62 protein-coding genes and 3 riboswitches (2 of these 65 running past the window's edge) are annotated in these 57,671 nt (G+C 37.3%); of the genes, 17 read left to right on the top strand and 45 right to left on the bottom strand.

The features are described from left to right. The 6 genes from ACFS5O_RS05785 to ACFS5O_RS05760 all read right to left on the bottom strand — a co-directional run. Positions 1–240: the 5' portion of an ABC transporter ATP-binding protein gene (locus tag ACFS5O_RS05785; protein ID WP_205725051.1), read on the bottom strand. 891 nt of this gene lie to the left of the window's left edge; the window shows 240 of its 1,131 coding nt (coding positions 1–240); it begins with the start codon at positions 238–240; its stop codon lies off the left edge, out of view. Between the two features lie 22 nt (positions 241–262). Then, complete coding sequence (locus ACFS5O_RS05780) at positions 263–1,297, bottom strand: ABC transporter substrate-binding protein (RefSeq protein WP_205725050.1); 1,035 nt, start codon at positions 1,295–1,297, stop codon at positions 263–265. Between the two features lie 254 nt (positions 1,298–1,551). After that, positions 1,552–2,700 carry a non-hydrolyzing UDP-N-acetylglucosamine 2-epimerase gene (gene wecB, locus ACFS5O_RS05775; RefSeq protein WP_205725049.1) on the bottom strand — a complete coding sequence of 383 codons (1,149 nt, stop codon included), beginning with the start codon at positions 2,698–2,700 and terminating at the stop codon, positions 1,552–1,554. A gap of 23 nt (positions 2,701–2,723) precedes the next feature. Then, positions 2,724–4,394 (bottom strand): teichoic acids export ABC transporter ATP-binding subunit TagH, encoded by a 1,671-nt coding sequence (tagH, locus tag ACFS5O_RS05770; RefSeq protein ID WP_205725048.1) that lies wholly within the window; start codon positions 4,392–4,394, stop codon positions 2,724–2,726. Between the two features lie 11 nt (positions 4,395–4,405). After that, complete coding sequence (locus ACFS5O_RS05765) at positions 4,406–5,215, bottom strand: ABC transporter permease (protein ID WP_205725047.1); 810 nt, start codon at positions 5,213–5,215, stop codon at positions 4,406–4,408. Further along, the gene (locus tag ACFS5O_RS05760) at positions 5,212–6,489 is read right to left on the bottom strand and encodes a nucleotide sugar dehydrogenase (RefSeq protein ID WP_205725046.1); all 1,278 of its coding nucleotides are present in this window, start codon (positions 6,487–6,489) and stop codon (positions 5,212–5,214) included. Before ACFS5O_RS05760 ends, ACFS5O_RS05765 begins: the two co-directional genes overlap by 4 nt. Before the next feature lie 274 nt (positions 6,490–6,763). Here ACFS5O_RS05760 and ACFS5O_RS05755 point away from each other — a divergent pair, with 274 nt between their 5' ends. Together ACFS5O_RS05755 and ACFS5O_RS05750 are read left to right on the top strand one after the other, a co-directional pair. Next, complete coding sequence (locus ACFS5O_RS05755; protein WP_318300111.1) at positions 6,764–7,591, top strand: glycosyl transferase family 2; 828 nt, start codon at positions 6,764–6,766, stop codon at positions 7,589–7,591. 139 nt (positions 7,592–7,730) lie between these two features. Then, positions 7,731–9,578 carry an alginate lyase family protein gene (locus ACFS5O_RS05750; RefSeq protein WP_205725044.1) on the top strand — a complete coding sequence of 616 codons (1,848 nt, stop codon included), beginning with the start codon at positions 7,731–7,733 and terminating at the stop codon, positions 9,576–9,578. A gap of 48 nt (positions 9,579–9,626) precedes the next feature. Here the strand turns inward: ACFS5O_RS05750 and ACFS5O_RS05745 are convergent, their stop codons facing one another. The 13 genes from ACFS5O_RS05745 to tapA form a co-directional block, all read right to left on the bottom strand. Beyond that, positions 9,627–10,607 (bottom strand): triple tyrosine motif-containing protein, encoded by a 981-nt coding sequence (locus ACFS5O_RS05745; protein ID WP_205725043.1) that lies wholly within the window; start codon positions 10,605–10,607, stop codon positions 9,627–9,629. A 60-nt stretch (positions 10,608–10,667) separates the two neighbouring features. Further along, positions 10,668–13,427 carry a glycosyltransferase gene (locus ACFS5O_RS05740; RefSeq protein WP_205725042.1) on the bottom strand — a complete coding sequence of 920 codons (2,760 nt, stop codon included), beginning with the start codon at positions 13,425–13,427 and terminating at the stop codon, positions 10,668–10,670. Position 13,428: 1 nt separating this feature from the next. After that, positions 13,429–14,700 carry a methyltransferase domain-containing protein gene (locus ACFS5O_RS05735; RefSeq protein ID WP_205725041.1) on the bottom strand — a complete coding sequence of 424 codons (1,272 nt, stop codon included), beginning with the start codon at positions 14,698–14,700 and terminating at the stop codon, positions 13,429–13,431. Between the two features lie 30 nt (positions 14,701–14,730). Continuing rightward, the gene (locus ACFS5O_RS05730) at positions 14,731–16,020 is read right to left on the bottom strand and encodes a glycosyltransferase (RefSeq protein WP_205725040.1); all 1,290 of its coding nucleotides are present in this window, start codon (positions 16,018–16,020) and stop codon (positions 14,731–14,733) included. Further along, positions 15,974–17,212 carry a glycosyltransferase family 4 protein gene (locus ACFS5O_RS05725; protein ID WP_205725039.1) on the bottom strand — a complete coding sequence of 413 codons (1,239 nt, stop codon included), beginning with the start codon at positions 17,210–17,212 and terminating at the stop codon, positions 15,974–15,976. Before ACFS5O_RS05725 ends, ACFS5O_RS05730 begins: the two co-directional genes overlap by 47 nt. A 350-nt stretch (positions 17,213–17,562) precedes the next feature. Next, a complete protein-coding gene (locus ACFS5O_RS05720; RefSeq protein ID WP_318300110.1) occupies positions 17,563–17,790 on the bottom strand; it encodes a hypothetical protein in 228 nt (75 codons plus the stop codon). Positions 17,791–17,928: 138 nt separating this feature from the next. Then, positions 17,929–18,162 (bottom strand): hypothetical protein, encoded by a 234-nt coding sequence (locus ACFS5O_RS05715; RefSeq protein ID WP_205725038.1) that lies wholly within the window; start codon positions 18,160–18,162, stop codon positions 17,929–17,931. Then, complete coding sequence (locus ACFS5O_RS05710) at positions 18,162–18,500, bottom strand: helix-turn-helix domain-containing protein (RefSeq protein WP_205725037.1); 339 nt, start codon at positions 18,498–18,500, stop codon at positions 18,162–18,164. Before ACFS5O_RS05710 ends, ACFS5O_RS05715 begins: the two co-directional genes overlap by 1 nt. Positions 18,501–18,516: 16 nt before the next feature. Next, the gene (locus ACFS5O_RS05705; RefSeq protein ID WP_205725036.1) at positions 18,517–19,149 is read right to left on the bottom strand and encodes a class D sortase; all 633 of its coding nucleotides are present in this window, start codon (positions 19,147–19,149) and stop codon (positions 18,517–18,519) included. Positions 19,150–19,152: 3 nt separating this feature from the next. After that, entirely contained in the window at positions 19,153–19,857 is a 705-nt protein-coding gene (locus ACFS5O_RS05700) for an LPXTG cell wall anchor domain-containing protein (protein WP_205725035.1), read from the bottom strand. A 93-nt stretch (positions 19,858–19,950) separates the two neighbouring features. Next, complete coding sequence (locus ACFS5O_RS05695; RefSeq protein WP_205725034.1) at positions 19,951–20,550, bottom strand: TasA family protein; 600 nt, start codon at positions 20,548–20,550, stop codon at positions 19,951–19,953. Positions 20,551–20,636: 86 nt separating this feature from the next. Further along, positions 20,637–21,206, bottom strand: a complete 570-nt coding sequence (gene sipW, locus ACFS5O_RS05690) for a signal peptidase I SipW (RefSeq protein WP_318300109.1) — start codon at positions 21,204–21,206, stop codon at positions 20,637–20,639. Then, the gene (gene tapA / locus ACFS5O_RS05685; protein WP_318300149.1) at positions 21,203–21,940 is read right to left on the bottom strand and encodes an amyloid fiber anchoring/assembly protein TapA; all 738 of its coding nucleotides are present in this window, start codon (positions 21,938–21,940) and stop codon (positions 21,203–21,205) included. The genes sipW and tapA overlap by 4 nt, the downstream gene beginning before the upstream one ends. A 430-nt stretch (positions 21,941–22,370) precedes the next feature. Between tapA and ACFS5O_RS05680 the strand changes: the two genes are divergently transcribed. Further along, entirely contained in the window at positions 22,371–24,809 is a 2,439-nt protein-coding gene (locus ACFS5O_RS05680) for an immune inhibitor A domain-containing protein (RefSeq protein ID WP_205725033.1), read from the top strand. 150 nt (positions 24,810–24,959) lie between these two features. Beyond that, on the top strand, positions 24,960–25,166 hold the full coding sequence (locus ACFS5O_RS05675; protein WP_205725032.1) for a hypothetical protein: 207 nt from the start codon (positions 24,960–24,962) through the stop codon (positions 25,164–25,166). Between the two features lie 41 nt (positions 25,167–25,207). Here the strand turns inward: ACFS5O_RS05675 and ACFS5O_RS05670 are convergent, their stop codons facing one another. Further along, entirely contained in the window at positions 25,208–25,633 is a 426-nt protein-coding gene (locus ACFS5O_RS05670; RefSeq protein ID WP_205725031.1) for a hypothetical protein, read from the bottom strand. A gap of 356 nt (positions 25,634–25,989) precedes the next feature. Here ACFS5O_RS05670 and ACFS5O_RS05665 point away from each other — a divergent pair, with 356 nt between their 5' ends. Then, on the top strand, positions 25,990–26,499 hold the full coding sequence (locus ACFS5O_RS05665) for a DUF2628 domain-containing protein (protein ID WP_318300108.1): 510 nt from the start codon (positions 25,990–25,992) through the stop codon (positions 26,497–26,499). A gap of 189 nt (positions 26,500–26,688) precedes the next feature. Here ACFS5O_RS05665 and ACFS5O_RS05660 read toward each other — a convergent pair whose 3' ends face one another. The 5 genes from ACFS5O_RS05660 to ACFS5O_RS05640 form a co-directional block, all read right to left on the bottom strand. Beyond that, the gene (locus ACFS5O_RS05660) at positions 26,689–28,248 is read right to left on the bottom strand and encodes a YndJ family protein (RefSeq protein ID WP_205725030.1); all 1,560 of its coding nucleotides are present in this window, start codon (positions 28,246–28,248) and stop codon (positions 26,689–26,691) included. Then, on the bottom strand, positions 28,217–28,828 hold the full coding sequence (locus ACFS5O_RS05655) for a DUF4166 domain-containing protein (protein WP_205725029.1): 612 nt from the start codon (positions 28,826–28,828) through the stop codon (positions 28,217–28,219). The genes ACFS5O_RS05660 and ACFS5O_RS05655 overlap by 32 nt, the downstream gene beginning before the upstream one ends. Positions 28,829–28,832: 4 nt before the next feature. Beyond that, positions 28,833–29,741 carry a DoxX-like family protein gene (locus tag ACFS5O_RS05650; RefSeq protein ID WP_205725028.1) on the bottom strand — a complete coding sequence of 303 codons (909 nt, stop codon included), beginning with the start codon at positions 29,739–29,741 and terminating at the stop codon, positions 28,833–28,835. 385 nt (positions 29,742–30,126) lie between these two features. Beyond that, on the bottom strand, positions 30,127–30,510 hold the full coding sequence (locus tag ACFS5O_RS05645; protein WP_205725027.1) for a hypothetical protein: 384 nt from the start codon (positions 30,508–30,510) through the stop codon (positions 30,127–30,129). A 296-nt stretch (positions 30,511–30,806) separates the two neighbouring features. After that, positions 30,807–31,781, bottom strand: a complete 975-nt coding sequence (locus ACFS5O_RS05640) for an NAD(P)H-dependent flavin oxidoreductase (protein ID WP_379838789.1) — start codon at positions 31,779–31,781, stop codon at positions 30,807–30,809. 209 nt (positions 31,782–31,990) lie between these two features. Next, a riboswitch (cyclic di-GMP riboswitch) is annotated at positions 31,991–32,077 on the top strand. A gap of 29 nt (positions 32,078–32,106) precedes the next feature. Here ACFS5O_RS05640 and ACFS5O_RS05635 point away from each other — a divergent pair. From ACFS5O_RS05635 to ACFS5O_RS05620, 4 genes are all read left to right on the top strand, one after another. Beyond that, positions 32,107–32,241 carry an anti-repressor SinI family protein gene (locus ACFS5O_RS05635; protein WP_318300107.1) on the top strand — a complete coding sequence of 45 codons (135 nt, stop codon included), beginning with the start codon at positions 32,107–32,109 and terminating at the stop codon, positions 32,239–32,241. A 98-nt stretch (positions 32,242–32,339) separates the two neighbouring features. Beyond that, a complete protein-coding gene (locus tag ACFS5O_RS05630) occupies positions 32,340–32,660 on the top strand; it encodes a helix-turn-helix domain-containing protein (protein WP_205725475.1) in 321 nt (106 codons plus the stop codon). 192 nt (positions 32,661–32,852) lie between these two features. Beyond that, complete coding sequence (locus ACFS5O_RS05625) at positions 32,853–33,896, top strand: STAS domain-containing protein (RefSeq protein ID WP_205725026.1); 1,044 nt, start codon at positions 32,853–32,855, stop codon at positions 33,894–33,896. Between the two features lie 763 nt (positions 33,897–34,659). Next, complete coding sequence (locus ACFS5O_RS05620) at positions 34,660–34,962, top strand: hypothetical protein (protein WP_205725025.1); 303 nt, start codon at positions 34,660–34,662, stop codon at positions 34,960–34,962. A 67-nt stretch (positions 34,963–35,029) separates the two neighbouring features. Here the strand turns inward: ACFS5O_RS05620 and ACFS5O_RS05615 are convergent, their stop codons facing one another. From ACFS5O_RS05615 to ACFS5O_RS05585, 7 genes are all read right to left on the bottom strand, one after another. Continuing rightward, on the bottom strand, positions 35,030–35,683 hold the full coding sequence (locus ACFS5O_RS05615) for a C40 family peptidase (RefSeq protein WP_205725024.1): 654 nt from the start codon (positions 35,681–35,683) through the stop codon (positions 35,030–35,032). 172 nt (positions 35,684–35,855) lie between these two features. Then, complete coding sequence (locus tag ACFS5O_RS05610; RefSeq protein ID WP_205725023.1) at positions 35,856–36,725, bottom strand: DUF6843 domain-containing protein; 870 nt, start codon at positions 36,723–36,725, stop codon at positions 35,856–35,858. A gap of 101 nt (positions 36,726–36,826) precedes the next feature. Next, on the bottom strand, positions 36,827–37,540 hold the full coding sequence (locus ACFS5O_RS05605; protein WP_205725022.1) for an ABC transporter ATP-binding protein: 714 nt from the start codon (positions 37,538–37,540) through the stop codon (positions 36,827–36,829). Next, positions 37,537–38,700 carry an ABC transporter permease gene (locus ACFS5O_RS05600; RefSeq protein WP_205725021.1) on the bottom strand — a complete coding sequence of 388 codons (1,164 nt, stop codon included), beginning with the start codon at positions 38,698–38,700 and terminating at the stop codon, positions 37,537–37,539. The genes ACFS5O_RS05605 and ACFS5O_RS05600 overlap by 4 nt, the downstream gene beginning before the upstream one ends. Continuing rightward, positions 38,670–39,899: an ABC transporter permease gene (locus ACFS5O_RS05595; protein WP_205725020.1), complete on the bottom strand. Its 1,230-nt coding sequence runs from the start codon at positions 39,897–39,899 to the stop codon at positions 38,670–38,672. Before ACFS5O_RS05595 ends, ACFS5O_RS05600 begins: the two co-directional genes overlap by 31 nt. Positions 39,900–40,187: 288 nt before the next feature. After that, positions 40,188–41,813, bottom strand: a complete 1,626-nt coding sequence (locus tag ACFS5O_RS05590; RefSeq protein WP_205725019.1) for a DUF6583 family protein — start codon at positions 41,811–41,813, stop codon at positions 40,188–40,190. Positions 41,814–42,007: 194 nt separating this feature from the next. Further along, complete coding sequence (locus tag ACFS5O_RS05585; protein ID WP_205725018.1) at positions 42,008–42,508, bottom strand: sigma-70 family RNA polymerase sigma factor; 501 nt, start codon at positions 42,506–42,508, stop codon at positions 42,008–42,010. Between the two features lie 712 nt (positions 42,509–43,220). Between ACFS5O_RS05585 and ACFS5O_RS05580 the strand changes: the two genes are divergently transcribed. The 3 genes from ACFS5O_RS05580 to ACFS5O_RS05570 all read left to right on the top strand — a co-directional run bounded on the left by ACFS5O_RS05580 (position 43,221) and on the right by ACFS5O_RS05570 (position 44,241). Next, positions 43,221–43,439: a DUF1659 domain-containing protein gene (locus tag ACFS5O_RS05580; RefSeq protein ID WP_205725017.1), complete on the top strand. Its 219-nt coding sequence runs from the start codon at positions 43,221–43,223 to the stop codon at positions 43,437–43,439. Between the two features lie 41 nt (positions 43,440–43,480). Then, the gene (locus ACFS5O_RS05575) at positions 43,481–43,696 is read left to right on the top strand and encodes a DUF2922 domain-containing protein (RefSeq protein WP_153238046.1); all 216 of its coding nucleotides are present in this window, start codon (positions 43,481–43,483) and stop codon (positions 43,694–43,696) included. Between the two features lie 365 nt (positions 43,697–44,061). Continuing rightward, the gene (locus ACFS5O_RS05570) at positions 44,062–44,241 is read left to right on the top strand and encodes a DUF2187 domain-containing protein (protein WP_066398675.1); all 180 of its coding nucleotides are present in this window, start codon (positions 44,062–44,064) and stop codon (positions 44,239–44,241) included. Between the two features lie 84 nt (positions 44,242–44,325). Here ACFS5O_RS05570 and ACFS5O_RS05565 read toward each other — a convergent pair whose 3' ends face one another. Continuing rightward, positions 44,326–44,940, bottom strand: coding sequence for a hypothetical protein (locus ACFS5O_RS05565; protein ID WP_205725016.1), 615 nt, complete (start codon positions 44,938–44,940; stop codon positions 44,326–44,328). A gap of 162 nt (positions 44,941–45,102) precedes the next feature. Between ACFS5O_RS05565 and ACFS5O_RS05560 the strand changes: the two genes are divergently transcribed. Further along, positions 45,103–45,243 (top strand): YpzI family protein, encoded by a 141-nt coding sequence (locus ACFS5O_RS05560; RefSeq protein ID WP_082861516.1) that lies wholly within the window; start codon positions 45,103–45,105, stop codon positions 45,241–45,243. A 269-nt stretch (positions 45,244–45,512) separates the two neighbouring features. Here the strand turns inward: ACFS5O_RS05560 and ACFS5O_RS05555 are convergent, their stop codons facing one another. The 3 genes from ACFS5O_RS05555 to ACFS5O_RS05545 form a co-directional block, all read right to left on the bottom strand. Further along, positions 45,513–46,010, bottom strand: coding sequence for a DUF1648 domain-containing protein (locus ACFS5O_RS05555; protein ID WP_205725015.1), 498 nt, complete (start codon positions 46,008–46,010; stop codon positions 45,513–45,515). A 131-nt stretch (positions 46,011–46,141) separates the two neighbouring features. Next, positions 46,142–46,402 carry a carboxymuconolactone decarboxylase family protein gene (locus tag ACFS5O_RS05550; protein WP_205725014.1) on the bottom strand — a complete coding sequence of 87 codons (261 nt, stop codon included), beginning with the start codon at positions 46,400–46,402 and terminating at the stop codon, positions 46,142–46,144. A 6-nt stretch (positions 46,403–46,408) separates the two neighbouring features. Then, positions 46,409–46,588: a carboxymuconolactone decarboxylase family protein gene (locus tag ACFS5O_RS05545; RefSeq protein ID WP_205725013.1), complete on the bottom strand. Its 180-nt coding sequence runs from the start codon at positions 46,586–46,588 to the stop codon at positions 46,409–46,411. 325 nt (positions 46,589–46,913) lie between these two features. Here ACFS5O_RS05545 and ACFS5O_RS05540 point away from each other — a divergent pair, with 325 nt between their 5' ends. From ACFS5O_RS05540 to ACFS5O_RS05530, 3 genes are all read left to right on the top strand, one after another. Continuing rightward, on the top strand, positions 46,914–48,089 hold the full coding sequence (locus ACFS5O_RS05540; RefSeq protein ID WP_205725012.1) for a S8 family peptidase: 1,176 nt from the start codon (positions 46,914–46,916) through the stop codon (positions 48,087–48,089). A gap of 124 nt (positions 48,090–48,213) precedes the next feature. After that, positions 48,214–48,429, top strand: coding sequence for a hypothetical protein (locus tag ACFS5O_RS05535; RefSeq protein WP_205725011.1), 216 nt, complete (start codon positions 48,214–48,216; stop codon positions 48,427–48,429). A 65-nt stretch (positions 48,430–48,494) separates the two neighbouring features. Beyond that, positions 48,495–48,603, top strand: a riboswitch (SAM riboswitch). A gap of 166 nt (positions 48,604–48,769) precedes the next feature. After that, a complete protein-coding gene (locus ACFS5O_RS05530) occupies positions 48,770–49,438 on the top strand; it encodes a sulfite oxidase-like oxidoreductase (protein WP_205725010.1) in 669 nt (222 codons plus the stop codon). 39 nt (positions 49,439–49,477) lie between these two features. Here ACFS5O_RS05530 and ACFS5O_RS05525 read toward each other — a convergent pair whose 3' ends face one another. Beyond that, the gene (locus ACFS5O_RS05525; protein ID WP_205725009.1) at positions 49,478–49,768 is read right to left on the bottom strand and encodes a hypothetical protein; all 291 of its coding nucleotides are present in this window, start codon (positions 49,766–49,768) and stop codon (positions 49,478–49,480) included. Between the two features lie 176 nt (positions 49,769–49,944). On the opposite strand from ACFS5O_RS05525, the gene ACFS5O_RS05520 reads away from it, so the two are divergent. Beyond that, positions 49,945–50,136: a hypothetical protein gene (locus ACFS5O_RS05520; RefSeq protein ID WP_205725008.1), complete on the top strand. Its 192-nt coding sequence runs from the start codon at positions 49,945–49,947 to the stop codon at positions 50,134–50,136. Between the two features lie 53 nt (positions 50,137–50,189). Here ACFS5O_RS05520 and ACFS5O_RS05515 read toward each other — a convergent pair whose 3' ends face one another. The 8 genes from ACFS5O_RS05515 to panF form a co-directional block, all read right to left on the bottom strand. Further along, positions 50,190–52,121, bottom strand: a complete 1,932-nt coding sequence (locus ACFS5O_RS05515) for a vWA domain-containing protein (protein WP_205725007.1) — start codon at positions 52,119–52,121, stop codon at positions 50,190–50,192. Positions 52,122–52,186: 65 nt separating this feature from the next. After that, the gene (locus tag ACFS5O_RS05510) at positions 52,187–53,071 is read right to left on the bottom strand and encodes an ATP-binding protein (RefSeq protein ID WP_197128413.1); all 885 of its coding nucleotides are present in this window, start codon (positions 53,069–53,071) and stop codon (positions 52,187–52,189) included. A gap of 175 nt (positions 53,072–53,246) precedes the next feature. Next, positions 53,247–54,017, bottom strand: a complete 771-nt coding sequence (locus tag ACFS5O_RS05505) for an HAAS domain-containing protein (protein ID WP_205725006.1) — start codon at positions 54,015–54,017, stop codon at positions 53,247–53,249. Continuing rightward, positions 54,014–54,346 (bottom strand): PadR family transcriptional regulator, encoded by a 333-nt coding sequence (locus ACFS5O_RS05500; protein WP_205725005.1) that lies wholly within the window; start codon positions 54,344–54,346, stop codon positions 54,014–54,016. The genes ACFS5O_RS05505 and ACFS5O_RS05500 overlap by 4 nt, the downstream gene beginning before the upstream one ends. A gap of 138 nt (positions 54,347–54,484) precedes the next feature. After that, positions 54,485–54,661 (bottom strand): hypothetical protein, encoded by a 177-nt coding sequence (locus ACFS5O_RS05495; RefSeq protein WP_171005575.1) that lies wholly within the window; start codon positions 54,659–54,661, stop codon positions 54,485–54,487. 15 nt (positions 54,662–54,676) lie between these two features. Further along, the gene (locus ACFS5O_RS05490; RefSeq protein WP_194270813.1) at positions 54,677–55,411 is read right to left on the bottom strand and encodes a YdcF family protein; all 735 of its coding nucleotides are present in this window, start codon (positions 55,409–55,411) and stop codon (positions 54,677–54,679) included. A gap of 92 nt (positions 55,412–55,503) precedes the next feature. Further along, a complete protein-coding gene (locus ACFS5O_RS05485) occupies positions 55,504–55,995 on the bottom strand; it encodes a hypothetical protein (protein ID WP_205725004.1) in 492 nt (163 codons plus the stop codon). A gap of 34 nt (positions 55,996–56,029) precedes the next feature. Further along, a riboswitch (cyclic di-GMP riboswitch) is annotated at positions 56,030–56,112 on the bottom strand. A 188-nt stretch (positions 56,113–56,300) separates the two neighbouring features. Next, a protein-coding gene (gene panF / locus ACFS5O_RS05480; RefSeq protein ID WP_066398724.1) for a sodium/pantothenate symporter crosses the window boundary here: on the bottom strand, positions 56,301–57,671 show its 3' portion. It continues 69 nt past the right edge of the window; 1,371 of the gene's 1,440 nt are visible here — the last part of the coding sequence; the start codon falls outside the window, past its right edge; the stop codon is at positions 56,301–56,303.

Below are 57,671 nucleotides of genomic sequence, written 5' to 3'. Positions count from 1 at the left end.
GACCATTCCACAGTTTCTTTTATTCGGAGGAATATGGTTTACTTTTGTCTCTCCGATTTGAATAATTCCTGATGTTGGTTGTTCAAACCCTGCAATGCAGCGCATCGTTGTCGTTTTGCCGCAACCTGATGGTCCAAGAAGAGCGAAGAACTCGCCCTCTTGGATATCCAGGTTTACGTTTTTTAAGGCATGAACACCTGAAAACTCTTTTGTTAGCTCTGAAACTTTGACTGAACCCATTCTCGACCACCCCTAATGTGTATTACTGAAATTTCTCTTTCCACTCGTTCCTTACACGGTCATAGTTCTCATTCACCCAATTGATATCTAGATCTACGGCATGAGATTTTACTTTTTCAAGTGTAAGAGGTGTTTTGGATTCCACATCTGGATTGATCGGGATATGGTACCAGTTTGCTAGAATTTGTTGACCCTCTTTTGATAATAAGAAATCAATTAACTTCTTTCCGCCTTCAGGATTCGGACCGCCTTCAACGATAGACACTGGGTTAACTAGGATCGGCGTCTTATCCGGTACTACAAAGTCCACACTCTCTCCTTTTGCTTTCTGCTCGTATGCCATGAAGTCGAATCCTACACCAATGTGCGCTTCACCCATAGATACTGCTTTTGTTGGAGCAGAGCCTGAATCTGGCATGGAGTTTGCTTGGTCTACTAGCTTCTTAAAGTAGTCCCAGCCTTCTGCCTCACCGCGCTCCATCATTTGGTTCAATACCATAAGCGTTGCTGTCCCTGATGCTGCCGGATTGGAGAACTGAATCTTCCCTTTCCATTTTGGATCAAGCAGGTCATCCCAAGTCTTTGGCGCTTCTTCCGCTTTTACAAGGTCCGTGTTATAAGCAAAACCGAGTACAAACACTTCAACACCAACATACTTCCCATCTTCATGCTTCACTTTAATTCCGTCTTCCACCGTATCCCAATCTTTTGCAAAGTCAGGAATGTATTTTCCGATAATCCCTTTATCTACAGCCGCTTCAAACGGAAGGATCCCTCCCCCTCCATACCAAACATCGCCTTGAGGATTATCTTTTTCCGCCATCATACGGTTAACGAGTACGTTCGTACCTGCATACTGAACGTTAACAGAACCATCATGAAGCTCTTCAAATTTTTGTCCGAGTTCCTTTGTCATATCAGGAGTCTCAGGAGAGTAGAATGTAATTTCCCCTTTTCCATCTCCTCCACCAGAATCTTGATCACCCGCACATGCTGTGAGTAAGAGTATACTCATCATCAAAAATACAGAAGTAAAAATTGAAAAAGACCTTTTCATCATTCAACCCCCTATAAGTTTATGATCGATTTTTCGGCAAAGAAAAAAGAGAAGAAACACCAATGTAAACCCTTTCAAAAGAAAGGATTACAAATTGGGTTTCTTCTCATGGTCTCTTCCCGTCCATATTCGATTACTATCATTATACAAAATTATCTGAATTTTACAACCAGTTTGTCATAAAAAATTTACAATCAGTTATCGATTATAACAAAAAAGAGCTAACTTCATTGTTAGAAGTTAGCTCCTACCTATTAAACATTCACATAAAAAGTTTCTGGACGCTCGCTATTTTTCTCAAAATGATAAAGGATCGCTTCAACAATACGACGTGATGCTTCACCATCACCATACGGATTAGAAGCTTGAGACATTCTTGTATACTCATCTTCATCTGTTAGCAATTCTTTAGCTAAAGAATAAATATCTTCTTCTTCCGTTCCAGCTAACTTCAATGTACCAGCTTGGATACCTTCTGGACGTTCTGTCGTATCGCGAAGAACCAATACCGGTACTCCTAATGAAGGCGCTTCTTCTTGTACTCCGCCACTGTCAGTCAAGATGATATGAGCGCGAGATGCAAAGTTATGGAAATCAACAACGCCTAGTGGTTCAATCAAATGGATCCGAGGATCATTCGCTAAAATCTCATCCGCAGTTTCTCTTACAACTGGATTTAAATGTACAGGGTATACAACTTGAATGTCATCATGCTCTTCCACTAATCGTTTGATAGCACGGAACATGTTACGCATCGGTTCACCAAGGTTTTCACGGCGATGAGCTGTAAGTAAGATAAGACGATCTTCACCTAACTTCTCAAGAACTTCATGGCGATAATCTTCTTCAACAGTTGTTTTCAAAGCATCGATAGCTGTATTCCCTGTTACGAAGATGTGATCACCAGACTTTTTCTCATCTAGAAGATTTCGAGCTGCAATATCAGTAGGTGCAAAATGAAGATCTGCCATTACTCCTGTTAATTGACGGTTCATTTCTTCTGGATATGGTGAGAATTTGTTCCATGTACGTAGTCCAGCCTCAACGTGGCCTACAGCAATTTGGTTATAAAAAGCTGCTAAGCTCGCAACGAATGTCGTTGTCGTATCACCATGAACTAAAACGATGTCCGGCTTCACCTCTTTCATCACACGATCTAGACCTTCTAGTGCTCGGCTTGTTACTTCGATAAGCGTCTGACGATCTTTCATAATGTTTAAATCATGATCAGGTGTGATTCCAAAAATCTCAAGAACTTGATCCAACATTTGACGATGCTGAGCGGTTACCGTAACAATAGATTCTACTTCTTCATGTTTTTCTAGTTCAAGTACAAGCGGTGCCATCTTAATCGCTTCTGGCCTCGTCCCAAAGATCGTCATTACTTTTAATTTTGTAGCCATTCTAATTGAATACCCCTTTTTGTTTATTTATTCAGTTTGCTAAAAGAAAATGATGTTACTGAATTATCCCTTGAATCAACATTCATCTTGATCATCATATTGTCTGTTTTTGCAAAGTATAGATCTTCTACATCTTTTGTTATTTTAATCGAGCTAAACAACTGTAAGAATGGTTCGGCATTTGTGTAAACATTGGTCAGCACCAATTCAGCCAATTGATCCGATTTGACGATCAACATAGCATCAGACGTAGTAATCACCGTTGCATTATTATCTAGTTCTGTTTCGTTTTGAATAGCATCTACAATTTTCGAACGATCAAAAGACCCGTTGAATAGTGAAGTTACTTCCTCATAACTGACAGGTAAATTCCGCTCTTCTAAATACGTTTCAAAAGTTGAGAAGTCCTCAAGAGTAGGAATATCTTTGTTCTTAAGCGTTTGTGCAACCGAAGAACTTACCCAAGATTCGGATTCACCTGTAATATCCAACTGTAACCACGTCATGTCTTCTCCTGGGTCTTCAATCGATTGTTTAATAGAATACACATCACCAAAAATCCCCTGGCCAACGATTTTACTGTCAAGGCTAGCTTCATTACGAATGTTGATGAAATCCTTACTAATAACAGCGACCTCAATCTCAGGTTCCACTGGTTTTTTCTTGTCTTCAGTAGGTTTTGGTTTCTTTTTTTCTTGTGTTTTTTCAGTATTTTTACTTCCATCGAAAAGAGAGTTTTCCATAACCTTTGCTTTTACTTGATCGATATTAGGGTGAGAAACGGTTAAGAAAGCATTCAATACTAATGCAGATAACAGAAATCCGATACCAACTAGCTGCTTGACATCTTTCTTTTTTCTTTCTTTTTGCTTTCTTCGAAGTCTTGGTTTGTTATCAGAGGCTTCGCCTTTTTCAATTTTATTAAGTTCTTCTTTTTTATATTTTGTACGTTCAGATGTCGAGAGCGCATTATAAGTCTTTAAAAACTTAACATAATTACCTACAACTTCATTTACTTCTCCGTACTCTTTTACTGTGCCATAATGCAGCCACAATGCTTTATCACAAAATTTCTTAATCTGACTTGCAGAATGACTGATAAAAAAGATAGTTTTCCCGCTATCTTTAAACTCATTTATCTTGTTTAAACATTTGTTGGTAAACGTAGAATCCCCAACAGATAGTGCTTCATCAATCACTAATATATCGGGATCTATGTTAATTGAAATTGCAAAACCTAATCGAGCCTTCATTCCACTGGAATATGTTTTTACAGGCTGGTCAATAAAGTCACCTATCTCTGCAAATTCAATTACATCAGGTACGATATTCTTGATCTGTTCCTTAGTTAAACCAAGCATTAATCCTTTCAGTTCAATATTCTCTAATCCGGTTAGTTGGACATTAAGTCCTGAAGAAATAGCAATTAATGAAGCTTGTCCCTTTATTTGAACTTTTCCTTGTGTAGGGATGGTAACACCAGAGATTAAATTAGAAAGTGTGCTTTTTCCTGCACCATTTAATCCTATTACTCCTACGATTTCACCTTTTTGTACGCTAAAGGAAACGTCTCTAAGGGCATAATGATAGTCACCTGATTCTTTCCAGGTGACTAAGTCCTTAAATCGTTCTGATGACTTATGATACTTTTTAAATTTTTTAGTTACACCGTCAAATTTGACTGTTGTATTCATGTGTATCACCTTTACAGACTATCAACAAATTGTTTTCTGAACTTCACGTGTAAAAAAGCACCAATAAAGAAAAGAACAAGTACTACATTCCAATAATATAATGTATTGTAGCTAATGATTGTATCAGTATCCCCAAATAAGAGAAGTTCTCGATAACCGTTAACTACATAATAAAAGGGATTTAAATAGAACATGACTTTAAAAAAATATGGTAACTCATTAAGATTAGGAACCCAAAGTATTGGTGTTAAGTAAAATAGCATTCGTACAATAGACTGAATTAATATATTTACATCACGAACTAAAGTAGATAGCGTAGATGTAATTAAAGCTATAGCTACAAGTAAAAAAATTGCAGCTACAGTAAAATATATAACTAAAAACAGGTTTAACGAAACAAGCCCTATTGAAGAAATTATCGTTAAAATAAGTAGCAACAGAAGAATAAGATGGTTATATAACTGTGCTGTAACTGTATATGTGGGAACAATACTTAACGGAAAATTCATCTTTGAAACAGTGTTTAATTTGGAATAAATTGAATTTGATCCATTAGTTATAGCCTTGCTAATAAAAAACCAAGGAACAATTCCGCTTATTAACCAAATAAAGTAAGGAACGCCGTTAACCGGCGCTCCACCTCTAATTCCTAAACCAAAAACCAACCAATATACTAAGATTTGAATTAAAGGGTTTAAAATAACCCATATATTACCTAGCATAGTAGCAGAGTAAGTATTCTTCAAATCATATAAGGATAGCCTTGATATTAAATATTTATTTTGAAGATGTTCCTTCAAAATAATTAAAGCTGATTTCATACTAATGCCACTTTTTCCTCTTTCTGTTTATAAAGGTTCCCAAAATTAATCATTTCAGCTTTTTCAAACTTTCCTAGAACACAGTTTCGTGTATCAAAAACTTTAGGAGAACGCATATAACTAGCTAATTTATCATAATCTAAAGTTTTGAATTCATCATGATCAGTCAAAATTAGTACTAAATCAGCACCTGTTACAGCTTCCTCTGCACTTACAAACTCATGATATTCTGAAACTACATGAGGATCATGAATGGCAACATTAAACTCAGCAGTTAATAAATTTATAACATCCATTGCTGGACTTTCTCGCATATCATCTACATTACCTTTATATGTTACTCCAAAGGCAGCAATTCGAGGATTTGGAACATCACTAACCATCATCTTCACGCTTTCAACAACGTATTGTGGCATAGATACGTTCGTGTCACGAGATAACTTAATGATATTTGCAAGTTCAGGTGCTTTTGCCACAATAAAGTATGGATCTACTGCTAAACAGTGACCACCAACTCCTGGTCCTGGTGAGTGTAAGTTTACACGTGGATGCTTATTAGCCATCTCTATAACATCTAAAACATTAATATCTAGAGAATTACACACTTTAGCAAGTTCATTTGCAAGTGCAATGTTTACGTCACGGAATGTATTTTCCATTAACTTAGACATTTCTGCGGTCTTAGCATCCGTCTTGATAATTTCACCTTCTACAAAAAGGTTGTAAACTTCTGCACCCGCTTGCGCGCATGCTTCAGTTACACCACCAACAATACGGTTGTTGTGAACTAATTCATGCATGATTTGCCCAGGAAGTACGCGCTCTGGGCAGTGAACAAGGAAAATATCCTCGCCTACTTTAAAACCAGCTTCTTCTACTAAAGGCTTAACGTAGTCATCCATACTGCGTGGAGCAATCGTAGATTCTACAATAATTACATTTCCTTTTTTAACTAATGGTAGAACCGACTGAGTTGCAGTTAAAACGTAAGTTAAATCACAAGATTTATGTTCGTCATCTAAGTTTGGTGTAGGAACTGCAATAATGAACGCATCAGCTTCTTCTGGAATTAAAGATGCTCTAAAATTACCACTTTCTACTACACTTTTAACAACTTCTCCAAGACCTGGCTCTTCAATGTGAATTTCTCCACGATTTAATTTATCTACTACTTCTGGAAATAAATCAACACCTACTACTTCTGCACCATATTTTGCAAACATGGCTGAAGTTGGTAAACCAATATATCCAAGACCCATTGTACAAATTTTCATTAAGTAATTTCCTCCAATTAACTTTCTTGAAATAATTTAGCCGGTATATTATATTGTATAATTTAGCTCGATTTTTGTTAAATGTTGTAACTAACATTTAATATTAAAACAGATAACTGATTGAAAGTCTAGTACTCTATTACAAAAAAATGTTATAATTTGTAGATTTTTGTGTGTTAATTGTAAATTTTAATGTTTTCAATAATATTACTATTGTATACTTATTTTAAAAACTTGATTTAATAAAGAGTTTAACATTGAAAGGATGCTGGAATTGTTAATAAATACATATCCTCAAACTACAGTTAATTTTGAAGATTTAGAAGATATTTTAATTTCTTATGAGCCTTTTATCTTACGTGTACTGAAGGAAGGCGTTAAATTTGAATTTTTGGTTAGGATTAAAGAATCATCAAAAAAATTATTAGTGTTTGGATCAGGAGCTTATAACCCAGAAAAAATGAAACCACCTGTATTTCAGCGGCATACTTGGATAAATAAATTTGAAGAATCCATGATTTTATATAATGACCCCACTTTATACTTAGGACCCTTGAGTCTAGGATGGGGGCATGGAACGACAAATCGGTTTTATTTAGAAGAAATAGCAGAAATCTTACAAATAATAATGAAACGTATACTTGTTAATGCAAATCAAGTTATTTTTTATGGAAGCTCAGGCGGAGGGTTTATGTCAATGGTTTTAGCAGGATTCATTCAAGGATCAACTGCTTTAGTAAATAATCCGCAAACGATTGTAACAAATTACTATCAATCGCATGTGAATAAACTCTTTCAACATTCTCATCCAGAACTTACAATAGAAGAAATTAACAGAAAATACAACCACAGACTTAATGCTATATCTCTCTTTAAAAAATTCAATTATGTACCTAAAATAACATATATCCAAAATGTAGCATGCGAACATGATATGACAAATCATGTATTACCTTTCATAGAAGGACTTAAAGAATTCAACAAAATTACGCATTTTCATAATGTGCAATTTGAATTCTATTACGATGATGAAAAAGGACATAACCCTCTAGAATTAGAAGAGACATTATACTATATCAACAAGCTGATAAAGAATATGTAAAATAGATAACGAAAGGAGTGGCAGTTTTCTCCTTTCGTTATTTAAATTCAAACATATATTATGTATAAAAACAAATTACATGTTTGTGGTATATATGGTAATATATACTTACAAAATGGTGGATTCTGGAGGATTTCTAATGTGTACAATTAAAACAATCAATATCTCTAAAAGACGTATATTTTTTTTGGCTTTTATGCTCTTATTAACTATAAATCTTGTAATAAGTTCATCAGCAACAGCAAATACAATAATTAAAAACAATAATAATGAGATTATGATTTTCAAACGTATACAACCAAATAACAAATCAATAATTATTGGTAACCAACTTTTAAACAACGAACTTTATGTAAACAGTATTTGGCCCGCACACAAATTCAATGGCTCCTTAACCTGGAAGGAAAACCCATATAATGATTCGACCTGGTGCTTTTATTTCCATAGCCTTGATATGGTCGGGTATTTAATGAATGCGTATGAACTCAATCCTTCTATTAAATATCTAGAAAAAGCTAAGTGGTACATTAACAGTTGGATGCTTAGTAACCCATCTCCTGAGAAACAAGCAAGCACCTTTGCTTGGGATGATCATAGCACAGCAAACAGAGTTGTGAATATTGTGTATTTTTGGAAACACTATAAACAATCAGGAATTTATGATAAAGAGTTTGAAGATAAATTAATAGCATTACTCGAAAAACATGGTGCTTATCTAGCTGATGATAGACACTATTCAAAAGGAAATAATCATGGTATCTTTCAAGACCGTTCGTTACTAGAACTCGCACTATTATTGCCAAATTCAAAAAACAGTTCTAACTGGTACGTAAAAGCTATGAATCGTTTATCCGATCATGTAAGAAATGATGTTACAGAGAGTGGGGTACATAAAGAACATAGCCCATCTTACCATGTAATTGTTCTTAATTTATTCAAAGGAATTGATCAATTTCTTTCTCAGTTTGGGAAAAATGAAAAAGTGTTAAAAGATAGCCTTGTTAAGATGGAAGATTATGTAGCCTATTTAGCAAAACCGGATGGGACACTTCCCATACTAGGGGACTCAGCTCCTGATAATATTAGTTCATTGAATGAAGATAAGATTACAAGCTCTAAACTTAGGTATGTACTTTCAAAAGGATTAAAAGGCGACATACCAAATCAAGATTCTATCTATAAAGACGCAGGTGTCGCTATTTTCCGGAAAGGTTGGAATATAAATAATCCAATGTATCTTCTTTTTACCGCTGCATACCATTCAAATGTCCACAAACACGCTGATGATTTATCATTTATTTTAAGCTATGGTAAAACTGATTTTTTTGTTGATTCTGGTAAGTATAATTACAATGAGAAAGATGCATATCGGCAGTATTTTAGGTCTTCTCTGGCCCATAATACAATAACGGTTGACAACAATTCCTACCCACTAACAAAAAATCAAATCAATAAATCTAAAATAGAAAAATATAAATCTGCTGGTTATTATAGTTATATAGTAGGAAGCCATACATTATATGAGGATGTATACATAAAGAGAACAATCATATATTTGAAGAATATTAATAGTATAATGATTCACGATGTAATGAAATCTAACAAATCACATACGTATACTGAAACCTTTAATATTGGACAAGATGTATTCATTCATAGCACAGATAACAAAACTTTCATATTAAAAAGTACAACCGAAAATAAGCAATTAGAATTTAAACACTTAACAAAAGCAAAAACTATTCAGAGTATTAAAGGATCATCAAATCCTATTGGTGGTTGGCAATCTAATAGCTTCAATAAAAAATCTCCAATTTCACAACTAAAGTTCACTAATACATTAAAGAATCAAGATTCCAAATTTGTTATCAATACTCATTCTTCTGTAGGTATTAAGGATTACTCCGTAAAGAGTTATTCTACATACGATCTATATACTATTGTTTATAAAGATGGCAAACGCGGAAATATTAAAATTATTAAATAAATCATAAAAAGCAGAGGAAAGAAATCCTCTGCTTTTCTAATTCTAACTTTACACTTCTATTTTCTTTGAAACTAAGGTTGTTTTAATTCTTTCCGAATTAATAGCAAATACCTTAAACTTGTAAGTTCCTTTTTGTATGAATTGATAATCAAAAAAATTCTCTTTACTATAGCTCCGCTTATAGACTATATCCTTATCCTTATACACATACCATGCATAACTGATTGCATTATCCGAAGCTCCAATTTTAAATCTAACCTTTTTATATAACTGACATTCTTCTTGCTTATATAATACTTCATTAATATATGGTAGTCCTAAATTAGAACATACTATTTTTCTGAAATATGTAGGAAAAAACTTACTTACATCACTATGGTTACTATAATTACCTAAATCCAAATAATATGGGATTGAATTACTATTTAAACATTCTAGTAATGGTTTAACATGTAGTTGATAATGATCTTCTCCCTCACCAACATGAATATAAATAGACGGACGATACTCTGAACTATTAATAGTGTTAAATAATATCTCATTTAAAAATTTCATATCTGCTGACTGAATATTGCCTGATATGAATTTCGCAACATTCGTAGTATTAGTTTCTTTAAGTAAATAATTCCCTAATAAAAACTGAGGAGATGCCGCAATTATTGAATTAAATCCATATTTTATACCATAGTAAAGTGCAGCATATCCCCCTTTACTTGATCCACTACTGATTATATGGTTAATATTGTTTTCTTGAACAATTTTATTGATTAATTTAATTACAGTATTTTCAATTTTGTAGTCTTTATCCTCACAAAGATAATAACTAGCTCTACATCCAAAGTCATCTAATATATATAACTTGTTGGTATCAAGACCCTCTAAAGTATTTATATAGTTAAATTTCGGCTTCGTATTTATTGGAGGAAATGCTGAAAAAACTATCACTAATTTCCTATTTTCAGAAGAAGATCTTTTAAAAAGATACCTTACATCTACTTCCCCTTTAAATATTTTCTCATCAATCAACATGTTTCAATGTCCTCCCATTTTTTTATGAGGGTATAAGTTTAAGCTTATACCCTCATCTCTTTATCCCACAAACTCTTTAATAATTTCATCATGATTCATATTTTCGGATAACTTACTGAACTTAATATTTTCAGGTTCAGTTAAAATGGCTTTTTTTCTATAGATATTGAAAATTTCTGTAAGAATTTCAACAGATTTTTGCGCTTCTTCTCTTTGTACCTTCTTTAATTTATCTAGGTACCAATTCTTAAAATAATATTCAAAACGTTTATCTAAGTAATCTTCCAGAATGCCATATTCTTTATAGGCTTTGTATCTAGCCTTCTCTAAAATTAAGTACTTTTCAAAGAACCTCTTTGATATGCTATTTACGGCAGAACCTGATACAGCTGCGTAATAAACATGAATATCAAGATTTATTGCTTTTACTTTCTTAGAATGAAGCAACAGCTCCTGGAAGAACAACGTATCTTGTCCAACGGCTCCCTCTACCATTTGTAAGGAGTGGTCAGCAATTAATTCTCGTTTTAAAATTAACGCTTGAATACTCATGGCTTTGAACTGAGTCTTAGCCAAATACTCCTTCATGTTTCCTTCTAAAACATCTTGCTTATTGTTGTATTGTATTACAGTTTTGAAATAATTGAAGTGCATGTTATTATCTGCAACTCTCACCATATTTCCTACGATGAAGTCATAATCTGTACCCTGTATTTCTTCATACATTCTGTAGTAACCGTCATTAATGGCTTCATTATCAGGATCTAAATACGTTACGTAAGGTGCCGTTGTAAGTTCAAACCCTTTATTACGAGGTCGTGAAGCACTCCCGCTACCACCTTTTTCATAAAAGTATGTTTTCACATTTGGATTTTCAGTTGCAATATGATTAATAATCTTCAGGGTTATTTCATCTGATGATCCGTCATCAACTATGATAATCTCCATTTCATTGAAAAGCGAGCTGCGTTTTAAGCTGTTAAAACATTTGTTTAAAAGATGCTCACCATTATTATAAGTAGGAACAATAACGGATAATTTATAATCAATGGTTTCCTTCTTAACTGTTTTTCTCTTGTTATTAAATTCAAAGTGGTCAATACTGTATCCATTTGGCAAGTCTACAGAACCTTTCATCTTCTTAAGTTCATCAACTGAGAATGATTGACTCCAGAATACAGTTCTATACTTATCCTGCATTGTTGTAACATAATCATGCTCTATGCCTGTTTGCAGCTCTTCACCATTATAATAAGCTTCTTTTGTAATATAATCGGAATTCGTGTACTTAAAGCCATTAATCATGTCTTCTAAGTAAAACTCTCCATATTCCTTATCCTCATCAAAGAATGCGATCATATCGTATTGTTTTTTAATTTCTTCATTTAGACTGCTCTCTAAAACCAATTCTTTATCTGAATATGTTTGAGCATCAAACATATTCAGAACCTTATCGTTAGTCTCTTTCACAACAACCGCAACTTTTCTTTTAACTTGTTCAAAAGGAGTTCCAATTGATTTTAGCAGCTGTTCTAAACGGTGATGTGTTGTTTCACGAGACATCACTCTTCTTACTCCATATATCTGATGTTTGTAAACTTCTTCATCAGAAAAGCCGTTAATAATTTCTTTTACTTCGTTTTTATCATGAACCATAAACACATTTGGGAAAATATCGTTTACAGCCTTACTATAATTAGAGATTAGTATATTACCAAGTGCTTGAAGCTCATACACCCTATTGGCAAACATAGTGGAACTGTCTTTAACCGTGTTAAGGTTAATTCCCCAGTCATAGAGTTTGTGGAGCTTTTGCAAGTATGCATGTTCAACAGCTGGTGAAGTATATTTTGCATATTCTTTTGGAAAGAAGTATTGAGCCAGTTTCAAATCAAAGTTACGGTCAATAATCTTTAAATCAAGGCCAGATTCAATGACTCCATCAAATAAAATCCTTGTATCAACGTGTCTATGAGGATATTTGTTATACCATGAACCTGCAAAGAGTACCTCTTTTCTCTTAGGAAACTTCTTCATCCCTACAGGGTTATGATACAAAGGATTAACGCCAAAACTTAAAACTTCAACCTTATCATTTTTACAATGTTTTTTATAGTCGTCTACTTTTTCTGCTGCGGTAGTGAAAATGTAGTCACATTTAGTGGGAAGTTCTTTAAACACATCATAGTTAACTGGATCTTCCTTTGAATAGAAGACTATTTTAATTCCTTTTGAACGATAAAAATCAACTATTTTGAATAGATCTTCTCTGTGCTTCCGAATTTTCGGATTACCGAGACCCTTCCATTCCATGTTCAGGCCTTTCCAAGCAGAAACAATTAGAAAGACATCTAGCTTATCCCCATGTTGCTTATAGTTCTCTCTTGTAATATAAGTAAAGTTAGCTGTTCCATCAAAAGAATTAAACAAAAATTCATCTGCAATGATGCCGATATTTACGTTTGATTTAGGATAGTATTTACTCCCGTTGCTCTCTGGTATTTGGTCAAGCATGCCTTTTACTTTCTTAAAGAACTGCTTGTCAGCATGTTGATCTCGGTATTTTAAATACTCCAGGCGTTCTTCACCATCTAAAACTTCATTGGTATCACTATGTTTTGCAGGTGTCTTTTTCTTAACAACTGTTTCTTTTTTTAAAGGTGTAAGGTCTAATTTGGTTACAGATATCCCTTTTTTAATCTTTCTTAATGCTTCTTTATCTTTTTCTATCTGTTTATTCTCTAAAGCTATATCATCATTCAAGCTGTCTGTGATCTTTTTAAGTGTCTGCAATCTTTGCTCTATCGAATTAAAGTCCAAATTACTTTCCTCCAAGTTTCTTTTTACGTCGCCATTGCCAATAGTATACTGTGATTTTTCCAAGTTTGGATGAACGTAATGCTTTATATCTGCTTTCTAATTGTTTATTGTTTTTTAACAGTTTTTTATAAGTGTTAAGTAACGTTTGTTCTTTATTATAGGAATTGAGTAATTTCTCTTGAATGCTAACCTTTTCTTTTCTTACTTTTATTACATCAAGTTTAGCTACTTCTAGGAGTTTTCTTAGAGTATTCACTTCTTTTTCTGTATCTTGTTGTAATGTAGGAGTTGAATTCTCTAACTTTTTCAGGGAACTAACTTCTACTTTCAGCTTCGAAATTTGTATATCTTTTTCAGTTAACATTGAAACCTTTTCAGTCAATTCAGATATCAATTGTTCTTTTTGTTCAATAAGGGAGTTAGAAAGTTTTTCGTTGTTTTTGCGTTCTAGCCCAGACTCGATTATTTGGTCGTTTAATGAAGAAATTTTTCCATTTAGTTCCGAGACCTGGTTCTCATAATCGGCAATCAATCTGTCTTTTTGATTTATTTTCGCTTTGAAATTTTTTGTATCTTCGCTATGTTTTTCTTTTAACTTTTTTATAGAATTGTTCTTTGAAGCTATATCTTTAACATATTGTCTTTCCATTGAATAGAAAGCATCTTCAAGTTTATGAAGCAATCCTTCATCAATCGAAATTCCTTGTTCTAATGAATTACTAAGTACTAACCCTACCCATTTACCAAGGAAATTAATTTCTTCAATTTCAATGCCCTTATCTAATAACCTAAAAAGATCTAAAAGATAATATGTTTTTTTGTGATCAAAGTAGTCATTTATTCCGAATGGTACCGTAATGATAATCTTTCCGTTTTCACTTAATAGCTGTGAAGCCTTTTTAACAAAACGTTGAGGATCTGTAATATGCTCAAGAACTTCTCCCATGATAATGCAATCAAATTTCTCTTCAAAGTCATAGTCCATAAAATTTGCAGATATAAACTGAACATATTTTTTAGTAATCTCTTCTTCATCTTTTAACATATTATTTGCGTAATCAATAGATTCTTGAAGCAAATCCATTCCAAGAACACGCTTTCCTTCACGACCTAATATGATAGATGTAATACCTTGCGAGCATCCAATATCTAGAATCGTCTCTCCTTTTGCATGTTCACATATCCAGTGGATGCGATTCCTGATTCTTTCACCAAAGGAATCTCCTAGTTCATTAAAATATGCATCTGTCACTTTATCTAATGGCTTCTTCATAAAATGCCTCCAATTGTTTATAAAAGATGATTATGAAACAGTTCTATATATCTTTAAGAAGTTTTCCTTCTCAACATCCCAATTATATTTATGCCTCGCCGTAAAACAGTTCTCTTTCATCTGCTGGTGAACATCTGGATTGTCCAATAAGAAGTTCACACCTTCTGCAATGGATTCTGGTGAATGAGAGTCAATACAAATCCCGGTATGATTTCCTTCTACCACTTTCTTGATCTCTGGAAAACTGCACGCAACTACTGGAATTCCGCACATCATATATTCAAAAAGTTTGTTAGATGATGCTGAATAATGGTTATAACAAATGTTATTAAGTACTTGAAAACCTAAGTATGCATTTCGTGTGTAATGTAGCAATTGTTCGACCGGAATCTTATCTATGAATCTTATTTTGTCTTCTAAACCAAGCTCTTTAACTCGTTTTTGGAGAGATGGCTTTTGTTTACCATCACCGATGAATACCATCGTTCCACGCTTAAACATCGGAACCGCTTCAACGATTTTTTCAAGGCCTCGTCCGATTTGAATACCGCCTTGGTAGAGAAGGATCGGTTCGTCTTTTGGTAAATCTAAAAGCTCATGCATATTCACACTATCGTTTAGTTCAGGTCGTTGTACGAAAGGATAGTTATGAAGAACTTCCGGATACGTGCCATACAGTTTTTCATGATAAGCGGCACGTGTATGGTTTTCATGAATCGTTACATCCACAAATTTCAGATAAAAATTTTCAGCAATCCCGTACCATTTGCTGTTATACCCTGTCCGACTTGTTTGGATCTCGTGTGAATCGTAAATTAGTTTCTTCCTTTTAAAGGTTAAAATCTTAGAACAGAGTACACCTTGCGGAAGTGTATTTAAGTCATTGGAATGATAAATAGAATAATTGCCCTTTAAACCATGATAAATCATTTGAGAAGCTATGTAGCTTCTGGCTAGATTTTGTCTTATTTTCTTAACAATAAGCATACTAAATAAAGCTAATAAAATTAACGTTATGAAAGGCGCTTGCCAAAGAGCTAGGCCAGCAAACAAAATGGATGCTGCTTTTGTAGCGATATTACGCATGGCGATTCTTTTTATTCGGTTTGCCACACCTAAGATCTTTAAACGGTTGTTTACACGGATCAGATTAAACTTCTCATTCCTCTTTTCACGTTTCGCCATATTGGGTTGCTTCCAATCGTGTATAGCAATGAGATCAACTTCATAGCCCGCTTCAGATAATGCTGTGCATTCTCGAAGCACACGTGCATCATTTGTGAAGTGGTTCCATACGAACATGCATACTTTCTGACTCATTTCTTTCCTCCAACATATTAATAAGTACGTTTATATTTTTCTTCCATCTTAAGTTTTCAAATGCAAAGCGGTGACCATTTCTTCCATACTCTTCACGTAGTGCAGAATCGTTAGCAAGTTGCACAATCTGCTGAGCTAGAAGTTCAACGGATCTTTCCTTTGAAGTCAACCCACATTGTGCTTTTTCAATAACCTCTTTTGCATACCCGGATACATCTCCGACGATTGGTTTACCCATCGACATATAATCAATAATCTTTCCTGGTAACACTTTTTTAAAGACGGTCTCTTCTACAAGACTTACATATGCGATATGTGATGAAGCTACTTCTTTGAGCGCATTCTTTCTATTAAGCGCCTTGAGGAATACGATGTTCTGCAAACCCTTCTCTTCTATCACTTGTTTGAGTTCTGATCGCTTATAGCCATATCCGAATACTTTGAAACGAATATATGTATGAGATTTCAACTTCTCTGCCACCGCAATTAACTTACTTATATCTTGCGCTAAACCGATATTTCCTGTATAAATAACTTCAACCTTTTCATTTGTTGATTGTAGAAGAGATGTGTTAAGTTCTTCTTCTGTTAAGGAATTCGGCATAAACTGAATACGTTTTACGTTGATTCCCTTAGCTGCAATATACGAAATAAAACCTTCGCTATTTACAATAATGTGATTCGCTTTCTTGTATAAAAGCGACTCTAGAGCAAATGCCATCTTAAGGACTATTTTGTTTGTAAAAACGCCGACTCCAAGCAAAGATTCTGGCCATAAATCTCTGACATCTAATATCAGTTTAGAACTGAATTTATGCTTAGCAAAAAGCCCTGCTAATCCTACGAATATAGGCGGTGTAGATACAAATACATAATCATATTTCGTATCCATCTTCTTAATCTTTACGATAAACTTTAATGCAACCTCCAAATAAAGAAGCAGTCGATTGAAGATACTGCTCGTATATCTGCGTGTATTCGTATGAATTCTAACAACATCATTTAACTGACCTTGATCATTCCAGAAATCAGTATCTCTATATAAATTGCGGTTTGGGTAACTTGGTTCAGTAGTGAGTATGGTAACGTCATATCCCTTACCTTTTAATTCATTGTAAACATTCGTTATCCGATTAGCTGCACTGCCAATCTCCGGATAGAAGTTTTGTGTGATAATCAGTATTTTTTTCATGAAAAAACACACCTATTCTGTGTATAACAAACCATACACTTTTTCCTAAAATAGTAAAAGACATAAAACAATCTGCTGTATTATACCATATTCAGCTACCAAAAAACGACATTATTTTTACTAAATCAACAGAATAATAGTAAACTCGAAGTAATAAACTGGCATAAAAAACGAGAACTTTGAATTAGCTAACCAGGAATTGTAGGGAAAACTCCGAGTCACCTTTCCATAGGATACCTTCCTTCCTTCTTCTGAATTGTATGATCTTATTCTCCTTTTCTCCTTTAAATGAACATAAAAAAAGCAAAAAAGAAGGCTCTCTTTTGCTTTTGTATTAATATTTCATTTCCTTAACTAGCCCCAATAATCAGTAAGAACCAAAAACCAAATTTATAAACGAAAGCCCCGATTCCTAGAATAAGTCCCGTGTAACTCATGCCTTTGCTTTGACCCTTCTTCACACCGACCGCTCCAAAAATGATGGCTAAGATCCAAGCCGGTAGCATAAACCATCCTAAAAAAGGTACAAGTCCTAACGCAATGCCAACAATACCGAGTACTAAAGAAGACACTGCCATACCATTGCTTTGCGCTACTTCTTTTTGTAATTCGATCCTGTTTTAATCTTATCTTTATCTTCATACTGACAGTTAGGTTAACTCAAGCAGTAGCTTTAGGCAAAAAAAATAAGCCTACACCGTTTCTGTAAAGGCTTATTAGATCGTAACATCAAACTCTGATGTTAATTCCTTATATTGATATTTTTTTATATTCATTGTGTCCCAACGTTTTTCTATACTGTTTAACTTCATTTTTACATAGTCAAAATTAGCTCTACCTTGAAATTCACCTCTTAAATAAATTTCACATTCATTGTTTCCTTTGTAAATAATTTTCAATTCATGATGATTAAGACGACAGATATAGGATCCATTGATTAATCGAATCATTACCGTCCTCCTCTGTTTTTCAGATTTTGTTTCCATGTCTCATAGGCAAAAAAATCTCGAATGTCATCCTTATTTAAACCAATCTCCCTAGCTTGAGAGAGGAGATCAATCCATTCCGGATCCAATGACTCCACTTGTATACTTAATAAATGCTCCACTGGTACCTCCAATGCTGTTGCGATTTTTTGAACCATATGTGCAGATGGGTTTGTTTCATAATTTTCTATACTACTTAAGTAGCTCTTGGAAACATCTGCTAATGTAGCCAACTTTGATAAACTCATTCGCTTCTTTAGTCGATGTCTTTTAATTGTTAGTCCTAGATTTTTGTTCACCATTAACCAGCTTCCTTTTCTATAAAACCTCCTCTTTATACAAAGCAGCCTTTACGATGTAGCGATGTGTAGGATTTTTCATTGGATGACAAGTTATTAAAGTAACGTTACTTTCGTTCATATTATTTCTGAGAACAGATAGATCGCTTGGCTCTACGAGAAGTTTTTTTGTAACTTGATAGGTGAGTATTTTTTTTGTGGTTTCAATTTGGATAAGATCACCTGGCTCTACCTCAGGCAAACGATTAAATTGTTTTCCGTATGTGTAGCTTCTATGTGCTGCAATCGCAGCATTCCCCGCTTCTCCTATGGCTGAGGTTCCCTTTAGATGCCCTGCCGCAATTTTTAAATTCTGCTGAGATGCTCCTTCCATAATAGGGATGGTTAAATTTATCTTGTTAATCGTAAGTTTTCCAATCATACTTGTTTGAGAGGTTTTTGCATCTTTGTTTTCTATAGATTTTCTTTCTCTAGAAAAAACATCGTTAAGCTGCTGATAACTTTGTTGAATTTGATCTTTGGGTATCGAAGTTGAAGCACTCCAGTCATCCAGCAGCTGTTTTTCTTGGTAAGAGTAGAACATGCTATGAGCTTTTGGATAAAACATAATAGAAATGCCAGCAACAATTAAAATATATGCAAGCCATTTCATGTTTTACCCTCTTTTAAATAGATTTGACAGCGTGAATTTTTTAGAGAGCAACAATCCAAAACCAGCTAATGATATAAATAATCCTGATAAAATTAAAATTAGCGGGTTTTCTTCACCTGTTTGCGGAAGCGATCCAGCGCCATTGGCTGTTGGTTTCTTTCCTGGTGAACCTCCTCCATTGTCTTTTGTTGGATGATTGTTATCTTCTCCATCCGTAGCTGGAGGTTTAGCAGTACCTTCTGCAAAAACAATAAGTTCAACTTCTGTTTCGAATCCTTGAAATTCGTTACTAGATTCATAAGGAAACTCTACTGTTACAGTCAGTTTTTCTTCTAAACCGCTTTTTAAAGAACGTGGTTTTAAACCAGTAAACTCTTTGAGAGAACCCCGATAAATGATTTCTGATTGATCTTCAACTTTTACAACAAATTGGTTATAAAGTTTATTAGAACCTGATTTCTTTTGTGCTTTCAGACTATAAGAAAAATCCTGATTTCCATTGTTCTGTATAGCAAGAACCCGCGTTGCCCAATCGCCTGGTTTAAAATTATTTATAGCGAAAATAACATCTTTTGGTAATGTATTAATCTCTATCTCTTTGGAACTACTATTCGCACCTGTATGTCCAAGAGGTACGAAAACCACTGCAGTTAGCAAAACACAGCAGTACATAATTAAGAATTTAAAGCGATTTGAATGTAGGTTCATCGCACTCACTCACCTCTCAATCTTCATTCTTCGAGGCACTATAAGAAAAGAGGCGGAGATTATTCCCCACCTCCATTTATTAAGACCGATTGATTATCTTTCTGAACCAGCTTTTTGCATTGCATCAAATGTCCATTTTAGAGATAAAGAGTCACCTTGGAATGCATTCTGATCTTTACCATTATCTACAAATTCATATTGTACAAAAAGTAAATCACTTGATCCCGGAGCAAGTCCTTTTGCCCCCCACTCATCTCCGAACATTAAGTCAAATTTATTTTTTACAACTTTAGGGTCCATACCCTTTAGATCTGCTAAAGTAGTAGACCAAACTGGAGCATCTAACTTATCAACATTAAACAAAAAGTTCACTCGAATATGCTTACCTAAATCTTCAGCTTTATTGTCTCCTTTTGAATCCTTTATTGTATAGTCCGTTAGAAGCGTGACATTTTTAATATCTAATGTTCCTCCGTTTTTCAACTCAAAAGAACGAAGCATCGTGTCACCTGGTTTAAGATCTTTAACATCAATGATTGTGGAAGGATTAACTGAAAGATCGAGAGTTCCTGCTGCAAAAGTATTGTTTGTTACTTCTGTATCACTAAAATATGCATATGTACCCCCGCCCACTAATGATAAACCAAGCGCTGCTGAAGCTACCCCAAGACCTAATTTCTTTTTCAAACTCATTTTCATTTCCTCCCTTTCACCCTTTTGGGTATGTACGTTTTATATATTGAATCCGAGAGGAAATCCCCTTCGGAGTTTCAATCTTATTAATTACTTGTTGAAGCAGATTTTTTTATTGTCTCCACTTCTTTAATAGCCTTCAGAATAGTCACTGCTGAGTAGATGAGCAGTAGAATCCCAGGAAGAACTAATAGTAATGCAGAACCTATCTTTGATTGTGCTGCGCTTAATAGATAACCGATGTAAGGTATCGTGAACCCGTTATATTCTCCCACTATATTTTTTGGAATTAACGGCTCTAGATCAGTAGCATCGTTGTTGTCGCCCTTCGTAATATAATGCAAGCTATCACCAGAACCTTTTATTTCATGGATTCTATGGGTAATTAACATTCCTTCTGACTCTTTGAAAGTGACTACATCACCTTTTTTAAAACGCGTCACTTCTCCACCAGGCTTAATTGCTATAATGGATCCTGTTTGAATACCCGGCTCCATAGAACCAGAGAGTACTGTTTTGAGTTGATAACCAAATATATTAGGCTCTCCTCCTGAGGCTTTTGAGGAGATCACTACAAATGCAGTGAATATTAAAGTAATAAACAATAGAGAAGTAATCATTGAACTAACCCAATTTTTAATCTTTATCACATTCACTTCACATCACCCTTTTTATCATCTTTTTCCATGGTGTTAGTTGGTGCAACAATCTCGTTTGGTGCAGACTGTGTGTTTTGTCCACTATCAACAGGAGGAACAGATTCTTCAGCTTCCTTATCCCCTTTAACAGGAGCTTTTGGTGTCTGATTGATTGGTTCAGTAGAATTTACTGGCGGTTCATTTTTCTTGGTCTCTTCACTTTTGGACTTCTCTTCTTTCACAGGTGCTTTTTTAGTTTCAACCTGATCACAACTTTTAGCAGTAATGCCCTCACTCCAGAGCTCACCTTTTCCCGGATGACCAGGTCTTTGAAGAGCTTTAAACATATAGATTCCGTTTTTATTGGTTGTATAAGTTAACTTCAAGCTCTCGCCGCTTTTTAAAGCTTTTACCTGTCCTGAATAAATCTTAGATCCTGATTTCGGGTTACCTTTTGTTGCAAACCATACCTCATATGTAACTGGGCCTTTCATATCACGATCGCCACTATTTTTAATAGTTGCAGAGATTGTGTAACACTCGCACTTTGAACCTACAAATTTAAGAGAACTTTTATCCCAATCCTCTTCCCAAGTACCAATTTCAATACTCGAATTCGTAGTCTTGTAATCGTTAAAAAATGCCCCTGTATTGCCAGTTAAATAAATGATTGTAAAAGTAATAAAATAAAAGATTATTCCGGTTTTCATGCTAAATACATAAACCCAATTCTTTTTTCTAAACTTCCGAATTCGTTTTATTCTAATTTTCGTTACCCCCTTCAGCTAGAGTCAGGGTGTTCTTTTTAGTGAACATTATGTAGTTATTATAGAACGGATTACCTAGTTTAAAAAACTCCAAATAAACTTAAATTTGTTCTTTTCAACGTATTAAACTCTTAATAAATGCTCTTTTTCTTCAATTTTCTTACATTATTGTATTTTTCAAAAAACTTTTTGTTCTTTTTAATGAACATTAAGATCTATAAAGAGTGGAATTTTTAAATCTAAAACATGCGTATTTTGTACCGAAAATTAACTTTACAATAATTATCAATTTTCGTATTATTCTATATATAGAACAAAAACGTTCTATAAAAAGTTTCATCATTACATAAAGAGGGAGATGATTTACCAGGTTACACATGTTCTACTAATTTAATGGAAAACAGGAGGAGTACGAATGGGAAAATGGAGTAAAAAACTGGGGACATCATTGTTATTAACGAGTCTTTCTATGAGTTTATTAGCACCTACTGCTTTAACAAAAAATGAAGAAACACCATTCGAAACAACCTATTCAAAAACAAGCACTATCTTGGAATCATCACCTATTGATATGCACCTAGTTGATCAAGATCGTTTAGCAAAATCATTAAAACAGCGAGGAATTATTTCTAAAAACGCATCTCATGCGGAAACAGCTAAAGCAGTTAAAAAATATATAGATTTGAAAAGTAAAAAAGGTAATGCCGCTACAGTTGAAAAAAAGAGTAAATCCACAAAGGATGTTTCAAATAGATCACGAGAGTTTTTATCTAATCAAAAAGAAAAATTAACTAAAAAGCTAAACAAGAGCCATGAAATTAAGAACGGTAAGAGTAGTGGCATATTACAGGTAGACCCTGCAAAACCTGTCAAATACAAAGGTGAGAAACGCGAAGATAAAGTATTAGTACTTTTAGCTGAGTTCTCCGATTTCAAGCACAATAACATTACCCAAGAACCAGGGTATATGTACTCTAAAGACTTTAGTCGGGAACATTATGAAAAAATGCTTTTTGGGGACAGCGACTTTGAGTTATTTGATAAATCAAAAGTGAAAACCTTTAAACAATACTATGAAGAGCAATCAGGCGGAAGCTACACCGTTGATGGATATGTTACCGATTGGTTGACTGTTCCAGGAACTGCAAAAGAATATGGCGATGATAATCCAGCAGGCGGTCACGACAACTTAAATCCAAAGGGACCACGTGACTTTGTAAAAGATGCTCTAAATGCAGCTGCTGCAAGCGGAGTTAACTTAGCAGATTTTGACGAACTAGATATATACGATCTAGATGGTGACGGAAACATGAATGAGCCTGACGGATTAGTTGATCACTTGATGGTTATTCATGCGGGTGTTGGTCAAGAAGCAGGCGGTGGAAAATTAGGGAATGATGCAATCTGGTCTCATCGCTGGGTTTTAGGATCAAACCCTTATAGTGTTCCAGGCACTACGGCTTCCGTTCCATATTGGGGTGGTAAAATGGCAGCTTGGGATTATACGGTTGAACCTGAAGATGGTGCTGTTGGCGTATTCGCACACGAATTTGGTCATGACTTGGGTCTACCAGACGAATACGATACACAATATACAGGTGACGGTGAGCCCGTGGCTTCATGGTCCATCATGAGTGGCGGAAGTTGGAATGGTAAAATCGCTGGAACAGAACCAACAAGTTTCTCCCCACAAAACAAAGAATACTTCCAGAAAGTTATGGGAGGAAACTGGGCTAATATCACAGAAATTGATTCAAAAAATCTGACTAGAATCGGTAAAACTATTCAAATTGATCAATCTGTAACAAAGTCTAAAAATGCTGGTATTGTAAAAGTAAACCTTCCTCAAAAGCCAGTAAAAAGTAAAATTCAACCTGAGTTTGGAAACAAATACTACTACAGTACAAAGGGAGATAACCTTCATACAAGTATGACATCTCCTACTCTTGATCTTACTGGAAAAACTTCAGCTGTATTCTCATACAAAGCAAACTATGAAATTGAAAATGGCGGAGATTATGATAAATTATCCGTCTATGTAAAAAAAGAAGATGGAAAAATGGTCGAAATTGACAGGCTTGGTTGGACTGCAACAAATGCAGAAAAAGAGAAATATACAACTGAAGGCAAATGGGTTGATAAATCCTATGATCTAAGTGCATATGCTGGACAAAAAATACAACTTATTTTTGACTATGAGACTGATGGTGGATTTGCACCAGAAGGTTTTGCCCTTGATAATGCTGTCCTAACAGCCGACAGTCAAGTTGTTTTCTCAGATGATGCTGAAGGCGCAGCACAATTTACTACAAATGGATTTACAACTACAGACGGTATCTCTTATGCAAACCATTATTACTATATTGAATGGAGAAATACAGCTGGTTCTGATAAAGCATTGCAAAGTAGTCGTGGTGTTAAATACAATACCGGAATGCTCGTATGGTATGGAGATGATAGCTACACAGACAACTGGGTTGGTGAACATCCAGGAGAAGGCTTTATTGGCGTAGTAGATTCTCATCCGAAAGCTATTGTTGGTAAGAAAGACGGAAAACCTACAGTCGAAGATTCAACACGTTATCAGATTGCGGATGCAGCTTTCTCCTATGACCAAACACCTAGTTGGTATATTGATTCACCAAGCCGCGGGATTTTTGATTACAAATCCCAAAAAGGTGCACCTGGATTTAGTGATTCTATGTCCTATATCGACAAAACAGATTACAATGGTAGTGAAGAAGACGGTGTGATTGATGACGCTGGTAAGAACTTGCCTAAGTACGGTCTTAAGTTTTTAATCTTAGGTGAATCCAAAGATAATTCTTCAGGCGTAGTATGGATTGGCAAATAATTCAGATGTTTTAACAATGACCTTGGCTCAATTGAGTCAAGGTTTTTTTATTGTATAGATAACATAGCTATTTCTGCCTTAAAATTATCTTTACAGTAATTTTTTTCCAGTATATGATATAGGTAGTTTGTATGATAAAGGAGAGCGGTCATGTATATTATTCCAAGCGGCAGTTCTATTATTAATGATTTTGATTTTAATAACCACCGTTATTTGATGGTTAAAGTAGATGTTGTTTGCATTAAGGAAAATTTGACCCTTGCTTCTGGTTATATTGAAGATTTTAATGAAAAATTAGTAGTTGTAAATGGAAAAGCATTTGAACGAATTAAATTTCGGTTTGTTTCAAGAACATAAATAAAAATACCGCAGACCTTGAGGTCTGCGGTATTTTTTAATTATCGTGCAGTTCTTCTAAATTTAAACACAAATCCAATAATGAAAGAAACAATCGTCATAATAAACAATGCAGTTGTAATTGTAGTTACACCAGCATTCAGGTTAAGTGCGTGGTAAACTTGTACGCAAATGCCAAATGGAATGGCGAAGAATAAGAACAACATACCGAAGACTGCGTTCTTCGTGTTGTACAATTCTGTTTTGTGCGCGAGATCTAACACTTTTAAACTAAGAATCCAAAAAGCACTCGTGATTGACCAGAATAGAAGTATGGAAGAAATAAATGAAGTTGAAGTCAGTCCCATAATTCGTTCAAAGAACAAATTAATATTCCCCCATACCATCACTGTTTGATAGAGACCCAATGCGAAAAGCGCCGACAAAAATGCAAATGCAAATCCAAAACCCGATGTAATATGTTTCACCCCAAATATACTCTCCTTCCCCAATTCCGATAAAACGAAACCTAATTTTCAAATTATTTTACTACATTTTTTAGAAAATTGGAACCCTTTATTGTGCTTTTTGTATTTATTGATGAAGTTCAGGGAATTAGAAGTAATTATTTTGAAGCTACTCATTAATGATTTCCCATTTTATACGAAAGCCTTTTTAGATTCGCCAACTCATTTGTAAAATCAATTATTCTAGCCCTTTTTTGTTCGGTATGATTATTTTTCAGCTTTTCAAGAAAACTTAGCGTTTAAATATTAACAAAAAATGGAATTTACCTCTGTAGGTGCTGAAGAATGAAAGTGACTTCTAAAAGGAGGCGAATGGATTGAATGAGTTTACTCAAACTAATATGCAGGATTTAGATAGGAAGGGAGTTATGGATGAAAGACAGAAAACAAAACTTGTAGAATTTGTTGGAGATAAAAAGAAGGATTATTACTTTAAAAAATGGCAGAAGGATAATAGCTTTAATTGGGCTGCTTTTTTCTTAACGCTTTTATGGCTTGGTTACCGGAAGATGTACAAACCCATTTTCCTTGTATTAGCCGCTTTTCTTTTCATCGATATCTTTTTTGTTGTAGCAGGAATTGAAGGAACCGTTATCAACCGATCTTTGGGTGCTGGTTTGTCAGGGTGGCTAGGGGTTGGGGGTAATCTTCTATATAAAAAACATGCACAAAAACAAATTAGCATCATTGATCAACGTTCATTGAGCGATAAAGAAAGAATTCACGAAATTCATAAGCGCGGTGGAACAAGCAAACTTGGTGTTTTACTAGCATTCTTATTGGTTGTCGTTTATATTGGCCTAGCTCTTGTTATTTATAGTTTCTAAAAAAAACTATTTTGATAGTGGTGTTTCTTTGGAGAGAAAGTCATCATTCGTTAGAATTATTTAATTGTAAGTAAATAAAATAACATGAAAAACGACCTGAATTCTCTGGTCGTTTTCTGATGACTTAAATTAATTAAAGCACTCGATTGTTGGATAGTTAAAATTGAGAAGCAATCGTCAAAAAAACAATTAATGCTTTAACGACATTGTATACTCGATTTCTAAAAAAGGAACCTCAAATATTTTCATTTTATGAGTTGCTGTAAGAGAATTATCTGCTGCTTCCTCTATTAAAAAGTACTCTGAAAGTGGTAATTTTAATAAACATTCTCCAATCGCTAAGTATATACCTGAATCAGATTCTCCTTCGCTTGATAGAAGAAGACCACCATCTCTTTCATCAAGTTGAAGAATTCCTATCATTGCTGAAGAAGGAAGTGGAAGTGAGATGTTCATAAACGTTCTATTATCGGTCTGATGATTGGAATATATAGCTTTGAACACCGAATGATCTCCAATATTTCGCCTCCAAACCCGAGGATTATTCCTTCCATCACGTATTGGATCAACCGCCTGTATACTTCCTGTCATCTCAACTTTTTTGCTTGAAAGAGGTAAGTTTAATTGTTGCATTTGAATACTAATACATTTATAGCAGACAGCAAATGGTTTAAACCAAGTAGCCCATTTCACCCTAGCATACAATTGATATTGTTCAGTATGTTCATAAAAATGAACAATTCTAGAAGGAATTTTATTAATATCTACATATTCAGCTAGGTCATCAACCAAACCTTTTTTCAGCTTGCCCTCTCCTTTAAAATGACCTCTAATTTGACTGACCGGAAAATCCCATTTAACACGATTCGTTTTTGGAGGAGCTACTATCCAACCCAATATCCCTATCATTCCAAACAGAACACTATTCATTAATCCATGAAATGTGAGCATAAAATCAATGCTGACACCCCATTTCCCAAATGCACTATTAAGAGCATACAACAAGGAAAACAATATCGTGATACCTAAAGAACCGAAAGATAGCCGAATAAAGATGCCTTGCAGTCTAGTTAAAAACTGAGTTTGAAAAGTTAAAATGATTACTGTGTATATAGCAAAGATATATAGCAAGACTGAAATAACTTCTAAAAGCGGCCAAAATGTAATTCCAATTGCAACAAGAATCGGTCCTATTAATATAATTGGAACACAAATTCTATACCACTTAGACTGATGCAAGCGCCCAAATAACCCTAAAGAAATAGGTAATATAAAAGCTGAGTAATGAAAATGTATAGCCGTCAACCATGTAATCAAAGGACTAAAACCTGTATCTATTCCTACTATAAAAGCAAAAAACCAAAGTCCACCTATAAATAAATACATCATCCCAATATCAATCGAAATTTCCGCCCAGTTTGTAAATCCACGGTTGATGAAGCGTTTAGCTCCATAGAGAGCCACTGACAAAGTAAAAAGTAAATAAAGAGATGCAAATAAAATTTGTAAATTATCATTAATATCTAACTGTAAAAGAAAGATTGAAAACATTACGATCCATGTTGCAGCCATATGTTTCGTTTTTGGATAAATAAATAGTTGAAGCAATACTGGAACATAGACAAGTTGTGCAGCTGTTAACATTAAATAAAAAGGTTCCTTTATCGTGAGTATGCTACTGGCGATAAAGAAGATGATTCCGCCTAAAGTTATTGGACTAAATAGATGTTTCTTTAAATTCGCCTTCATAGGCCATCAGTCTCCCAACGATCCGATTTTGGATATGAACCCGAATAGTAAATACTTCTCGCGTATCATCATATCCTTCCTCTACCTCAACCACTCCTCGTAAAAAGCTTGGGATTGAAATCTCTAATTTACCGATCACCAGGCGTTGCACCCCTGACCGAATATTAAGGTGACCTTCTGGCGTAACATTAAAATGTAAATCAGAATAGAACAAACTTGGTTCTCCTAAGTAATCTTTTACGACTTTTCTTTCTGAATCTATTGTCATGAATGCGTTAAAATATCGGGTAACATGGTCAAAATAAAAAGTTCGTTCCCAGTAGACTTCATCTAGTTCATGAGACAAAGAACGACTTGTATTTCTAATAGTAAAAGGAATATTATTTCCACTTTCAGGAAAAAGAAACTTCCTTTTGGTAGCTAGTTTTAAAAAAGGATAAAGCCATCCTGTACCTGATTGCACTAAAGTCATTTTTCCTGATGCACAGAAAGGTTTATTCTTAGGCAATGCATATCTTGATTGTAACTGAGGGTGCAGTCTCTTGAAATCCTCTCCTAGGAGGTTTTGATAGATTGTCACTTTATCACTCTTTCTTTGAACGCTTGCAGCTTGTTGCAGTTGGCACATCATTAGCTAATACAAACCCAAGAATCGATAAAATCCAAAGGCTGCTATTAAAGGTAACTGGGTTAAAGGGATGAGAAGAGATTGCTGGATCAGCTAGTAAGGCACTTAAAGTTAATGTAGGGAACACAATAATTTGTAAAAGGTAAAGATGCCTCTTATTACGGTAGAATAACCAAGTAAGCCCGAATAAAACTTCAAGAATTCCAACAACACCAACAGCCTTTAACGCCAAATCCATTTCCATAGAACTAAGAGAAGATAACATCGCAACCTCTTCAGGATGTTTTGCGATGATTTTAGGAACGAGACCTTGGTAAAACCATATAAAGAAAAAGAGTAACGTGATGAGTACATTACTAAAAAAACGAAGATATTGCACTCTTGGTAATTCACCTTTTTCAACCCAGCGCTTCAACACATCAAAACTGAGCGCCGTTGCCCAACCGATAAGTGGACGAAAAAACAAGTCTGCTATTCTTCCAAAAGTGCCGTAACGAACTTCATAATCGTACTGAGTTAAAAAGGTTGTACCCTCGTTGCTTGGTGTGTACTTCCAATATCCCTTCCCCTCTGAAATAGGCGAGATTTTTTGTGGAGTACCAAAATGAAGTGAAGATACTTTAGATCCATCGCCTTTATTATGAGTACCTATACTTTTTCCCCAACCTGATACTTTAATACCGAAACCAATTTTTGTTTCATACTGAAAGGATTGAGGTTCATCCTCTGACTTTTTTGGAAGATATGTAATTGAAGAAAAACGAAGATCCCATTGTTCATGAAGGACAGGATTTTGAGATTTTTCCCATACCTCATCAACACTCGCTTTAATAGGTATTTCTACATATATTGGCATATTTTTCATAATAACACCCCTTATGTATAAAAATACCATAGCTGTTGTCATAAAGCTTTGTATTTATGTAAATTTGAAGTAAGAAGAAGCTACCCAAATAACAGCCTCTTCTTTTACCCGATTACCTGAATAATAACCTACTTTTTAAAACTAGCTTTTTAGATTTTATGTAATGACCCAGACTAGATTCATCTAAGTGTATCCAGCCATTAATTAATTTTGGGCTACTGCAATTTCTATCTAGAACTTTCTATGTTTTAAATTCAAATTAGGAAATAAACAAAAAGCACAACGAATTCCGTTGCGCTTTCCAGTGCTGACGCTATACAATTTGTATTATTTTCTCATGTTTTCCCACACAAAGAAAAACATTAACTATAAGTGTCTATTTCTATCATCTATTAAAAGCAGATTCCTGCTTTTTGTTTATAATATGATTTAGGTGAGTTTTTAATAAGACTGCTTTGTCCAATATCCCATTTTCAAACTGTTCAATTGTTGTCTGATCACCATTGCTTTTAATAGGTTCTACATTAATAAATTCCTCTAACTGAATACGGGTAACATCGCATTCTATATCTGACACTCCACCTATTTTTTTTATAAATATAAATGTATCCATTTCTTGATAGTTTAGTTCAATCTCAATAGCAAGTTGCTCATTCGTGTATAAGAAGGTAGTCTTCCAACGCCCATCTGTATCAGTCGGTTCAGAAAATCCATAATCATGTATTAAATAGCTAAAACTTTCTTCCGTAATAGATGAGAATAAATTCATGGTAACACCTCCATTATTAATACCTTTTCCTACATGAATTGTACTGTAAGTAATTCCTTACAGTTTACACGTTTTCTTTATATAAAGATATTACTTATTACTTTCTCCCTTGCTTCTGCCTTGTCCTCTTTTATTTGATGAATTATCTGTAATTGTTAGGGGTCAGACCCGGGTCTGACCCCTAACAATTACAAAACTTTAAAATTTGTCCAATTCAGAAAGACAAAATTAAAATCCCCCTAAACTATGTTTATTCACAGTAGTTTTGGGGGATTTAGTTCTAAAGGACTATTAATTTACGGAATTATACTAATAGCTTCCTTTGCACGTAAAGCTTGTTGATATTCAGTTTTTAAGTTATCTACTACTTCCTTAACAGTAGAAATTTTCTTCACACTCCCTACACCTTGACCAGCTGACCAGATATCTTTCCATGCTTTTGCTTTTGATTCAGAGAAAGAAAGATCGATAGAATCTTTTTTCATCAGGTTCTCTATATCAAACCCTGCTTTTTTTAGAGATGGTAACAGATAATTTCCTTTTATTCCACTAATTGCATCAGTATAAACAAGATCCTCTAAAGTAGATTCTATCAACATCTGGCGGTACTCATCACTTGCTGATGATTCTTGGGTAGCTATGAATCGTGTTCCCATATACACGAGGTCAGCTCCAAGAATTTTAGCAGCGAGAATCTCTTCACCTGAGGAGATTGATCCAGCAAGAATTGTTATTCCATCCCAGAATTCCTTCACAGCTTTTAAGAAAGCAAAAGGATTTAGTGTACCACCATGTCCTCCTGCACCGCTGCAAACTAGAATTAAACCGTCTATGCCTGTCTTCGCAGCCTTTCGAGCATGGTCTAGGGAGATCACGTCAGAAAATACAAGTCCTCCGTAACCATGTACAATTTTAGCTACATCACTAGGATTACCTAGAGAAGTAATTACTACAGGGGGCTCATATTTTTTAATCAACTTCATATCTTCATCGAATCTTTTATTTGTTCGATGAACGATTAAGTTAACGCCCCACGGAGCTATTTTAGCCCCAGGATTATTTTGTTTAAACGTTTCTAACTCATTTAAAATATGCTTCATCCAATTTTCTAGCAGATCGGAGGTTCTGGCATTCAATAATGGAAATGTACCTATTATTCCGTTCTTACAACTTTCAATCACCATATCAGGGCTCGACACAAGGAACATTGGTGCATTAATTACTGGTAAACTGAGTTGATTCGACAAATTCATTGGCAATTTTGTAGACAATTTATTCATCCTTTCAGCATTAAAAATTAGATTTTTGGTATTTAATTAAGATTAATTTCAACACGACCCGCGTCATTCCTCTAAATAATTTTATAGGGGTCGTTATCCATTTCCATAAATTACATTTATGTTACAGTCATTTTCTGACAACATTTTCTATTTAGCTTGTATATAATCAATTTGAGTTAGGGAATATGACCTAATTATCCTTCAGACAAGGGCAAACATCTTCGAAAGAAGTGGGCGCAAAGCCACGGGTCTAAGGCTTGATAAGCTATGATCGCCGGGTTACCTGGACATCACTTACTTTCTGGAGGGATTCTTAGTGGAAAAGTTGGATCACGAATGGATTGAATTAATTAAGGAAGCAAGAGATCAGGGTTTTACTAGAGAAGAAATTATTCGTTTTTTACAAAATCCCCAATTAGCTTTCGAACAATATCAATTGCAAAGAAATTAATTCATTGAAATAGTAAACAAGTCACAGAATTTATTTACTTACCTCATACAGAAAGATATAATAAAGGCAAATTATTTCTTAAATGGGGATTGCAAATGATGATTGGTGAACGAGTAAAAAAATATCGTACCGAAAAAGGCCTCTCCATTACAGCGTTGGCTGATAAAGCAGGGGTAGCAAAATCGTATATTAGCGCATTAGAGCGGAGTATACAACAAAATCCTTCAATTCAACTTCTTGAAAAAATTGCAGATGTTTTAAATATCTCTGTAGATTTATTAATAAAGCCAGAGGTTGAAACCGAAAATTTAGACCAAGAATGGGCAGATTTAGTCAAAGAAGCCATGGGTTCTGGTGTAAGCAAAGAGCAATTTAAAGAGTTTCTTGAATTTAACAAATGGAAAAACAAACAAAATTAACCACTTGATTTCATCAAGTGGTTTTTACTTTGTTTTATGGTCTAGATGAGAATTTTTTTGTGTCTTCGTGGGCTGGACATAATGAGGGTTTTGTATTTGTGTGGAGTCTGACCCCACACAAATGTTTAATGTTGATTGAATTAGGGTAAGGGAATTTGTTGTCTACTATTTTTTGTTTATGGAGGATTATACATGAAGCAGTCGCCAAACGAACTAATGGATTCTCAAAAAAGTGTAGATGTGAATGGTTCTTCTTTTCATTGGGACACAGCAAAAGGTATATTTCAATTTGAAGGCGAAGATGTAATGTTGTTTTGGATTGATTCAGCATTTAAGGTGTTCCTTGAATCCATTGAAGAGATTACAGGAGAAGGAACAGCAGACCTCGTTTTTGAAACAGCTGGGTATCGGACAGGGTTAATTGTTAGTGATTTTTACATAAGAACGATCAAAGATATTGAAATTTCCGCTGAATCACTGCCTAACATTTATGCATCAGCTGGTTGGGGTAAAACATACATAGAGCTTGATGTAGAGAAAAAAGAAGCAATCATTACGATTACAAACAGTTGGGAAACGAAAGTTAAAAAAGCTCAGAACAGCGAACGCATGGGGCGCTTCTTACCTGGTCATTGGGCTGGTGTGTTCACCGGACTCTTTCAAACCAACATGTGGTATAAGGTCTTAGAAAACGAATCCGACCCTCATACGCTAAAGTTAGCAATCTCAGAGTCACATATAACACCAAAAGATAACATTCGCGATCTCGTTCATCGGGAAGAACAGCATGAGATTATGAAGCTAGAAGCTATGGTTGAAGACCGGACAAGAGAGTTAACTGATCTCATTCGAGAGATATCCTCTCCCATCATCCCAGTAACCGATCATATCGTAGTTATCCCTTTAATCGGTAAATACAATGAGCTACGTTCAAACGATATGTTAGAGCATACTCTTACTTCCCTTCCTCAGCACCGCGCTAAATTTGTGATCCTTGATCTAACAGGAATCAAGTCTATCGATACGGAAATGGTGGGGATGTTGAACAAGCTTGTTTCTTCCGCCCGATTGTTCGGTATGGAAACATTGTTGGTCGGAATCTCACCTGAATTGAGTATGGAAATTACAAAACACCAATATTCTCTCGGAGAAAGTACATATTTCAGAAACCTAAAGCACGCCATTCACTTTGCTTTTGCAAAGGAAGGTATGCTTATACAAGAACCAACGAAGTAAAAAGATCCACGCTGCAGTTGCCGCGTGGATCTTTTTACATTTTATTTGGTTGTTCTAGTGTACTTCTGGAATGTACAGTATGAAGGAATTTGTATTTGTATGGGGTCAGACCCCATTTTCTTAAAATCTCAACGTTCGTCTAAGCAACTTGTCTGTCTCTACATATGATATACAGAAACCGAAACCAATGGGAAGTCGGTATCAATTTGTGAGGTGAAACGAATAATGTGTAACAAGTGTGGAAACTACGACCACTGCAAACATGAAAAGCACGAGAAGCATGAAAAAGTTGAGAAGTGTTATAAGAAAGTAGAATGGGTTTGTGAAGAATCTTCTTCATCATCCTCTTCCTCTTCTTCCTCTTCTTCATCATCATCTTCTTCATCTTCTTCTTCTAGCTACGAAGTGTTGAAGTGCAAGAAGTACAAAAAAGCTAAGAGAAAGCAACATCATCGCTGTTGCGATCCTTGGGCAAGAATCTTGTTCTAGGATAAGAATTAGAAAAGAAGTGCGAACCCTCGTTTGCACTTCTTTTCTTTTTTACTCCCCATTGAATCATAAAATCATTTCCTAATAAAACATCCCTAAATATTTATTAGACTATAGCCGATAAAGAACAAGAGACTGTTAATTTTCACTCATGGTGAAAAACCTGGTAGCGCTACATTTTTAATTAGTGTAATTAAAGCTCTGAATAAACACAGACTTACTACCCGATAAAAAATTTACTATACTAACTTACTTTTAACACGGAGGTTTTCAAATGAACGATCAAGTTGGCGTTAAGTTTACATATTATCGCATGGGAACGACCATCTCTATAATGACTGACTTTGAAAACATGAAAGATTTATTAGATAAAGGTCTAGAACAAGTAGCCCTTAATTGTATAGCAGAAGTTTACAGATCAATAGAACTTGATTTAACCAAACTATCTCAACCCTATCCTGCAACTCAATTTTGTTTCTTTTCAGAGTTAAGTTACCATTCAGATCAGTCCATTACTGAAAAGAATCGAATAAATGTGATCAACACGAGAAGCGCAAAGAAAGAACTAGTCTACTAATAGTTAACAAAAAGAGGAATGACCGCTACATATGCGATGTCATTCCTCTTCTTCATTAAATAAATAATTATAGACGTTTTGTTCCTAAGTAACGCGGCTTCCAGTATGTGTTATTCATATCTGAAATCGTCACTCCTGTTGAAGATCCAGCGTGAATGAACTTTCCATTACCAACATAGATACCCATGTGTGAAGCTCCGGAATCAGTCGTTGAGAAGAACACTAGATCTCCTACAGCTTGAGTGGATACGCGATATCCAGTTTGGTTCCACATTTCTTTTACCGTACGCGGCAAAACGATATTATGTGAGTTTTTGAAAACATAGTTGATGTACCCTGAACAGTCAAACCCAGCGGTAGTTGTTCCACCCCACTTGTACGGCGTCCCTTGAAAACGTTTGGCATAGTCTACTAGATACGTGTTATTAACATTATAGACTCCTAGTTTGTTAAACGTACTGCGGCCAGCAATACCATCAGCGGTTAAACCTTTTGCACGCTGAAAGCTTATTACTGCACTCTTTGTATATGATCCGAAATAAGTCGTTGTTGAACCACTATATGTAAAATAACCTTTATCTCGCAATATTGTTTGAAGTGTTTTCACATCTGAATGCGTCATTGTTGGACGAAGTGTTTGATCTCCTATATTTGCAAACGCCTGTAGTGGCGACAATAATAAACTAGCACCTAAAACTGATGTAACTATCCATTTTTTCATTATTTATCCCAAACTCCTTTGATTTTCCAAGTAATCTATTATTATCCTACAATAAATAATAGGACTTGTGTTTTACGCTTCCGTTACGGAAAATAGGAATTTGGTCTCCTTGTAAAATCATGTCGAATTTAGTATAGTGCTAAAATAATAATTTTAGAGTATAGGTTATTCATTAATATCCAAAATCTCCAAATCCTTCTCTTTGTAAAATTTCTTCAACACCAATGCTATGATCCTCTAAATATTGACTACCATAAGTAGAAAAATGGTCTGTACATTCAGAATTGATAACCGTAAAAGAATGAAAAAAAAATTCTCTATTATCATTGGAAATAGATCCTGAACTGCCTATATGAATACACTTTTCCTTAATCTTTTCTTTACGTCCCTCATCATCTATATAAAAGTATTTATTATTAAATGTACCTTCTGGTTCTGGTAAAGCTGTTAGGCCATAACCCTGATCATTTATTTTTATAATATTGTAGTCTCCCACTTTGTCTGGTTGTTGCTCATCTTTAATGTCGTATACTACAGTCACTTTACCTTCATAACCAGCTGGAATGAGGTAATATTCGTTTGTTTTCTTTTCTATCAACTCTTTGATGTAAAGCGATGAATACAATGCAAGTACAGTTATTCCAATCATTAAGGTACTATTCACTATCATTCGTTTCCAATTAAAGTTTTGTTTTTTTACCTTTTGCCATTCTTCAGCTAAGAAGAAAAGAGCAGCACAAATAATCGCAAAGAAATAAAATTCTTTTATGATGAAATAGGACATAAAAGCAAAGAAAATATAAAAAATGCCTGACAACAAGAAATGAAATCTTTTAATTTTATTCGTTAACACATCTATCAGAAAAGATACGGGTATGCCATACAAAAAGTTACCAACTAGCGCAAATATATAAAAGATAATCAAACCTAATGAACCTTCAGTGGTACCAGACTCATAGGATAAATATAAACCTAATACGATGGTAAAGAAAAAGGACGCCAAAAGAGCTGACTTCAATTTTCTCAACAAGTGTTTATTCATAACTTAACCTCCTTGTGAATGTTTTCACATAAATTCTATCACTTTAGTACTGGCAATGGAATATTCAGGATAAAAAAGAAGCCTGCTAACGTCAGCAGACTTCATCCAACAATCTCTCCAAGCGTTTCAGCAAAGTTTTCCGATTGTGCAACCGAACCGAACTGTCGCACTTTTTGTTTTGACCCGTAAAACAGTAGCTCTCCTTCTTTAAGTATTAAAAAAGAAGTACATAATGTTTCGAGCTCTTGCGCGTCATGACTGGAATAAAGAATCGTCTTTCCTTCTCTACCCAGCTGACGTAAATCGTTCACAATCTCTTGTTTTGCGGATATATCAATTCCGACGGTCGGTTCATCCAAAATCAGAAGATCCGGGTCATGAAGCATCGCGATCAAGATGTTTAGCTTTCTCTGGTTACCACCGGACAGATGCTTCACCTTTTTATCAAGATGCTCAGCAAGTCGCCACTCCTCGCAGCGCTGCATCCATCTTTCTTCTGACGATCCTCTCGCTAACTTCGCAAAAAATCGTAAGTTTTCGCGAGTTGTCAGCTCATGATAGACGGCAATTTCTTGCGGTACGTAACCGATTTTCCGTCGTATCTTCTTTTGTTCTTTCCTTACATCGAGCCCATCGATCTGAACCGACCCGCCAGAACTTTTCATAAGGGTTGCAAGAATTTTCAAAAGTGTTGATTTACCTGCACCGTTCGGGCCAACAACGCCGACGGTTTCTCCTTTTTCAATAAAGAAGTTCATTTCTTTTAGTACTTCTTTTCTACCAAACCTCTTTTTCAAATTCTCTGCTGCAATCAAGCGCTGTCACCTGCCTTTAAGGTTGAAAGTACGAATAATATAAAACTTAGACCCGCAAATATAAAGGGAATCATAAGCGTTTCTTGATTGAAAGTTGATACGATCCAATATTGGGGCGTCCACTCTGCAGCACGTTGTAAAAAGCTTGATAGCTCATCGCTCGGGAAGAAGGTTCCACTTAGAAGCGATGTGCACAATACAACGAAGAGTGTGATCGCTTGCCATGTGCGGTTGCTGTGCACGAAATAGGCAAACAAGAGAGATAAAGCATTTAGGAATAGAACATAGCTGATCAAACTCAATATTGTGGCCACGTTCAACGTTAACGCTTCTCTCCACCAGCCAAACCCGATCAATAGGATGAGGATGAATAACTGTAAAAGTAAAACGCCCAGTGCGTTTCCGAACCAGTATACTGAGAATCGGCCAGTCGCATATGGTACTCTGGACCGCATACCGGAATCACGGTCTTTAATCGGCCAGCTGTTATATAAAAAACTAAATAACATGAGAAGTACGAGCATCCCTGGAACATAAATTGACGCTGCACTGTTATTCGCCTCTACCGAAGATTCCCTCGTTACGCCTACTTTATAGTCAATTGTCATAAGTGGCTTCGGTTCCCAATGCTTATCGCTAAAGGCCCAAGCATCTTTCCAGACTGTCGCTTGCTCCTTAGCATCTAGCTTCTCGCTTTTTCCGTATGTTTTTAACACCGTATTGGCGCCGTACGAATTACTCGATAACCGCTTCACTTCACTTGCAAAAATCTCGCGCACTAATCCATGAGAAATGGAACCCGATGAAAACCACATCGTAACTAGCTCATCTTCATCATTTTTCTGTATGCTTTCCATAAACCCATCAGGAATAAAGAAACCGATGGCGGCTTTTTGCGTCTCGATCTGATTGCGTGCAACCTCTTCATTAAGAACACTTACCGCGACCGCTGGATTTTTACTCACTCGATCTATAACCACTTTTGAGTATTCCGTTTCATCTTCGTCCACGATTACAACGGGAATCTTGGTGACATCACTTGTTTTTTCCACGGACATGTCTAAGAAAATCAGCACGAGAACCGGAACAATAAGTCCCAGCCAGCTCCACGGACTTTGAAGCAATAATTTTATACGTGTAATGGCAATTGTCCAGACCATGGCAACCTCTTCTTTATTGTGATAAGTAGCAAACTCACTAACCAAATGGTGATTGAAAAACTAAGCAACAATAGGACAGACATCCAGGTTTCGTTCCCCACAAATAGTGTTTCAATCACTCCGCTGTGTGCGTGATGCACGATGTTAAGCATACTTACGCTGCGCCACATTTCCGGAAGATACGATAATGGCAGAACGCTTCCGCTTGTGGCAACGAGTCCCATCGCAAGGATGATTCCCGCTCCCCATTTTGCTGCGTTACGAACAAATAGTTCCTGACAAAGCGCGAAAAGCGATGAAGTGCTTAGGCAGTATGCTAAAAGTATGAAGGTCGCTGTGATGCTCCATGTTTTTGTTAGAGCATAGAATAGAGCAGTCAAAACAACGCTTTGGATGACGAGCAGAAGGAAAACAGATAGAACATTGCTAAAAAAGAATACGCCAGACCTTACTCCTTGTAGACTTAGTCTTTCGCGGAGTGCGGTTTGTTCACTTCTTGCGGTTAGACTCATTCCAAACAACCCACCGAATAGCAGGAGAATCAGCACACCAGATAAGCTGTAATAATCGATTGTTGTGACTCCGCCGAACGCACTTAAGGTTTCCGTTTCGTAGATCTTGTTTCGGTTCAATGCTTGTAGTGTAAAGTCCGTGATAACCGTGTCGCGGTATGCCCGGAATTTTTCAGAACTTAAGTCCATTTTTCGCAAATAATGAAAAGCTGCGTTCGCTCCACTTTGTGCAGAAGAGATCAAGTTGGCGTTTGACACCATCATTTGCTTAAGAAGTTTTGCTTGAAAAGGCCGTTCAGGGTTACCGATGACGGTTACGGGGATATTTTTACCGCCTCGAATTCCTTTAGTAAATCCATCCGGTACGATTACCATGCCCGCGATCTCGTTGCTAGCCAACTTTTCGCTCGCATTTTCTGCATCTGTTTTTTCAAAGGTTAATACGTTTTTTAGTTCTTCTGAGTTCTCATACTGCTTCATGAGCAATTTGGTTTCAAACGTGTTATCTTCATCTACGATCGCTACAGCAAAAGGCTCTACCCACTGCTTTTCTTCAAGAAGTGGTTTTAGCCCGAGATACGTGATTCCAAGTAACAGTATCGGAAACAGCATCATAGCAATCAGAGGAAAAGGCTGCTTTAGCCAGCATTTTACCGTTAGATGGGCAATGAGTAGCATTTGCCTCATAGTGTCGTTCCTTTCGCTTAAAAATTTGAAGGGTTTCATGACCGAAACGTCTCAGAACCCATACCTGTAGGGGCATTGGACTGGTTGATTCCAGAAGTTTTGGCTATTTATCCACGAGTTTAGCCTGTTTATCCAGAAGTTTTAGCACTTTATCTAAAAGTTTCAGCCGTTTATCCACGAGTCTACAATCCTCGACAAAACGGACGTATCCCACATGCCCTAATGGTTAGAAAAAAAGGACAAAGATCAACTTTGTCTTAAGTTATCTCTGTCCTTCTTATTATCATTCTATTGGAGCAATTGAGCATTTTCACCGATAAATTGCTCGATGTTGCGTTGAATTTCTGACATCATCGTCATCATTTCAGCGTCACTCATCTCAGCAACGTTTACTGCTTTTCCTTCTGAAAGCTCAGGGAATTTCAGTTTATCACCGAACGTTGTTTTTGTTTTGATGTTTAATCCAACGTTGATATCGCCCATTGTAGCGTCGTTACCTTTTAATGTTACTTTGTAATCGTGCTTTGCAAAGTCTTTATCAAGGTTTTGGTCACCTTTGTGCTCGATCTCAAGTGTCATGTCTGGAAGTTCCATTGCGGAATCGCCAGCAGGAACAAGATTAGCCGTCCATTTAGACTTCTTATCTGTGCCTTCACCTTTAATTTGGAACCCGATACCTTCTGTTGTACCGTTCTCAGTCATTTCAAACTTCGCTTTAATGTCGCGTTTCTTGCCGTCTTTCCCTTTTGGTTCGCTTTCCATCTTCACATCTACAAGCAATGTTTCGCCTTCAGGACCTGCGTTAAGAACCCAAGAAGAGTTCGTTACGTCGCCCTTCGTCCAGCTCTCAGACTTGTAGTTCATCGGAACCGCTTCTTCACCGTTCGCACCAATCTTCATCGTTACGTTACGGCTTACTACTTTATCATCGCCATCGATGATAACCACTTGCTTCATTCCACCTGGAATCTGTAAGTCATCTTTGATTCCTTTTTTCGCGTCAGCAAGAAGTGACTTAATTTCTTTCTTCGCATCTGCCTTGCTCATGCTGCTGTTTGGTGCTACCATGCCACTCTGGAATCCGCCTTGCAATGCTGATTGTTCAGCGATCGCATCTAGGATCTCATCGTCTTTTTCGATCTTCTCAACAAAGTTTACAAGCATTGCTTTTGTTTCTTTTTCAGAAAGAGAAACCGTTAACTCGCGAAGCTTCTCACCCTTAAAATCAACATCGTCTTTTAGCTTTACGTTTTCATCTTTTACGCTGTCTGCGTACACTTTTGCAAACTCTTCGAACGCTTCATCACGAGCGTCTTCACTGATGTCGCTATCCACTGCTTTAAAGAAGTTCTCAAGCTTTTCCATACCTTGGTACGCTGGATCGAACTTACGCATCACGTCACCGAACTTGCTGTTTTCGAAGTAAACGTTCTTATCGTAAGCTGCAGGTACGTTTACAGCCGTTTGTTTGTTGTTTTGATAAAACTCAGCATTTACTAAGTCTGAGTCGTTCATTGTTAAAGCCATTCCAACAGATCCTTCTTCTTTCTTAGGATCATGCTGTGTGGTTACCTTGAATTCGCTGTTTTGTAGAACTGAGCCGATCATCGCAGCTTCCATTCCACCAGCTCCAAACATCGCCGGGTCAACATCTACCCCAATGCTTGCTTCAGACTTATACGCTTCTTCCATCTGTTTTTCAGAAAGTGCTAGCGCATCCCCAAAGCTGTCTTCAAAAGATTCGTTCAGTGCTTTAAATGTGTTCATCTCGGATTTTAAATACAATTCACGCGGAGATAGATCAACGAACATTGCATAAGCAGTCGCACCAATGGCAAGCACTGCGATAATCGCAAGCCCAATGATCAACGGTCGCTTCTTGTTTCCAGTACTCTGATTCACTTGTGTTTCCATCGTTTAGTTTTCCCCCTCTTAATAAATATATAAGCTTTGTCCTACCAACTTATTACACTGTTATTCTAAAAAAATAGCAGCTTATATCTCTATTGGTTTTTATGGGTAAAAAAGGAATTTTTCGCCCACAGTTTTCTACTATACCCTAATTTTAAAATTATATCCATCAAATCACGTAGTAAGAAAGTTTGATTTTATTTGGCAGCTAAAACTGTACGAAGCTTCTTTATTGCCGCTTTTCTCCATGACTTTACTGCATAAATAGTGACCCCAAACGTTTTTGCAATCTCTGCTTCTGATTGCATATGGAAGACACGATGAAGGACCCAACGCTGCTGATTTTCGGTAAGGTGCATTAAATAGAGGTTCAATGTTTCGTCTTCCAAATGGGGAATGTGGTCTTGATGGGAAAGGTGTTGAAACGTTAACGATTCATGAGGGTCATGCGTCACCTCCGCCTCTTGCCGCTTCAGTTCGTTTCGCAACTCTTGTAAAATACGTCCGCGAACATGAATGAAGGCAAAGGATGAGAACTGGCCTTTTTCCGGGTTGTACGTTTCATAAGCTTTCCAGAGTCCGAGTAAACCAGCTTGATAGTATTGGTTAAAATGGTTCGTGAGATGGTAGCGTTTGATCTGGGATTTAATGAGTGGTTCGAACATGGTTGCAACTTCTTCAAACGGTGTGTTTTTCATGAAAATCGTTCTTTTTGGAATGTGCGCACATTCGGGGAATTCCGCGGTATCTTCACTATAAATTAGGGGAGTTTTGTAAAACAAAATGCAACTGTTGAAAAGTTGTGTGGTAAATGGTGCAGAACGACAAAAGTTGCCTGTTAACTTTTACATAGTTATCCACAATCTGTGTGCAGAATTGCGAAAATGGATAGTTTTTTTGTGTGAAATGGGGGATTTTGAGGAATTCAGGTGTTGATTTCGAGTGAAATTCTAAAAATTGTGGATAAGTGTTGTAGGTAGAACACTTGTGTTTGAGCTTCGTCGTTTTGAAAGTGGTTGATTTCCGTTCCAGGTTGCTCGCTTTCCGCGGGGCAGGCGGTGAGCCCCTTGCCTCTTTGCGCCGTTAAGGGTCTCACCTGACCACTCTAAGAAAGTTCCTTGCTCCTGCGTCTACAAGCATATGCTACCGAGGTGAGCTTCCTCGTCGCATGCCTTACTTAGAAGTTTCTCAAGTGGTAGGCACGCATCTTCCACTCCAATCAACTTCAATGTTGTTGAAAATCTTGAGGGCAACATCTTTAGTTAGAAAGCACCCCATCTTTCTTTTTGATGATTTTGATCCATGCAAAGTCGGTTTCTGTACAAACTTAGCCATTTATAAAAAGTTTACTGCACCATGGCTCCTTTTCACTTCTCTCTGGAACTTATGAAGTGAAAGGAGGTGAGGCACATGGCGACAGCTGCTTTGATTGACTCAGCAATGCGTTTGGAGCTGGATGGTGGTTTGGATGCAGACAACAAGCCGGTGGTGAAGTATAAGAACTTCGCTAATGTTAAGATCACTTCGACACCTGACCAGCTTTATGCGGTAGCGAACGCATTATCAGGACTTCAAGTGTATCCGCTTGTGATGATTAAGCGAAACGATTCCTTCGCGATCCACTCTTAAGAGTAGGAGCGCGGAAAATATAGAAGAAAGGAGGGATTTCAATGGCCAAAGTGCTTGAATTGCAGTTTCTTAACCAAGAGAACAAAACGGTGACCATCCGCCTGGATGCTCCGATCGAACCGGTTGATCCTGCAGCTGTACATGCAGCGATGGACACGGTAATCGCACAAAACATTTTCACTTCTTCAGGCGGAAACTATACGAGCAAAAAAGGTGCACGTATTGTTGATCGCGAAGTGAGCGAGATCGAACTATAACAACAAACTTCTTAAAAAAACTTACAAAAAGTGACCGTAAATATCCATCTTCTGATGTCGTTAATCAGAGGATGGATTTTCTTTCTGTGGATAATGTGGATAATGTGGATAAATCAGTGGATAGCTTTACTTTACGAGGTGAAGTATTTTGTATTAATGTGGATAACCTTTGGATAACCAGTTAACCATCAAAATTTTAATGTGAATTAGCTGATTTTGGAAGCGTTACATAAAAGCGCTTTAATGGAAATGCCCCTATGCTTTCGCTATAATACTTAACAAATAGAAGTTTTTAAAAATAAAAGGAAAACGTGTCACAATTATGGTAAAATAGTACAAACATTAATTGCGTTGGAGGAAAAGGTATGGAATTTAAAATCGGTGATATTATTGAAACGTTCGACGGCTTAAAAGGAGAAATTACTTCATTGTTGACCAACACCGCTGTTGTAGACTTTTCCGTAACAGAAAACTATTCGGAGCATTTTGAGGATGCGAAGCAAGTTGTACGTTTAAATGATATTAGACAGATCATAAATAGCTAGAACTTATTAAAATAGAAGCTAATAGTTAAACTGAAAACAAAAACAGCTCTCTGCAACAACACGGAGAGCTGTTTTTTCGCTTTTTTATAAGTTTTTTCGATTGTTTTGTGAAGTCACACCTACCGAGACGACGTTTGAATCGTTTTCCCTTGTGTAAGTCGTTTCTTGTGAAGTGCCGGACGAATAATCTTGTAGATTATCTTTTCCGATCGGATTCTCAGCAAGTTCAGACCCTGCTTCTTTTAATTTTGAACCGATATTGCCAAGCTCGCCTTTTGTTTCTTTTGCTGTTGAAAGCACATCACTTGAGATTTCTTTTAGCGTGTTGATATTACCGAATACGTCTTTATTAAGACGTTCGTATAGTGATTGCGCGTCATTGATCGCATCTTTTAAGGTGGTGCTAGCCGTTTTGAACTGGCTGATCATCTGATCTTTCACTTCACCTGGATTCTGTTTGACCTCTGTAAGCATCTTGCTAGAACTATCCTTGAACCCTACTGCTGTGTTCTTCACTTTTGACCGCGTATTATAATCAATCAAGGCAAGTGCCCCACCAACGATACCACCAATTATGATCCCTGTTAGGAGCTTGCTTTTTTGCGGGTCTGCCACTCGCTCTCTTTGCGCTGTACCGTAAGCATCTTCAGGATACATGCCGTTTTCATATCCGTTTGTAGTGTTTACACTTTGTACCATTTTTAGTCCTCCTCGATTAATTTTTTTCGTAGTAAGGGGATTCCCTTTTCTCTAAAAGCTAAACGTATGAGTAGGCAATTCCTAGAAGTCTACAGCTTGTACATAAAAGTTTCCTTTAGTTCTCATACTAATGAAAATCTACTGTGATTGGAGGGTTTTACTATGGGAAAAGATAGACAGGAGAAGAAGTTACGCGAGTCTGGACGCGTTGAATCTGACCGTGACCAAGACTTAAAATATTCTGGTGCTACGAAGATGGAAGGTCCTGATGAAGCGCGTGCACGCAACCATCAAGATCAGTAATTGATATTTGGCGAGCAGCTCATTAATGGAAATGAGTTGCTCTTTTTAGTAACAGAGATTGTGGTCATGTGTCGAAATTTCGATAAAAAATTTTATCCGTGAAATTAGAACGATTTACCGTGAAATTATGATGCTTATCCGTGAAATTAATTTACATTACCGAATTATGGTTCGATTTTATCCATTTGGAATATACATCTCATAAATATGTCCTCATGAAAAACACAAAAAAAGAGAACCGACTTCTAAAATGAAGTTTGTCCTCTTCTTTATTTCCATTTAATTGATCGCACAATGAAAAATGCGATCGAACCGGTGATTCCCACGATAAAAACGGGAAGTACCCATACACTTAATCCTTCACTGACTCCTTTAGCCACTTCCGAACATGCCCAAGTCATGTATACGAAAAACAGTAAGATTTCATTTTTCATCACATTGATCATCATGCGCGCATTTTTGTATTGTCTCTCAACGTTTTCTTCCGTTAGATTAAAGTAGTTGTAGATGTGTGGATATTTTTCTAACACGGTTAGCAGTAACCACGTTACCACTCCCATCACGATTAAAATCCAGAGGTTGCTCTTACTCCCCCAGCCATCTGGATCACCCGCTGCATTAAAATGGGTAGGTACAGTGTCTGGAATCCCTGCCCAATCTGAGATCAAACTCATGATTCCCATGATAAGTAAGGCGATGGATGCAATATCTAAAAAGTTTTCTAACCATGTTCTTGGAATGTTAAGTTGTGGTCGACCTTCATACATATTCTTTTCAGCCTCCTCTACCTGCTCAATACGTTTTCTTCATTTAAAAAGTTTCGTATTTCATTGTCATTGTTGAAATGGTACATAAAACAACGTCCAGATCTCAATGTCGATCTGGACGTTTAATATTTCTATTCGTTTACTATCCCCATCGCGATTATGAACCAGTTCGCTCCGTTTTTGCTACCGATCTGGAAGAATAGCGCAATGATTTCTTCTTTTGAAAAATGTTGCTTCAGTCGGTTGTATAGTTCATCTGGCAGTTGTCCGTGATACGCCATGATGTGATCAGCGAGCTCGAGAGCTAACTTTTCGCGTGCTGATAATTCTGCTTTGTTCTCTTTTTTCATGGCCGCTTGTCTAGAAGACTCATCCAGAGTCCCGTAATCCATGCTTTGTCAGTAGTCGCACCCGTTGTTTGAGGCCGCTCGTAGGCGGAGCAACTCCATAATTTCAGGTTCGAGTATGTCGTTCAGCGCTTTGTCCATCTGCTGAAAAGCATCGAGAATGCTTGGTGCGTTTGCAAGAGTTTTCTTAAAGGGTGTTCCTTCAACATCTACTTCTGGTAAACGTGCCACCTTTGTTCCTCCTCCTCAAATTTTACTATTCAAATTTAGCTTACATGACTTCTACAAAAGTTTACATTATTCTGTTTTAGATGGCGTCTTTATGTTTCATTTACAGATTTGTTATGTAATGTTTACTATCTTAATCATATCTCAAGATAATAAAATAGTTTTACATGTTACGCTTTAATCATAGATATAAAGTCTCACGTTCGACAGCGTTATAGTAAGTTATCATTATTTTCAGATAACATTAAAGGGTTTTGTAGAATGCTGTTGAATTCCTTACCAACCAAAGCCAAGTTCGCTTGGTAAATACATCTGAGGAGTGATTTTTATGTTAAAGCGTTTCGTGGCAGTTGCCGCATCTGTACCACTAGTCGTCTCTTTGGCTCTTCCAGCTTCGGCTGCTGAGCCAGCGAAGGAAGCTTCTTTTACACCTTCAGCTAAACAGGAAGCTGCATCACAGGAAATTATCGTACACTTTAAGGATTCTGTTTCAGCAGCAAGCTCTGTTGAAAATAGTGTTTCAAAGTTTGGCGGTAAAGTTGTGGATGTGACGAGAGACTTTACCGTTGTAAAAGTCGATGACAATGTGGCAGATGCAGTAAAACAATATGAAAGTTTAGAATCCGTGGAATACGCTGAGCCGAACGCTACGTTCCATGCGAGTTATGTTCCGAACGACCCTGCATATAAGCAACAATACGCTCCTCAAAAAGTTGGTGCCGAGCAAGCTTGGGACACAACGCAAAGTTCGTCATCTGTAAAAATCGCCGTGATTGACACAGGCGTTGACTACAATCACCCGGATCTAGCTGGAAAAGTAATAAAGGGTGCTGACTTTGTTGATGATGACAACGATCCGATCGATGAGAATGAACATGGTACTCACGTTGCAGGAATTGCAGCTGCGAACACGAATAACGGTGTTGGTATCGCAGGGCTAGCTCCTAAAGCATCGATCCTAGCTGTACGCGTATTAGACGCAGAAGGCAGTGGTTCACTGGATGATGTTGCACAAGGCATCCGTTACGCAGCTGACCAAGGCGCACAAGTTATCAACTTAAGTCTTGGCGGATCTGTTGGTACGCAAACTCTTAAAGATGCTGTGAACTATGCCTCTAGTAAAGGATCGCTTGTAATTGCTGCTGCTGGTAACTCTGGCGTTTTACTTCCGAGTTATCCGGCATATTATTCAAACGCAATTGCGGTTGCCGCTACTGATCAAAACGATAAAAAAGCCTCTTTCTCTAACTTTGGTACGTGGGTAGATATCGCGGCACCTGGTGTTGATATCTATTCGACGACACCAAACAACCAGTATGCGAGTTTCTCAGGAACGTCCATGGCATCACCGGTTGTTGCGGGTGTAGCAGGCCTTCTTGCCGCTCAAGGTAAGAACGCTTCACAAATTCGAGCAGCACTTGAGGATACGGCAGATCCTGTAACAGGCACTGGCACGCTGTTCCAAAACGGACGTGTGAATGCAGCAAAAGCCGTTCAGCAATAGTCATTACCATTTTAAAACCTCTAGTAGCCTTATATTTTAGGCTTCTAGAGGTTTTTTGTTTAGAATCCGCTCATTATTGAAAAACTGTTAACAGAAACATTTGTAGGAAGCGGAGGGGTCAGCGATGTTTGGGTTTGGTAAGGATAAGCAAAAGAAAAAAACGTCTCAAGGCTCTGGCAAGAGTGAGTCAACGGAATCAGAAAAAAGGCAGAGTGAAAAAGAAGCGGAAGAAAAGATCGTGTACTTTTTCTTGATCAGCACGGCGCTTTTTGGAGTGGTCGTTCTTTATCTCGGCATTTCTCGTGAGATGTCTTTTGTGACTGATCTCCTTTTGAGTTGATTTTTCATGTCCTGACTGTATAATAGTTGTAACTTTTAATATCGTTTTTAAACCGATTAATCGGTCTCTTATTTCGAGCAGGCGGAGGGAATTAGCCCTATGAAGCCCGGCAACCACCTATTTTAAATAGGTACGGTGCTACATCTAACAGTTTGACAGACTGAAAGATAAGAGGATGTGAACAGAACCATTCGTCCTCTTTTTTTATAAAAGAGGGCGTTTTTTGTTTGGGTGCGGTGTCCCGCCCAGCGCGTGCAACCTGGAGCGGAAATCAACCGCAACCAAAAGCATCTAGAAAAGCAGTATTAACTTTTTTACCAGCAAAGAAAGGATGTTAAGTATGGACCTTAACAAAGCGGATCGCATTAAAAAGATGCGTGTCCCACAAGTCGATGAAAAACTAGAGAATCGCCTGCCTCCTGGCCAGGTTGAAACAAAAAAGTTCCCCATCCTTCATGAAGGGGACGTTCCCGTTTACGATATGAAAGAATGGTCGTTATCTGTAGAAGGACTCGTAGGAAAACGTGTCGAATTTAGCTTTGAAGACATCATGAAGATGCCTCAAACGACAGTAGTTCGTGATATTCACTGTGTGACGAGATGGTCACGGTTCGACAATCAGTTTGAAGGTGTTAAATTTACGGACTTTTTAAAGCATTTTGATGTGGACCCTAAAGCAAAGTATGTGATGGTCCACGCGGATTACGATTATACGACGAATGTTCCTCTTCAAGATTTGTTACGCGATGATGTTATTCTTGCGCACTCGTTTGACGGTAAGCCTTTAACAGAAAAGCACGGATTTCCGCTTCGCCTCATTGTTCCGCATCTTTATTTTTGGAAAAGTGCAAAGTGGATTCGTAAGTTCGAGTTCTTAGAAGAGGATCAGCCAGGCTTTTGGGAGCAGAACGGTTTTCATATGTATGGCGATCCATTTAAAGAAGAACGATTTTCTAGCGATGAATTTGAGATGCCTGAAGATGAATGGCAGAAAAAAGAGTATGATTGATTTGAGGATGTAGAAAAAAACGGAGGGGAAAAGTTATCATTATTTTTTTCCCCTCAACATCTTGACTTCGTTTTTAAGATCCGTAATCTGATCCTGAATGTCTTTCATTTGTGTCTCTTGATTTTGTTGGTCTATTTGCGCTTGTGCTTCCTCAATGTAAATTTGTTTAAGCGCGATCGCAGCGCTCAACGTTGCGAGTAAATCACCTGCAGTTGTTAGAGTTGCTGCAAGTAAGTCGAGTTCTGCCAAAAAAGTTGCAGGAATTTTATTGTTCGCTAAATATTCTGCTTGTGCCTCTGCTAAAACAACATCTACTACACGCTGGTTCAAACCATTCACTCCTTACACCCGGTTCTACAATACCATATGCGTTTGCCCTAGTTCGGGTTCCCGTTGTCCTTTTTTATAGCTCATTCTAATTTTGGTGCCACTGAGATTTACTACAACATATTTCTTAAAGTCCATGCATTTTGACCGATATTATTACTATTAGGGGAGGTTTAGCAATGGAAAACTGGCTGTCTTTTCGGATTCCGTTCGATATTATATCCATTTATATCCTACTCGCAGCTATTATTGTGGTTGGTATGTGCGCAAGTCTGCTTCGAAACGCACTGCCAGAATGGTCTGTTCGGATCTTTAGCTACACGGGGTTTGTCGGAGTAATCTTTGCTTGGCTGAAGCTGTTGGAGTATTGATACATACATAAAAAAAACGCCTTGGGGTTAGCTGCCCCAGGCGTTTTGGCGTTTTATAGGGATTTAAATAGCAGTTTTCGCAGAACAGGCATCAAATAGTCCACAAGCTCTGAAGCGCTTGGCACGACTACGTTTTGCGGTCCATAGATGTTTTGCATTAACTTCTCTTCTTCCTCTGTGATCTCTCCGTTCGCAATGAACATACCGATCGTTTCGATCCCAAGCTTTCGTGTTCGGGTAACCGCTTCGTGTGTATCGAGTACTCCATGCGATTCATAATCAAAAGCCGCAGGTTCTCCGTCTGAGAAAACGAGCAGAATCTTTTGCTGCTCTGGTCGCTTTGCAAGCTCTTCACCCATACGTCTGATCGAATACCCATCACGGTTATCTTCTTGCGGTTCGAGCTGTATGATCGATGCTCCTGATTGATGCAGGGAGTTGCGATAGGAGATCACTTCATGAAAATAGTTCGGCTGATCGTTAGTTGAAGCATCTGCTGCATCTTCCCAAAACCCAACGACAGAATGTGGAATCCGAAGAGCTTTTAACGTTTCATGAAACAGCACGATCCCTTTTTGCGTCTCTTCCATCTTGTTGAACATGGACGCTGAACAATCAACGAGTAGCGTGAACGTCGTGTCGAGTTCTTGTTGAGATTCTTGTTTTTTCCGGAAAAGTCTTGGGTTCTTATCGGTTACAAGTCTCGTAAGCTTCTTCCCGAGCCTTCCAAAGTGCAGATCTTCTCTTGGTGCTGTTCGTTTGTGCTCCATCGTTTTTAAAAAGTTTTGTTTCAGCTGTGAAACGAATGGCGCGATCTCTTGATTGTATTCGTCGTATTGCGCGATTTCGTCGGGTGTTGCCGGTTTCGCTGGAACAAAATGCTCGGTTACATTCTTGTTCACCTCTCCGTATGGGAAGTGGTTTGCAGAATCTGAACCATTTTGGTTCTTATCGGTTTCGGCTTCATGTTCGTTTTGGGTGTTAAAGTCGTTGTTTTCTGTACGTTTAGCGCTCGTTTGAACCGAACCGAACACCGCGTCACCGCCCTCCGCTTCCCTCGCACCTTCTCCTAACAGATCCGTATTTGTCCCTTGATCGAGGTCCATCTGTAAGAATGAATCCTGCGGATCAGAGGTTTCATCATGCCAAGAGGAATGAGACTCTTTTTCTTTATCGTCTTTGTCCTTATCTGAATCTTCATCTTTCGTAATCGTTTTGTTCGTTTTTGTTTCGTTGTTACGAGTGAGGTCGTCAAAGTTTTGATCGGTATCGCCTGTTTTATCCGCTTGCTGCGACTGATCGCTGAAACTGCGGTATGCGGTTTTCATATCGTTTAAGTTTGTATGCTTTTGAGTGATAGCAGCCATTTCGGTAATGACTGCTGCAATATCTTCAGTCGATTTAGCTGTTGTAAGTTTTGTTAAATATGAACGCAATTCTTGGTAGAGTTTCTGCGTTTCTTGTGGCACGGCAACAAACCGTTTGTTCGCTAAAAGGATGATATGGCAAAAAAGCGCATCGAGCGTACGCTTTTGTTGAATATGTTTTCGGTACTCACGGTTGTAGTGTACCTGGAACGTTTCTTTTCGAAGCTTAAAAGCATGCTTCATCCCGGGTCGGTCGTTCACACAGATCTGCTCTAACCGATAGTCTTCTGCAAAAAGAAGGACTTGTTTAAGAAATTCTCGGTGAGGATGGGGTTTTAGCTGCTTCAAAGTGTCCCAGATTACGTGGTCTTCCGTGTGAAACTGAGTTCCATAGCTGCGCAAATAAACATCCGATTTCCAGCCTTCCAGCTGAATATCGCGCGGGTATGGGTTCCAGAACTGGCTAACGTGAGTGATACCGCTGCTTCGCTCGAGGTACGAATGGTACGAGAACGAAACGTCCATTTTATCCACTTTTGAGAGTGAGCGGGAAAGATCGATCAGTTGCATGTGAACAAAAGAATCGATCTTCGTATCCGCAAATACTAGGAATTTCATCTAGGGAAAACCTCCAAAATCGTCGTGGGAAATAAATTGTGTGGGGTCTGACCCCATTTCCCAGCTTACGCGAACAGGGTTGCGGCTACGTTGGCAACGAGGGCGCGTTCGCGCGCATCTTCAAGCTTATCTGCGATGGCGCGCTGAATGGCACGCTTCGCCGGCAGGTAAACGGAGAGATCTGCCGCATCTAGCAACGCACGGATGGATGCTGCATCTTCAGACAGATGACCCGCTTTCGCTTGACCGATCAGATCAGACGACAGCTGAACAAACTTGGATAGTACCTCTTCGTCTTTTTGCTGAGATTGATTTTTGAGCATTTCTTTTAACGTATCACCTTGGATGTAAGGCACTTCAATAACAACAAAACGGTTCTTTAACGCCTCGTTTAAAGGTACCGTCCCGATGTACCCTTCGTTGATCGCTGCTATAACATTGAAACCAGGCTGTGCTTTTACCACTTCACCTGTGAACGGGTTGGCGATCGTACGGCGATAATCAAGCATTCCGTTAAGAATCGGCAGTGTTTCTGGTTTTGCGATGTTGATCTCATCGATATAGAGAAAATGGCCGTTTGCCGCAGCTCTTGTAACTGGCCCAGGAATGAACTCGATCTCTTGTTTACCCTCGCTATAACTTAACGTCTTATGACCAAGAAGCGCTTCAGCATCAAGATCGACCGAGGCGTTGACTTGATGCAAAGGTTGTCCGAACACGTTTGAAAGAAGCTCTGCAAGCTTTGTCTTTCCTGAACCCGTCGGTCCTTTCAACAATACATTTTTTCCGAGAGCAAGTGCGATTACCGCATCCTCAATCAATGCTGCGTCAGGCGCTGTATATCCCTGCTCCCCAATTAATTCTTTATATTCATTTGGTAGATTTTCTAATCGTTTAGCTGCATCTTGCTGCAGCTTTTCTTTTATTTCAATCGGAAGTTGGAGATTCATATCAAATTTCCTTTCTCTATCAGTGATCTTTTACTAAAAATCAATCACCTTATCTATCAACAGTATTTCCACTTATTTGCTGTGTAAAGCCTTACACAATGTAACATTGTAAGCTTTTTCAGTGCAAGTACGTTGTTTGGTAACCATATTTTACTCAGAAGAAAGAACCGATCATTTAGATTCGGTTCTCTTTTTTCGCTTTTTTAAACGTATACACGTTATAGATAATCAGCGTTACAAACAATGCACTTATTGTTAAAATGGCTTTCGTTTCTTTGTCAAATGAAGTGAGACTGATTAAAAATTCTGGTAGAAAAATCATGGCTGGAATGACGATTGTGAACCAGGTTTTACTCCATAAAGCGATTCCTATAAAGATGGCGATAGCAAGGAGCGCCGCGATAATGTTTCCTGTCGCTCCAAGCTTTATAACAACGGAAGTTTTATACATATCGTTTGCAAACATAAGACCTAAAAAGAACAAAATCGGTAAAATTCCTAAGATCAATGTGGTGATGATCGTTTTTGTTTTTGAAAGTTTCGTGCTCGCTAAGAATTTGAACATTCTTAAATAGAAAAGTACAAGGATGATACAAACCGCCGGATAACCGATCACTTGAAGCAACGTGTACTGAACGCCTCCTCTTATCGAATCGCCTAGCAAAACATAGGCGAAAACACCGAGAACGATGATCGGCAAGTAAGAAAGCCATTTAAAATCAAATGACATTTCACTTGAAAGCTGCTCCATATATGCTTTTGGCGAATGGCCGATGATGTGAGAGACAGATTTTCCGCGCTTTTCCGCTTCGATCAGATGATCTTCCAACTCTTCTACGATCTCTTTTACCTCTTCGTCTTTTTTTCCACTCGAAAATAAATAGAGTCTAAGATTATCTAAGAAATCCTGACTTTCAGCTGTTAACGTATGTTTTTGCGCATTCATTCTCCGCTTCCTCTCTTTTGTAAAATGTGCTCGACCGAATGACTTAGTTGATTCCATCTTTCAATAAATGCTTGAAGTTCTTCCTCACCTTTAGGGGTAAGCGAATAATATTTCCGTCTTGGTCCCGCCGTTGATTTCTTCAACGTCGTGGTAACGAGCTTCTCTTTTTGCATGCGTATGAGCAAAGGATAGATCGTTCCTTCACTCGTCTGTTGAAAGCCGTATGATTCCAGCTTTTCGGCTAACTCATAGCCATAAACTTCACCTTCATTGATGATGGCTAAAAGACAGCCGTCGAGAATTCCTTTTAACATCTGAGTGTTCGACATGTGGCTACACCTCATTTTCACTATCTTGTATTACAAGGGTTATAGATAAAAAAGAATGTCTTGCATAACAAGATATACCATTAGTATATGTGTCACTAACTTGTAATGCAAGGTATTTGTGTTAATTTGTTCCAAAAATTATTTTTCCTTATTCATGAGCTCCACCACATGTGGTTTCGGCTCCCAACAATTAAACTGATAGTCTGGTTTCGTCTCATATCCAAGACGCACGCAGTGATAGCGCATCCCTTGATTCGTTTTTTCAGGCTTGAAATTGATACACGTCGCACAACAATGATACTTATTTTTGTTCATGAAAGCCGCCCTCCTCTATCTGTCAGTAAAATAACTTTTAATGATCGCCATATATTCTCTAACGTGAGCTTGTGGAACAGAAGAAATTCTCAACGGCGAGCCAAGCCCTTCTGCTTCAATACCAACCCGCTTAGCGATCATCTTTGTTCGAAAAAGGTGGAAATCACTCGTTACAATGAGCAGCTGGTCGTCTGGTTGAATCATCTTTTTGGTATATAAAAGATTTTCGTATGTACTCGTTGCTTTTTCCTCAATCTGAATGGAATCTGCTTCAATCCCATTTTCGACGAGATAGTTTTTCATTATAGATCCTTCACTCGTCGTTTTACCAAATCCAAGACCACCGCTGACAATGAACGTAACATCTGGATGTTTTTTTGCATAGGTGAGCGCTTGATCTAGCCGACCTTTTAGAACGGCACCCGGACGATTATTCTTCGTTCCTCCACCAAGTACGAGGATCGAATCTATCTTGGAAGAAACCTTCTCAGGGTCTGTGTTAGCAGATGTAAGAATAAGAGTTTCTAGCGTTGCTGCAAAAAGGATGGTTACGATTAATACGGTCAGCGTCGTTTTTTTGTACGTGTTAAATAGTTTCATAGCTGAGTTGTAGCGGAAAAAAAGGACAAGAAAAAGAGCACCTAACAAGAAAAAAACCGCAAGTCCCATATCCATGTTAGTCGTTTGGATAAGCATGGCCGTTGCATATACAGCAAAGAGGATCCCGAGCGTTAAGAATAGTTTTTTCATAGTGTTATCTCCGTTCATAGATTTTCTATATTCTAGGATATCAGAAAAAGGAAAAGAGCGGAGAATGAAGATTCCGCTCTTTGTAAAAGTTATTATTTTTTGTTTATGTCAGACTCTTGTATTTCTTTTTGAATGGCTGAAGAGATGTCGGCCTTTTTTTGCTCAGAAGAACGTGTTGCATCAGTGTTCATGTTCTCTGTTTTTTTATTAACGGCTTCGTTCTTTCTTTTCGTAATCTCTGCTAATTCTTGTTTATAGTGATTTTCAAGTTCTTTTTTCTTGTCTTGAATGATCTTTTCTTTGTTAGAATCCAAATCTTTCTTGGCATCCGCAACGATTCCTTTTACTGCTACGTTCACATTTTTGAGCAAGTCATTCTTCTCTTTGTTTAACTCACTCTCGATCTCAAATTGATACGTAAATTCCATAATCTTATTATATAAGTCGTTTGCAAGATTCGGATTTGCCGCATACGCAGATGTCGTACCTACACCAAGTGCAAACGTTGTCGCTAAAACAATTTTCGGCCATTTCTTAGCTGTCTTTTTCTTCGTGCTGAATTTTTCTTTACGTGAAATTTCCATGTTAAATACCCCTTCCTTTATCTAGAGAACAAATAAAGAAAGCGGTCGGTTGCGCTACTAGCTTCAGTTATTCCAAGCGCCCACATACAGAATAACCTTCACAGCCCCACACTTATCTAATTATATTCTGATATAAAATTAACACCGGTCACATTCACTGTAAATGGGTAATTAGTAAGATATTACTATAAATTGTTTTTTCAGTATTTTATTGTAGAAAGGTAATGAGGATGTAGCGGAAAGAAACATGGAATGAAAGAAATAAATGAAAGAAGCCAATGTCCACTGTGCGTGGACATTGGCTTCTAGAATGTATTTGTATGGGGTCTGACACCCTTTGTGAAACTCCCCACAATGTAAGCAATCAAGGAAAGCACGATCGGAAGCACTACCGTGTGCATGCCCCAAAGATTAGGGTAATTAAGATGCAAGAACATATAAGATCCTACCCCTACGATTAAAGAGGCGATCGCTCCGTTCGCGTTTCCTCTTTTCCAATATAGCCCTAACACAATTGGCCATATGAACGCTGCTTCTAATCCTCCGAACGCGAACAGATTCAGCCAAATAAGTAAGTCAGGCGGGTTGATCGCCATAGCGAATACGCTCAGTCCGACAACCGCTGTTATCCCAAAGCTCAACTTTTTTACAAATTGCTCCTCGGCATCTGGTTTAATGTAGTTGATGTACACATCTTTTATGATCGCAGAACTTACGAGTAAGAGCACCGAATCTACCGTTGACATGACAGCAGCTAAAGGCGCTGCCAACACGATACCGGCTAACCACCCTGGCAACACTTCGAGTGCTAAAAGCGGCATGACTTTATCCGGGACTTCTATTCCCGGTAGCACCACTCTTCCGAACACACCCGCTAGATGCATACCCAGCATGATGAAACCTACAACGAACGTTCCGATGATCATCGCTCGATGCATCGCCTTTGCATTTCGATAGCTCATCGCTCTTACCGAAATTTGCGGCAAGCCTACAACTCCAACACCAACTAATATCCAAAACGATGATACGTAAAGAGGTGTTAGCGATTGATCCGAGCCATAAGGCGTGATTAAGTTCGGATTCTCCGCTCTTAATTCACCCATGATGTTTTCAATTCCACCGCCCGCGAGAATCGTACCGGCCAATATGATGACTGTTCCGATTACCATTACAACTCCTTGTATCGCATCAGTAATTACAACGGCTCGGAAACCGCCTGCAATCACGTACACGAGCACAGAGCCAGAGAAAATGAAAAGTGCTGTTGTGTAGGAAACACCGGTAAACGATTCGATCAACCGTCCACCGCCCACCCATTGAGCGGCCATTGCAGAGAATAGGAAAACAACAATACTCAGTGCTGATAGAATAACGACCCACTTGCTCTCATAACGTGCTTTTAGAAAATCAATCAATGTAACGGCGTTGATCTTTCTTGCAACGATTGCAAACTTTTTACCAAGTACCGCAAGTGTGAAATACCCAGTAACGAGTTGCGCCATTGCGAGCAGCACCCAACCTAGACCTAATTGATAGGCTGCACCAGGTCCACCAATAAAACTCGACGCACTTCCGTATGTTGCGACCATTGTCATCGCAAGCACAAAACCTCCGAGTTCTCTGCCTGCTAAAAAGTAATCTTGTAAAAACGACGGTCCGCTTTTAATGTGCCGAGA

This window comes from Fictibacillus nanhaiensis, from assembly GCF_042686385.1.
Lineage (GTDB): Bacteria > Bacillota > Bacilli > Bacillales > Fictibacillaceae > Fictibacillus > Fictibacillus nanhaiensis.
Note: the sequence above shows the minus strand (reverse complement) of the source record. Positions and strands in the feature narration are given on the sequence as shown.

Coding starts and splice junctions, on each gene's coding strand:
- ACFS5O_RS05780 (WP_205725050.1), bottom strand. CDS start 1,297: ATGAAAAGGTCTTTTTCAATTTTTACTTCTGTATTTTTGATGATGAGT.
- wecB (WP_205725049.1), bottom strand. CDS start 2,700: ATGGCTACAAAATTAAAAGTAATGACGATCTTTGGGACGAGGCCAGAA.
- tagH (WP_205725048.1), bottom strand. CDS start 4,394: ATGAATACAACAGTCAAATTTGACGGTGTAACTAAAAAATTTAAAAAG.
- ACFS5O_RS05765 (WP_205725047.1), bottom strand. CDS start 5,215: ATGAAATCAGCTTTAATTATTTTGAAGGAACATCTTCAAAATAAATAT.
- ACFS5O_RS05760 (WP_205725046.1), bottom strand. CDS start 6,489: ATGAAAATTTGTACAATGGGTCTTGGATATATTGGTTTACCAACTTCA.
- ACFS5O_RS05750 (WP_205725044.1), top strand. CDS start 7,731: ATGTGTACAATTAAAACAATCAATATCTCTAAAAGACGTATATTTTTT.
- ACFS5O_RS05745 (WP_205725043.1), bottom strand. CDS start 10,607: ATGTTGATTGATGAGAAAATATTTAAAGGGGAAGTAGATGTAAGGTAT.
- ACFS5O_RS05735 (WP_205725041.1), bottom strand. CDS start 14,700: ATGAAGAAGCCATTAGATAAAGTGACAGATGCATATTTTAATGAACTA.
- ACFS5O_RS05730 (WP_205725040.1), bottom strand. CDS start 16,020: ATGAGTCAGAAAGTATGCATGTTCGTATGGAACCACTTCACAAATGAT.
- ACFS5O_RS05725 (WP_205725039.1), bottom strand. CDS start 17,212: ATGAAAAAAATACTGATTATCACACAAAACTTCTATCCGGAGATTGGC.
- ACFS5O_RS05720 (WP_318300110.1), bottom strand. CDS start 17,790: ATGGCAGTGTCTTCTTTAGTACTCGGTATTGTTGGCATTGCGTTAGGA.
- ACFS5O_RS05715 (WP_205725038.1), bottom strand. CDS start 18,162: ATGATTCGATTAATCAATGGATCCTATATCTGTCGTCTTAATCATCAT.
- ACFS5O_RS05710 (WP_205725037.1), bottom strand. CDS start 18,500: ATGGTGAACAAAAATCTAGGACTAACAATTAAAAGACATCGACTAAAG.
- ACFS5O_RS05705 (WP_205725036.1), bottom strand. CDS start 19,149: ATGAAATGGCTTGCATATATTTTAATTGTTGCTGGCATTTCTATTATG.
- ACFS5O_RS05700 (WP_205725035.1), bottom strand. CDS start 19,857: ATGAACCTACATTCAAATCGCTTTAAATTCTTAATTATGTACTGCTGT.
- ACFS5O_RS05695 (WP_205725034.1), bottom strand. CDS start 20,550: ATGAGTTTGAAAAAGAAATTAGGTCTTGGGGTAGCTTCAGCAGCGCTT.
- ACFS5O_RS05680 (WP_205725033.1), top strand. CDS start 22,371: ATGGGAAAATGGAGTAAAAAACTGGGGACATCATTGTTATTAACGAGT.
- ACFS5O_RS05675 (WP_205725032.1), top strand. CDS start 24,960: ATGTATATTATTCCAAGCGGCAGTTCTATTATTAATGATTTTGATTTT.
- ACFS5O_RS05660 (WP_205725030.1), bottom strand. CDS start 28,248: ATGAAGGCGAATTTAAAGAAACATCTATTTAGTCCAATAACTTTAGGC.
- ACFS5O_RS05650 (WP_205725028.1), bottom strand. CDS start 29,741: ATGAAAAATATGCCAATATATGTAGAAATACCTATTAAAGCGAGTGTT.
- ACFS5O_RS05645 (WP_205725027.1), bottom strand. CDS start 30,510: ATGAATTTATTCTCATCTATTACGGAAGAAAGTTTTAGCTATTTAATA.
- ACFS5O_RS05630 (WP_205725475.1), top strand. CDS start 32,340: ATGATTGGTGAACGAGTAAAAAAATATCGTACCGAAAAAGGCCTCTCC.
- ACFS5O_RS05625 (WP_205725026.1), top strand. CDS start 32,853: ATGAAGCAGTCGCCAAACGAACTAATGGATTCTCAAAAAAGTGTAGAT.
- ACFS5O_RS05620 (WP_205725025.1), top strand. CDS start 34,660: ATGAACGATCAAGTTGGCGTTAAGTTTACATATTATCGCATGGGAACG.
- ACFS5O_RS05615 (WP_205725024.1), bottom strand. CDS start 35,683: ATGAAAAAATGGATAGTTACATCAGTTTTAGGTGCTAGTTTATTATTG.
- ACFS5O_RS05610 (WP_205725023.1), bottom strand. CDS start 36,725: ATGAATAAACACTTGTTGAGAAAATTGAAGTCAGCTCTTTTGGCGTCC.
- ACFS5O_RS05600 (WP_205725021.1), bottom strand. CDS start 38,700: ATGGTCTGGACAATTGCCATTACACGTATAAAATTATTGCTTCAAAGT.
- ACFS5O_RS05595 (WP_205725020.1), bottom strand. CDS start 39,899: ATGAGGCAAATGCTACTCATTGCCCATCTAACGGTAAAATGCTGGCTA.
- ACFS5O_RS05590 (WP_205725019.1), bottom strand. CDS start 41,813: ATGGAAACACAAGTGAATCAGAGTACTGGAAACAAGAAGCGACCGTTG.
- ACFS5O_RS05585 (WP_205725018.1), bottom strand. CDS start 42,508: ATGAAAAACACACCGTTTGAAGAAGTTGCAACCATGTTCGAACCACTC.
- ACFS5O_RS05580 (WP_205725017.1), top strand. CDS start 43,221: ATGGCGACAGCTGCTTTGATTGACTCAGCAATGCGTTTGGAGCTGGAT.
- ACFS5O_RS05575 (WP_153238046.1), top strand. CDS start 43,481: ATGGCCAAAGTGCTTGAATTGCAGTTTCTTAACCAAGAGAACAAAACG.
- ACFS5O_RS05570 (WP_066398675.1), top strand. CDS start 44,062: ATGGAATTTAAAATCGGTGATATTATTGAAACGTTCGACGGCTTAAAA.
- ACFS5O_RS05565 (WP_205725016.1), bottom strand. CDS start 44,940: ATGGTACAAAGTGTAAACACTACAAACGGATATGAAAACGGCATGTAT.
- ACFS5O_RS05560 (WP_082861516.1), top strand. CDS start 45,103: ATGGGAAAAGATAGACAGGAGAAGAAGTTACGCGAGTCTGGACGCGTT.
- ACFS5O_RS05555 (WP_205725015.1), bottom strand. CDS start 46,010: ATGTATGAAGGTCGACCACAACTTAACATTCCAAGAACATGGTTAGAA.
- ACFS5O_RS05550 (WP_205725014.1), bottom strand. CDS start 46,402: ATGGATTACGGGACTCTGGATGAGTCTTCTAGACAAGCGGCCATGAAA.
- ACFS5O_RS05540 (WP_205725012.1), top strand. CDS start 46,914: ATGTTAAAGCGTTTCGTGGCAGTTGCCGCATCTGTACCACTAGTCGTC.
- ACFS5O_RS05535 (WP_205725011.1), top strand. CDS start 48,214: ATGTTTGGGTTTGGTAAGGATAAGCAAAAGAAAAAAACGTCTCAAGGC.
- ACFS5O_RS05530 (WP_205725010.1), top strand. CDS start 48,770: ATGGACCTTAACAAAGCGGATCGCATTAAAAAGATGCGTGTCCCACAA.
- ACFS5O_RS05520 (WP_205725008.1), top strand. CDS start 49,945: ATGGAAAACTGGCTGTCTTTTCGGATTCCGTTCGATATTATATCCATT.
- ACFS5O_RS05515 (WP_205725007.1), bottom strand. CDS start 52,121: ATGAAATTCCTAGTATTTGCGGATACGAAGATCGATTCTTTTGTTCAC.
- ACFS5O_RS05510 (WP_197128413.1), bottom strand. CDS start 53,071: ATGAATCTCCAACTTCCGATTGAAATAAAAGAAAAGCTGCAGCAAGAT.
- ACFS5O_RS05505 (WP_205725006.1), bottom strand. CDS start 54,017: ATGAATGCGCAAAAACATACGTTAACAGCTGAAAGTCAGGATTTCTTA.
- ACFS5O_RS05500 (WP_205725005.1), bottom strand. CDS start 54,346: ATGTCGAACACTCAGATGTTAAAAGGAATTCTCGACGGCTGTCTTTTA.
- ACFS5O_RS05495 (WP_171005575.1), bottom strand. CDS start 54,661: ATGAACAAAAATAAGTATCATTGTTGTGCGACGTGTATCAATTTCAAG.
- ACFS5O_RS05490 (WP_194270813.1), bottom strand. CDS start 55,411: ATGAAAAAACTATTCTTAACGCTCGGGATCCTCTTTGCTGTATATGCA.
- ACFS5O_RS05485 (WP_205725004.1), bottom strand. CDS start 55,995: ATGGAAATTTCACGTAAAGAAAAATTCAGCACGAAGAAAAAGACAGCT.